The sequence below is a fragment of the Candidatus Zixiibacteriota bacterium genome, assembly GCA_021159005.1.
Taxonomy (GTDB): Bacteria; Zixibacteria; MSB-5A5; order UBA10806; family 4484-95; genus JAGGSN01.
The window spans coordinates 1-48,510 of the sequence record JAGGSN010000009.1 but is presented as its reverse complement, the minus strand read 5'-3'; the positions used below and the strand labels follow the sequence as shown (position 1 = coordinate 48,510).

The following is a 48,510-nucleotide window of genomic DNA, read 5'->3' as shown; positions in this document are numbered from 1 at the left end:
AAGCTTCAAGCTGGCAATTACAGCGAAGCTAAGAAGATGCTGCTGCTGAAGTAAATCCAGCAGGTAATCAGGGGCGCACGGGGACGTGTGCCGCCCACCAAAGTGTGCCGCCCACTAATCCAGCCATTTCAGTGGTTGGTGTACGTCCTCGTGCACCAACATATCTTACTACTACCCCAACCTATTCCTGCTTGAAACCGATATTCTTCTCTTCCTGTCCGGGGATATTTATCTGGCCAAACTGGTTCTCATATTTCTTGAGATTATCCTCAAGCGCTTTATGCAAAATCTTGGCATGTCCAGGTGTCATGATTACCCTGGCGTAAACCTTGGCTTTGTCCCGACCGGGCATGATTCTGGCAAAATCGAACACAAACTCCTGCGGCGAGATGGCTATAAGCGCCAGATTTGAATATATCCCCTCGGATTCCTTCTCGCCAAGTTCGATATTCAATTTTCGCTGCTGCGGAGGCATCGGCTGTTTATTCATTTGAAAGCTCCTTAATGTTATTATTTCAGTGGTTGGTGTACGTCCTCGTGCACCAACTTACTTATGTTATTATTCGCAATTACTATTTTACCTTGCTTACACACTACCATTTTAATATAATATTTAATTATGCTAAAAACAAAGGATAAAAATACCGCCAATCAAGTACCCATAAAGATAAGCAAACCCCGTCTTGACAGGCTGTTTAGCGGTTTTGATAAATGCCGCATCATGGTTGTCGGCGATATAATGCTCGACCGCTATCTCTGGGGAGCGGTATCGCGAATATCGCCGGAGGCGCCGGTGCCGGTTGTCGAAATCAGCAAAGAGGAATGCCTTCTCGGTGGTGCGGCTAATGTTGCCAACAATATCGCCGCCCTTGGCGGTCAGCCTCTGCTTCTCGGCATTACCGGGAAAGACAGTTTCGCCTCCGTTTTGAAAAAGGAACTGACTGTCAGAAATTTCTCTATTAATGGTGTATTCACCGATAGCAGTCGTCCCACCACAGTCAAAACCCGGATTATCGCCAGCAATCAGCAGGTAGTTAGAGCCGACCGCGAAAAAACTCATGAGATTTCCAAGCGGCTGAACAAAAAGCTGGCAGACTATATCGACAAGACCATTGATAACATCAAGGCGGTGATAGTCTCCGATTACGGCAAGGGCGTAATAAACTCGACGCTGTTAGATTACCTGATTTCCGCTTGCAATAAACGAGATATTTTCATCGCTGTAGATCCGAAAGAGAGCCAATTTTTCAACTACAAGCATGTGTCGGCAATTACTCCAAATCATCATGAGGCGGGTTTCGTAGTCGGCAAAAAAATCAAGGATGACGCAACCCTTGTCGATGTCGGCTGGCAAATACTTGACCGGCTGGAGGCGAAATCATTGCTTATCACACTGGGTGAAAAAGGTATGGCATTATTTGAAAACGGCGTATCCGAAAAGAACAAGCGTTTGCTGACCAAAATACCGACTTTAGCGCGCCGGGTTTATGATGTTACCGGCGCCGGCGATACGGTTATCGCCGCCTTAACTATGGCATCGGCGGCAGGCGCATCCCTCAAAGAAGCGGCGTTTATCGCCAATATCGCCGCCGGTGAGGTTGTTGCCGAGGTAGGCACCGCGCAGGTTAAAAAAGATAGGCTTAAAAAGTTGGCAGCAAAATATATCTAATCATCAAAATACCGTAACGTGGGCGGCATCCACCAAAGGCGGACTCGTTTGCTCCTTTTTAATGAAAGATGAGAATTTTGTAAAAATTGAATGACAGGATATTAGAAATATAAGAAAACCATCATGAAAAAAATAGTCTCACAATCCGAACTGCTAAAAATCAGAAAAGCCTGCCAACGCAAGAGGCAAACTGTCGTGTTCACAAACGGCTGTTTCGATTTACTCCATCGCGGGCATATCGAATATTTAGCCAAAGCGAAAAAGCTTGGCGATATCCTGATTATCGGGCTTAATACCGATAAATCCGTAGCTATGCTCAAAGGGCAGGGTCGGCCGATTGTCAGCTTCAATGACCGCGCCTATATAATCTCGCATCTCGATATGGTCGATTATGTTGTCCCATTCGGTTCATTAACTCCGAAAGCCCTGATTACAAAACTTCTCCCCGATATTCTAGTCAAGGGCGGCGACTACAAGCCGGAGGATATTGTCGGCGCTAAGGAAGTAACAGCCAACGGGGGAGAGGTCGCAGTGATCAAATATATAAAAGGGCGCTCATCATCGGAGCTTATTGATGTAATCAGGAAATTGAAGACATAATGCTGGCAAGAAGTTTTTAGTTATTGCGAGCCAGCCAAGACATCCACCCGGGGGCGAGCAAACCGGACACTTTTTCTTTTCTTATAAAAAAAATATTTTAAAACAGCTTGACATTTTCAGTAATAATAATATTATGAAAATACAGTTTATTTATGTTATCGAAGAATATCGGGGGGGTGTTCCTGGAGATAAAGGAATGCCTGTAAGGAATAGTAAGAGTGTAAATTTATCGCCAATAATTGTAATTGGCGGAGGACCGTCGGGATTGCTTGCGGCAATCACCGCCTCGAAAAACGCGCGGCAGGTAATACTATATAATAAAAATCCTTGGCCGGGAAAGAAGATTGCAGCGGTTCCATCAGAGGAACTATATTTTTCCGAAAAGCTGCCGCCCACCAAGTTAGCCTCCGGATTTGATGATAAATCAAAGTTTGTTGCTCCCATATTTAAGGCGTTCGGCTATACGGATCTTATCAAGCTTGGTAAAAAAATGAAGCTGCATTTGGAAGCAGACCAGTTCGGACATTTTAAAGCCAACGGCATACCTGGTGATGGTTTGATTAAATCGCTTCTTGCGGAAGCCGAAAAGAGAGGCGTGCTATATAAAAAGTCATCTCGTGTCAGTGATATATATACCTATAGGAAAAAAGTTGTTGGTGTGGCCGTAAACAGTACGAGAGTTCCGGCATCGGCGGTAATCCTTGCCGCCGGGTCGATTTCTGCCCCCAAGCTTGGCTCAACAAATGATGGTTATATCATCGCTGAAAAACTCGGCCATAAGATTAATACAATTAAACCAGCGCTTACCGATTTAATCACTCATGAAAAGCACAACAAGATTCTTAAAGGTTTGACTTTCGATGATGTGGTAATTAGCATCTATATTGATGGCAGGCAGACTCATTCGGAAAAAGGTGAAATCAAATTTAAGGCAGATTCAATTTCCGGCTCATTTATATTAAATCATTCTGCCGAAATTATCGAGCTTCTCCCCAAGCATACTGTCGAAATCAGGCTGGATTTTATGCCCGAACAGACAAGAGAAAGTCTTGAAACATGGCTGATAAAGCAGTTAATGGCAAAGCGTACTATAAATATCAAGCAGTGTTTAAACGGGCATTTTAGTGATGGAATCATCAAGGCGATTTTTGCCGAATCCGGCATTAAGCCTGATAAATCCGTAATACATATCAGCAATCTTGAACGCAAAGCAATGGTTCAGGCTGTTAAGAGTTTCCGAATGACTATTAAAGCGCCCAAGCCATTTAATTACAGCCGCGGAGTTCTTGGCGGCGTGTCAACGGATGAAATCGACCCTCATACTTGCCAATCGAAAGTTATCAAGTCGTTGTATTTTGCCGGCGGTGTGATGGATGTTTTAGGACCTTGGGGCGGCTACAATATGCAGTTTGCTTTTTCCAGCGGTTATGTTGCCGGCAATGCGGCGTGTAATGGTTTGAAATAATCCGACCCTGCGGCACAAGAGTCCGTCTGAGGCGAGGCTGCCAAGCCAGCGCTTGACAGCCAGAGTGTAACATCACTTCAGTAAAACGATCTTTCTCGGTCTGCTTTCGATAAGTCCCTCCCATTGTTTAATCTTTACAAAATATACTCCGCTGGATAGTTCGCCTCCCTGATTGTCTCTGCCATCCCAGACTACCTCCTGCTCGCCGGGATACCTATTATTCTCTGTTAAAATTCTTACAACACGCCCAAGTAAATCATATATCTCTATCTTAACATCAACCGGCATCGGACCGATATTGCCGATGTTGTATCTTATAATAGTCTGCGAATTAAACGGATTAGGATAATTGCCGATGATTGAAGTCAAACGAGGAACATCAGAACCGAATAAATCCCTGATATCGGTCAAAATCACAGCTAATTCCTCTGAATAATCAGATACGTTATCCTGGTTGTCAATTGCCGATATCCTGTAATAGTAATTATTAGTGTGTTCAAAATCAGTATCTATGTATAACGATGTCTCCGGTTCAGCTATTAAATTAAATACCGATGGTTCAAAACCGGAAACGGTATCTCTATATAATAAATAATAGTTGAAATCAGCCTCGGTATTGTAAAGCCATTGAACAGTAATAGTATCATTTGCAATAGAACCATAAAGACTGTCGGGTATTCCCGGAGGCAGGTCTTGATATTCATAAACCTCGCCAAGGGGACCGCCATAAATTCCGATATCAGAGCGGGTGCTGTCTAAATCAAGTATCTCAGGATCACCGGCGTTTATGCAGGGTGAGAATGCCTGTAAATGGTAATCATTGCTGCTGATAAACATAGGCTCAACAAATATATTACCGATGGAATCATATTGAGCTGGGGATTCGGAATAAATATCAATACCGTTATTCCAGAAACAGTTGTATCTTATCGAGGCATACTCATAATATGGAGAATATGGATATATATCTATTGCCGTTCCATTTTCAATATTCATAAATACATTGCCATAAATATCAATATAATCGGTGGAATCGTTAGAGTATTTTGCCAATGATAATCCCGGTCTATGGCTATTGACAATATTATAAGCAAACTTGCTGCCTCTTGATACGTTCTCTATCATAGCCGTTTCACCGAAATACAAACAGATGTTATTCTGCATAATCAAGGTATCGATATGTTCAGCATTGCATAATAACCTATTGCCTCCCCATCGACTTACATTGTAGAAAAAGTTATTCTCTACAACTATCTTATCTGAATCTATAAATAAGCTTGTAAGTACATGAGATGTGGGCGCGCATATATTATTTCGAAACACACCTAACGGGCCATGAAAAGATTTATCATAAGCGCTCAAAGAATCAAAAACACAGTTCTCGATTATTTCGGTGGCATTGGCATCTCCTAAAATCGCGCAGCTATGGCATGTGCCTTTGAATTTGCAATGATTGACATATAAGTCAGTTGGCGGGCCAAAAAGCGTAAAAGCAAGAATCACAGCGCTTTGAGTCGCTAAATGCTCAAAGCATATATCCCTTAGCGATGTATTTCTTGCTCTCATAAAAAGCCAGGTTGGCTGGTCGGTCCATATAAGTGTCGAGTCCCAGCCGCTGCCTATGAAGGTCATACAGGAGTCTTCCGCATCCATGCGTATAAGCTCATACCACTCACCAACGCCAATATCACCGTATCATACGATTCAGCCGCGTCTATGGCATCCTGTATGCTGTCCGCCGCCGTATCCCAACTGGTGTAGGGGTACTCGTTAGAGCCGTCATGGCTGGCGTAGTGGTAGTCGGCTTGGGTTATGCCGCTAACTATTATTAGCAGAAGACATATCAGATATGCCCTGCCTTTTATTGTGGTCATAATTCAAAACTCCTCATGATGTTGTTGTCAATGATGTATCGTATTATTAATAAAATATATGCCAAAATCGACATTCTGTCAAGGCGGAAAACATGGGCGGCGTATGTCCCTATCCTCGGCATACATCTGTGTGCTCCCAATATGCAATCCGCCCCGAATCAATATCTTACAGATTTTCTGGAACTATCCGAATAAATTGTTGTATAATTAAATAACGATTAAGAGAGGTGTATATTGGAAAAACTAACAGATAAAGAGTTGTTTGCCAAAGTTGCCGATGACAACGAACGGGCGTTTGCGATGTTTGTGGATCGCTATAAAAACCGCCTGTTTAATTTCGTCTTTCGCATCATTTCCGAAAAAGAAATGGCCGAGGATATCCTTCAGGAAACATTCCTGCGAGTCTATAACCAACGAAAAAACTACAGTCCCGATTACGCATTATCGACATGGGTTTATACCATTGCCCTAAACCTGTGCCGTTCCGAACTTCGCAAACGCAAACTCAGGAAATTTATCAGTCTCGAATTCCTTAAAGAAGAATCCGATATTGAACTCCCCGGTGAGAAAAACCTTGAGCCGCAAAAGCTGAAACCGCTTTTAGATAAAGCGATTAAAGGTTTACCGGATGAATACCGCACAGCGTTCGTTCTTTGCGATATCGACCGTCTGCCATACAGCGAAATCGCCGAGATTATGCGAGTGCCGGTTGGCACAGTCAAGTCGCGCATCAATAGAGCGCGCACTATGCTTAGAGAGAAACTATTACCCTATAAGGAGTTAAATTATGAACTGTCGAAAGGCTTCCCGCCTGCTATCTGCCTATATTGAGGGCGGCCTCTCACCCAAAGAAACCGATGGGTTCGAGGCGCATCTCAAGGCATGCAGCGTATGCCGGCAAAAGCTGGCGGACATTAAAGCAATCATTCAAACTGCCGGCAAGCTTGAGCAGGTTACACCCGGACCACATTTCACGAGCCGATTGATGTGCGCGATTAACCAGCAAAATAACATCGGCCTTGCCTGGCACAAATGGCGCTATCGGCTGTCTCTTTCCGGCGCCGCCTTTGTTGTCGCCGCCAGCTTCACTTTCTATCTGATTAGCCCCGGAGTCTCAACACTGCCGGTTCCTATTGCCGGAAACGACTCACAGATTGAAACCGCCGCTACAACTGATTCCGCCAAAATAAAAAGGGGCGTGCCTGTTTCCGATGAGGCTCTAAAGCGCGATATGGTTCTAACCGAAAGCCCGACAGCTGATTCCATTAGCCGGGATTCAATTACCCCGCCCAAACATTATGTTAAGCCTGTCGGAATAAAGAGAGATAATAAAGATAAAAGAATTTTTTAGAGAGGTTGAATGAAAAGAATCGCTAATGTTTTATTATTTTTTGCCCTGACATTATTACTGACAACATCTATTACAGCGGAGGCGGGCATACTCGAGAGCATCAATAAGGAAATTACCGCTCTCGTTAAAAAAGCCGAATCATATATAGTTACTGTCGAGGCGGAGGATTATCATTATAATGAGATATTTGTAGGGTCTGGCATCCTTATTGACCGGGATGGCTATATTCTAACAACATCCTCGGTTGCCGATTCCAATGATAAAATCATCGTTAGATTTAAAGATGGCGACATCTACCCAGCGGAAATTGTAGGTATCGACCCCGAATCGGGGGCGGCTTTGCTGAAAATCGAATCGGTCGAACGTCAAACGCCAAAATTCGGCGACCCCGGCAAACTTCAGGATGGCGCCTGGGTTACAGTCATAGGCAATTCGTATGATATGCCCACAGCCGTAAATTTCGGCATGTTTTCTGGTATCACCGATGATGGCTTGATGCAGTTATCGGCGCAGTCCGGACCCGGCAATACCGGCGGTGCCGTGTTTAATGCCAAAGGGGAGCTAATCGGCATGTTGGTTGCGCAAACCGCCGAATCCGTCTTATTAACACCACCTTATGAAAATCACTTGAAGATGAACATCAAAGATTCTTACCCCGCCGAATCGTTTGCTTATATGAATCAGGGCATCAATATGCAGTCAAACAGCGCCAGTTTAGCCCTTGGTATCGATAAACTAAACCGAATTGTTGACCAACTGAAAAAATTCGGCAAGGTTAAACATGGTTTTCTTGGTATAACGCAAACAGAACTGCCTAAAAAAATTATGCAAAAAAATGATTTGGATGGTGGTGTGCTGGTAACGGAAATAATCAGCGACTCACCGGCGAATAGAGCCGGCCTTTTGAAAAACGATATTATTGTCAAAGTAGAGAATACGCTAATTGAGGGTACCAACCATCTTTACGAGTTAATAAGATCATATATGCCGGGAGATGTAATTAAACTTGAAATCATTCGTGATGGTTCCAGCATGACCATTATAGCAACCTTAGGCGAGGCTATGGTCGGCAGCTATAAACAATATTATGATAATCATAAGATGTTCAATAAGAATGACGATATCTGGCTCGATATGACTGAAAATTTCGAGGAAGGCCTCGTTGAATTTAAAGAATACTTAGAAGAGCTAAAAAATCAGAATAATTTTCAGGCTGGTGATAGTATTGATTATTTAGAAGAAAAACTGGAAAACGTAGAACACCATCTAAAGGGATTAACTGAAAAAATCGCAAAACTATATGATAAGTTAGAAAAAAGCAGCAAATAAACTGATAAATATTGTAACGCCGTTGCTTTTCCTAACATAACAGCTAACTTGTTTTTAGTATTACCCCTACATTTCAATAAGAACATATTGCTTTTGATATAATTAGTAACTTTATGGTTTTATTATCTATTATTCCTATTTTGTGATATTTTATATCTTATTAAGTTATCACATGTTAAAAAATAATTACAAATATGTATATGATGGCATAGAATTTGATATACTATCAGTTGTATGATTGTTTTTTGTCAATAAAAGATTCTTTTAGTCTTAATGTTTTCAATGGCTTACGTTGAATCGTCAGGCTTATTTGTGTTGACATCATTAATGGTTTGGGTATATTAAATAATGTCAATAAATAATGTCAATAAATAAGCTTGAAAAGCATAGAAATGTTTAGCGATTTTGTGTGTAAAATGAAAGTAAAATAAAAATTATAATGTTATTTGGAGGTTTTGTTTATGTCGAGAGTTTTTAAGAACACTAAGGGATTCACGCTTGTTGAAATTCTTATCGTTGTTGTGATGCTTGCAATTTTGTTCGCGATAGCGGTGCCAATTTACACCGCTTATGTAGAGGGAGCGCGTTCGGCTGAGGCTCAGGAGGCTATCAGCGCTATCTGGTCGGCATCGAAAGTCTATTATGCTGAAAATCACAGTTGGCCAAACAGGATTGAGCAGCTTAGAAAATTAGAATTCGACCAGGTCGTTACCCGTCGCTGGGATTTCACAATCACGGTAGGCGGCCGCGGAATCAATTCGATTACCGCAACATCAACAGGCATGATGCCTGGCGGCGCTGGCAAACAGGTTACTTTTGTCTCTGAAACCGGTCAATGGAAAGGCTATGGTTTCGAATAATATTAAACCTTTAAACGAGATATCTAAAGTGGATAATTTTGATTCAATAAGTAGTACGGTTGATGCGGACGTGAAACAACTTACTATTGACGACCTGCTAATTTTTACCACCCAGCAGGGCGCCTCCGACCTTCATTTGTCTGAAGGATCAACGCCAATGATTCGTGTAGATGGTAAAATGCTGAAATTAGAATTGGAGGGCTTAGGCAATGAGGATATACGCCGCTTAATTTTAGATTCGTTAAACTCCGAATTAAAGAAAAGATTTGATGAGGATTTTGAGGTGGATTTTTCAAAAGAAACCAAAGACTCCACCAGATTCAGATGCAATGTGTTTAAGCAGATAAACGGTATTGCCGGATCATACAGGGTAATCCCTGCCGAAATTCGCCCTTTCGAGGAATTAGGCTTGCCGGATGTTTTAAAGCGTTTTGCCCTGATTGAAAAGGGCCTCGTTATTTTAACCGGTCCCACCGGCTCGGGTAAAACAACATCCTTAGCCACTATGGTTGACTGGATTAACCAAAATAAAGAATGCCATATCATTACTATTGAAGATCCGGTCGAGTATTTTCATACCTCGCTGCATAGCTTGATAAATCAGCGCGAGCTTGGCTCGACAACCAAAACCTTTGTCGGTTCATTAAGAGCGGCTTTGCGCGAGGACCCTGATGTTATTCTCGTAGGCGAAATGCGCGACTTGGAAACTGTCAGCCTGGCATTAACCGCCGCCGAAACCGGCCACCTCGTACTAACAACACTTCATACATCATCGGCAGCAAAAACTATCGATCGTATTATCGATGTTTTTCCCGCCGAACAAAAATCACAGGTGCGGTCGATGCTGGCGGAATCTATCGAGGCGGTTGTTTCCCAGACACTTATGCCCCGTAAAAATGGCGGGCGAGTAGTCGCCTGCGAAATCATGATTGCCAATACCGCAGTCAGAAATTTGATACGTGAGGATAAAATCTTTCAAATTCCTTCATCCATTCAGGCTGGCGGCAAAATCGGTATGCAGTCTAAGGATCAGCATTTGCTCATGCTGGTTTCCGAGGGCAAAATAGATCGCTCGGAGGCTGCCAAGCATGCGGATAACCCAAGGCTGTTTGTAGAGTAATTATTATGTTAGGGCGGCCCAAACATAATCGTGGATTTACATTAATAGAAATGATGGTAGGTATAGTTATTATATCCATTTCTGCGGTCGCTCTATACTACATGTATGTACAGGGTCATGTATTGCTTGAAGAACATGAACACCGCCGTAAGGCTTTTGTGCTTGCAAGAGAACTTATCGCCGACAAAGAAATTGAAGCCGCTACAAATAAAGCAATTGACATAGGCGAATTCATCGGCGAAGTCGAATTGGAACCTCCTAACCCGGATGACGATGATGAAATATCCGGCTTAACGGGAACTTATAAAATGGGGGTTGAATTGAAGGATTATGGCTATTTAATCAAACTGACTATTAGCTGGCAGGAAAGAACAGGCCGGGATTATAAGATATTTTTGCCCAAAACCATACCTAACTATTAGCGCAAGAATGATGAAATTTTGTGAGGATATTTAGATGAACAGGCTTAAAAAAAACAAAGGTTTTACTCTCGTTGAAGTTATGGCGACGATTTTAATCGGCTCAATTACTATATATGGCCTTGCGTCTGTTTATGCCTTTGGACTAGAACAGTTTAAAAGCATATCCCTAAAATATCTCATGTATGAAGAAGCGGCTTATGTGTTAGATTATAAGGTATCCAAATTTATTAGAATGGGCGAAAATCCAAGTATTGATAGAACTAATAAATTAACTATGAGATACACAGACGATAATGGCATCGGCAAGGTTATCTTCTACTATGATAGAAATAAAAAAGCATTGATGGCAGATGATAGAAGGGTTGGATTTAATAAATTTAATATTCAGCTATTACCGGTGAAAGCTAGAAGAACTTACAACAGATTTACGACACATAAGGCGGCGTATGAGGTAAGCGATGTTATATTTACAGAATTTGATAACTATACAAATCAATTAAAAGAATATCCGTATGGTATAAAAGTCCAGGTAGTTTTAGTGGATGATTACAGCGATACCGTAACCGCTGAAATTACCGAATTCAGATTCAGGTTTAATGAAGACGACTAATAAAGAACTTTTAACCCGGGAGGAATAATGAAAAAGCCAAAATTATTAAACCGTTTGTTTGCCAGCAATAATGGTTCGGTATTGGTTATGGCGGTTGTATTTTCAATAGCTACCATACTTCTCGGTACAGCATATTTAAGATTCGTTGAACATTATGGATTGAGAGTTACTTGGGAAATAGAAGAGAGCAGAAGCTTTAATACTGCGTTTCATGCCGGTATTGAAGGCAAATATAATCATCCGCAAGGCGGTCAATATGAATCGGATTTTTTAATATATGCTGATGACCCTAATCTTAAATATAGATATGTGGTTGATCCGCTTGAAGCAGATAGCATTTATTATGGCTATACCTCAACCCATGAAATTTACGGCTATGGCTACGCCAGCAACCCGGTTGTAGGCGAGGATTTTGTAACTCTTATAAAAATCGGGGATTCCTATTCAACGCTTGCTAATTATCTTTATTTAACTGAGCGTGAAAACCAAAGCTATAGACAAAATGGAGTAGAATTTCCTCCTCCTCCTCCGTCAGACAGCTTATTAATGTTCTGGGGACCGGATACATTAGACGGCAAAGTTCATTCAAATGATAAGATTAAATTTGAATCCGGAGCGGGATATTGGCCTGTATTCTATAAAACTGTTTCTTCATGTTCAACCAGATTTGAACCGCCAAGTGTAACGTATGATAATACCGTTCATTTTATGGGCGAACCGCCATATAAACTTGCAGCGCCTATGATTGAATTACCCGTGCAGGCTGATTCAGTTAGAAAATATGGCTTATGGTTGGGACATCCGGACTCAGTATCAGAACTAACTCTGCAGCCCACTGGATTTTTATATAGAAGCAGGGCGAATGATTCTTCTTTCGCTCAAAGCCGCAACAGAACGCATTTTACATTTGAGCAAGGTGATATTAGATATATAGAACCAATACCTTATCCTGCTTTAGGTGCTATATTTATTAATGGGGAATGTTGGATAACTGCGGCGAAAGACAGCCTGCATTATAATGCTGGAGTAGGAATGGATTCATTAATACTTGAAGGTTTTATCGGACAGCTTACTATCGGCGCTTCCGGAGATATTATTATTCCTCAAGATATCAAGTATGAGGATGCTTATAAGGATTTTGAAGGCTGGAAAGTTAGCCCGAGCTCACGCAACGTGCTGGGGTTAATATCAGAAAAGCATATACTAATCTGGCGCAATTGTAATGATATTATTATTGTTATGGGGGGTCTCGCTGCTATCGGTTATCAGGAATGTTATGATTCGATTGCCGCTAACCTCTGCCCTGATGGAATAAGACATCCTGTGGATGGCTTGTATGGCACCATTTCAGTTGACGGGATTAATTGCTATACCCAAGATAACGAAAAAGATCAGTTAGAAATATATGGCTGCGTAATCATGCGCGAACGCGGTTTAATTCATACAAGTGTCGGGTCGTATGAACGAGGCTTTGTATCTAAGAGATATAGATATGATCCTCGTTTTCAGCATTACCCGCCGCCCCATTTTTTCCCTTTGGCTGAACCCGGCGGAAGCTATATTGAGGCTTTAGGTAGTTTATATTGATGAGCTTAGCAATTAAGAAAATACGTAAAAACAGGCTTTTTTCTCTTTTACGGGCAACAATTTGTCGCCCAAGAGAAGAGCGTAATAATATAAAATATTTAATGAACTATACGAAAGGTTTGTATGGCTAAATCGATTATTGGCCTTGATATTGGAAGTTATTCAGTCAAACTTGTTGAGTTGGAAAACGACGGCAGCAGGTACAGGCTGAAAAATTACTTCATCAAAGACCTGTATACCGGAGATGAAGAGATAGACTCCGGAGGACCAGATATAAGCCGCTTGGAAACTGCGGTGCGCGAGGCTTTTCAGGCGGTTAAAATCAACCCCAAAAGAGCGAAAAATGTCAACTCGTCTTTCGGTGGCAAGGCTATCAGCATCAAACAGATTAAATCTATTTCATTAGCTCCCGAGGAAATGGAATCATCGCTTCTTTTTGAGGCGAGAAAACATCTGCCTTTGGATGAGTCTGATGCAATTATCGATTATCAGATTCTAAGCGGCGATATGGAATCCTCTGATATGGATATTATACTTGCCGCTACTACCAAGAAAATGTTTGATAACCGTCTCAAGCTTCTCAAGGATATCGGAATCGAACCCAACATTATCGATGCCGAAATACTGGCGATTTTGAACAGCTACTTAGCTACTCAGGGCAGCTTTCTCGGCGATGAAGCGTTGGTATTTTTGGATGTTGGCGCACGATATTCCAATCTGGCGATTGTCGGCGAGAAAACAATGTTTTTTACAAGAGATATCAACTGGGCTGGCATTAATTTTACTGATGATATTAAAAGCAATATGAAAATCGATTACTCGGAAGCCGAATCAATCAAGCGCGAAAGCGGAATTGGCGCTCTTCTCGGAGATATTGGCGAAACCGCCAAGGGTATAAAAGTTACCCGACGCATGGCGATAGATAATCTTATAGATGAAATTCGCCGCTCATTAAGATATTATACTAAGGAAACAGGCTGCCGGGAGTTTAATAAAATCCTGTTATGCGGAGGCTCATCCGTTTTACCCAACCTGAATTCACACCTCGCGCAGCATCTTAAAATGACTGTCGAATTGTATAATCCGTTTCAGAATTTCCTGACCCCGCCCGGATTTAATGACACCTTAGGTTCCCGCTTGGCAGTTGCTTGCGGATTAGCATTGAGGGAGGATTAAATGGCTGATATAGTATATAAAATCAATCTCAATAAAGCTTCCAATCGTCTCGACCAGTTTGAACAAAAACAGAAAACTAAAAAAGTCGCAGCGCTTGGTTTCTATTTTATTGTGGTTGCCCTTATCGTTGGTTTGGCGGTTTTTGAATCCATGAAGACACAGGCTGTTATCGATGATTATACAGCGGAGTTGGAAAATATCGAAAAGGAGATAGCAGAACTTAAAACCTCCACTGATTATCTTTCACCGGAGGATATTTTCGCTTTGGCTGAACTGGCAACAACGCGTCTGACATGGACAGAAAAATTCAATGTCTTGGGACTTATTTTGCCTGATGATGTTGCGATTACTGAATTGTCTTACGATTATTCAATGAATGCTCTATCTATCAAAGGCATCTCCAAAGTGAAATATGGCACGAAAGATCTTGACTTGGTTGTTTCTATTCTTGATGTGATAAAAAACAATGAGGATTTTGCTAAGGATTTTGTTGATATTAAATTTAGTTCCTCGACCAGAGTTAAATATCATGGGCAAGAAATTGTCGAGTTTGAAATAGCGTGTTTAGTAGGATAGGTTAAAATGAAAAAGAATTTGATATTAAGTGCAGTATTAGCGCTGTTCATTCTGGGGTTCTGGATGTATTATAAAAATGTAATCGAGGCTCAGCCCGCCAATATTGTCCGCCTTCAAAATGAAATAGCAGAAAAGAAAAGACAGCTTTTGTCGGCCCAGATTCTTTCCCGAGACTTGCATAATGTGAACGACTTGATTCAGTATAACTTAGCCGAAAACTTAGGCGATTCACTAGCACAGTCTGCCAGCATTCCATTCCTTAAATACCTTACTGCATTAATGGATAGGCTTGACGTAATACTAATTTCGATGAAGCCGCTCAATGTTATCAACAGTAATCAACTCTATGAAGAAAAAAGAATCGACCAGGACTACATAGAGATTCCCTATAGCATGTCAATTTTGGCAAGTTATAAGCAATTGGGCAAGTTTCTTGAGGAATTGGAAAAATACCCCCGTTTGATTAATGTAACCAAGATACAGATGGAGAATCCTCTGGATATTGCCGTTTACGAGGGAGAGATTTCCGGCAAACCAGACCAACATAAAATCGATTTAGAAATTCAAACAATTACGATTTTGAAAGCGAGTTTTAAAGGTGGATCACAAGAGTTTAAGTAGAGCATTGGCTTTTATACTAGGTGTTGTTTTGTTAGCCGTGGTATCATGGGGCGCGTTTAAATCAGTTACTGAAGCCCGAGCTGATTTGGACACAACCGGCAATATCGAAACGCTCGATACGGATGTCGCCTTGGCGGCAACTATCGATTCCCTCGAATCGCATTGGAACAGCCGGATTAATTATCACTTCTCTGTAAAACAAGACCCATTGTTCCTTGGCAGAGTTGTGGCAGGTTTTTCCTATGCCAAACAAGGTTTTAGGGAGCTTGACGAAGGAGAATCGTTGAGGTTGACGGCAACGGTTACTATTAATGATGATTTTCCTATGGCAATTATAAAATTCCAGGGAAAAAGTTATGTCGTTAGGGTAGGGGATATATTTGGCAAATTATATGAAGTGAAAGACATACAGGAAAAGAAAGTTATCCTGAGTATGAAAGGGAAGAAAATAATTCTGAAAAACAAGCCCCTCGGTATTCCGCAGAGTGAATATTCCCTACAGGGTGCTCTTTATTCGAATGAACGATAATATGTTTAGCCGCTTTTTAGTTGGAGGATATTTTGAAGAAAGTTTTTGTGATGTTTAGCAAAGTATTATTGTGTATCTCTCTTATTGTTGTTGGCTCCGGCAATGTTTGGGCGCAAGCTGATATACAGAGCAATCAAAATGTAAAAGACAAAATGATGAAAATGGTTACTCTTGATGCTGATGACGCTTTTTTGCCCGCAATTTTAACAATTTTAGCGGATAAGTCCGGCTTCAATATCGTTACCGGTCCCGGAGTTAACAAACAAGAACGAATATCGGTTCATGTTAAAAACACTCCTATCGAGGAAGCTATCAATCTCGTAGTCAGAGCGGCTGGCCTATCCTATGAGATTGTCGGCAATTCTTTCTTGGTGGCTAAGGCGGAAGTTTTAGATAAAGAGGTTGGCTTGGCCCCGCATGTCTTTAACCTTCAATATGCCAATGCTTCCGAAATAAAAGAACTGCTATCCGACCTTACCGAATTTGTTCAGGTGGATACATCCGGCAACAGAGTTCTCGCCTTAGCCTCGCCCAAGGTGGCTGCCGAAATAAGGCGGATTATCGATGAGATAGATATCGCCCCAATGCAGATTCTCTTAGAGGCGAGATTAGTTGAGGTTGCCACTGATGACCTTGATGAATACGGAATAGACTGGCAGAAACTATCGAACTTGACCACGATACTCGCCGAATCGCCTGTAAATCCGAACCCGCCCGAACAGGATGCCAGCCGTGCTCCCGGTGATTTTTATTACAATATGGCCGGCCAGCTAACCGGCGGCAGGGAAGATTTATCTTGGACAAATTTAGGGGAGCGTCCGGAGGGTATGCCATTTCAAAAAATCGAAGACTTTAGTAATATAGGACATTTCTCACGTCAGCTAACCGCTTTTGATGTTACCTTAGATTTTCTAATCAAACGCAATAAAGCAAAACTTCTGGCGCATACTAAATTGACTACTGTTAACAACAGGTCTGCGTCCATATTAATCGGTGAAACTTTTGTTTGGGCTGTCAGTTCCGAAAGAAATGTCATTGTCAGAACTGAAGAAGTCGGTATTCGCTTGAATATAACACCGACAATAAATTCCGGCGGATATATTACAACCAGAGTCGAACCCGAAGTATCCTCCATTATCGAACTTGTCGCGGGAATTTATCCCCGCAAGAAAATACGCACTGCCAGCACTACCGTTTTGGTAAAGGATGGCCAGAAAATATTTATCGGCGGGTTATTATCTGTGGATGATACCAGGAATGAATATCACATGCCAATCTTGGGTGATATTCCCTTAATCGGAAAACTTTTCCGACATACCGAGTATGGAACAAGGAAAACTGATCTGATAATTGAAATAACTCCAAGGATTATCAAACCGGGTATCGACTATTCCGATGCCAGTAATTTTACTTCGGACGGCTATCAGCTTAGCAGCCCCGGAGAAATAACTGATTTTAAAGCTATTAACCCCGAGCTGAATGAATTAAAAAAGGTTGAAAATGTACAAGAAGAAATTAGAGAATTTCAAAATAAGGCAATAGCTCCCAAAAAATAAAAGGATTAACCATAGGAGGTTTTTGTGTTTGCCAGAAATAAAATTATACCTATAATCGGTTTACTGGGAATCGTTGTTCTTGTAAGCCTGATGATAGTTTCCGCCTGCGATAATAGACGTACTACAAGCAGGAATTTAGATGAAAATCAGAGAGTATCATTAAGCTTCAGGCCGAGCAACCTTGTTGTTTATTCAGCCAACAAACCGGATACTGTCGAAATTGACATCTGGGTAAGAGATGATAACGGTATGGGTATCGACAGTATAAAAGTTTCCGCAACAAGGAGACCTGCAATCGGCACGATAATACCTCCGGGTGTAACTTCAGACGGTTATGCCTGCGCAATATATATCACCGATCCCGGCGCTCTTGCCGACCCTGATAATGTAATTGATTCATTAATATTTACTGCCAGCACTGAAATTTCTTCTACTACCGATACTTTAGATGTTATCCTATCACTGCAGGGCGAAATCGCCAGCATGAATATTTCAGCCCAAAAACTAAGACTTACGGCTGATGGCGAGGACGAAACTAAGCTGTATGTTTCCGCTATTGATACCACAGGCATTCCTGTCGATGACAACACGGTGCTATTTATTAATAATTATGGCGCCGTTAATTCCGGACATTTAGAGCCGCCGTATGGCTATACTACGGATGGAATTGCTGAATTCACTTTAACAGCGCCGTCGATTTTAGACCCCCTTCAGATTACAGAAACTGATTCTATCAGAGCCTGGGGCATCAGCTTGTCAGGCGATACAACCTCTGCTTATGCCGCAATAACATACCAACCGGATGAACCCTCCATTTTGTTTATCCCCCCCGATTCAATTCCCGAATCAATGGATGCCGGCTCCAATGAGGATTGTATAATCTGGGTTAGGGTCAGCGATGCTCATGGTAGTTTAGTTATTGATGGAACTCAGGTTCAATTTAAAAAGCAATTAGCGTCATCTAATATCACAAGCCTGGCTATTACTAACAACGGGTGGGCGCAGGGAGTTTATAGTGTTGGTTTAGAATCGGGGGATGAATCTATTCAGGCATATATTCCTTCAAATGCCGGCGCTGATACAATTTGGTCTAATAATATCCCTATTAATATTCGTTCAAGCGAACCGACAAATATCGATCTTTTCACATATAATCCTACTATTGAAGTAGGCGGTATCTCAACTCAGATATACGCTGTAATGCAGGATGAAAACGGCAATTCCTTAAGCGATGGTTTCTTGGTAAAATTTGAAATTACCGCCGCTCCATCAATGGATACATCCGCTCGAACTCCGTCATTTAATTTTATACCAACAGATACCGCTGTAGTGCTTATCGATTCAACCGAAACAAATGTCGAAGGACGAGCGACAATAGCGCTTTTCTCCGGAATTAAGGCCGGAACTGTGCGGATTAAAGCGACATCCATTGATGATGAAAATATATTAAAAGAAAAACCGCTAGTTACTATTCAATCAGGACCTCCTGCCATTGTTGAAATTGCTCCCTCTAATATTGCAAGTGTTGAGGGTGAGGCGATTACAACGGGAATTACCGCGCTGGTTTGGGACGAATTCACTAATCCGGTCGAATGCAGCACAGCCGTCCATTTCGAAGTAATCCCTGATACCATCGCCTACATCGAAGGCGCAGCCTATACAGGCGGTGGTGTTACCGATGATGGCGAAACTCTCGGTACAAGAGGCCAGGCGTATACTTGGATGGCTTATTCATGTCTGCATACTTTCGATACTGTCAGGGTAGAGGTGACATCAGGAGATATGGCTGATACAAGCGGTCCGATAGTTCTGGCTATATATGATGGAACTATTGTCGCTTATCCCAACCCCGGCTACTTGTATGTTGACGGAAGCCCCAATTATCAGGATTCTGATGTCGAGGCTCAACTTCTTGATGGATTAGGCTGCGTTATTCATAATGGTGTAATAACTTTCACCGCTCAGATTTGCGGTGAGATAGTGGGACAAACATCTGATACAACCGATTATTTAGGGCTTGCTAATACCGTATTTAGAATCTATGACTATCAGATACCTCCAGATCCGCCTGCTTTACCGCATTGCACTGCCAAGGTGAACGCCAGGCTTAGAGGCTATGCGGATGTTGAAGGCGAATGCGACATATATTGCAGTAAACCCTAATAATTTACGAGAGGAGCATTTTAAAACCAAATGCAGTACCTTGGTGAAATACTAATTAAAGAAAATGTAATTTCTGAGAAAGACCTGAAAGCCGCTCTTAGGAAACAGGGTGAAAATGGCAGAAGATTAGGGGACGTGCTTATTGCCGAGGGTTATATTACCGATGAGAACCTCGCTAAAGCGCTCTCGGAACAACTTCAAATTCGCTTGGTCGGCCCTGAAGACTTGATTAAAATCGACAAGGAAGCCTTAGAATACATCCCCGAGTTTTTTGCGCGGGAATATCACTGTATTGCTATTACAGTCGAGGAAAATACTCTTGAGGTCGTCATGATCGATCCTGAAGATATCGTTGTTATTGACAACCTTCAGAAAATAACCTCAATGAATATAATCCCGCTTCTGGGCGCGCAGAGCGTTATTGATGAAGTTATTGAACGCATGTATAAAGAACTTCGCACTACCGACGAGGTTAACGAGGCATTGTCCGGTATGGATTTTATCGTTACCGGCGAAAATGGTGAAAGCGATGATATTGATGTCAACGACCTTAAAAGAGAACTCGACCAAGCCCCGATTGTTAAGCTTGTAAACCTGATTATTTCTGAAGCTATCAAAAACAGAGCGACTGATATTCATATTGAGCCAACTTTCGATTCTTTGCTTGTTCGGTTTCGTATCGACGGCGCTTTGCAGGAAATTATGACAGCGCCGAAAAAATCAGCTAATGGCGTAATATCGCGCATCAAGGTTATGGCGAGTCTGAACATTGCCGAAAGACGCCTGCCTCAAGATGGGCGCATATCGATTATCATGCCCGAAAAAGAGGTTGATATAAGGGTGTCAATATTGCCGACAGTTAAAGGCGAAAAGGTTGTGCTTCGACTTCTGGATAAAAAAGGCTTCGCTTTTACCTTAACATCTTTAGGATTCGAGCCGGAGATGCTGGAGATATTCCGCAAATGGATTGCCAAACCTTATGGAATGATTATCGTTTCCGGGCCTACCGGATGCGGCAAATCGACAACGCTTCATGCTGCCTTGAAAGAAATCCAACGGGAAGAAGATAATATCGTAACGGTCGAAGACCCGGTCGAGTATCAAATCGATAAAATCAGCCAGGTTGCCGCCAGCGATAAAATAGGCTTGACTTTCGCATCATCCTTAAGGTCAATTCTCCGTCAAGACCCCGATAAGGTGCTAATCGGCGAGATACGCGACCAGGAAACCGCTGATATCTCTATCAAGTTTGCTTTAACGGGACACTTGGTTTTCACCACGCTTCATGCCAACGATTCTGCTTCAACTATTACCAGACTTCTTGATATCGGTGTGCCGCGCTATTTGGTGGGATCGACGTTAAATCTGGTGATGTCGCAAAGGCTAGTTCGGGTCCTGTGTTCGGCTTGCAAAGAGGAATATGAACCTGATGATGAGGAACTTGCCCTTTTAGAAATTGACCGCTCTATGATAAAAGGGAAAAAAATATACAGGCCGAAAGGCTGTGTTCGCTGCCGTAAGACAGGTTATTATGGTAGAACCGGCTTGTTCGAGCTTCTGGAAGTCAAGCTCCCGATTCGTAAACTTATCTATCAGGGAAAAGATCAGGATGATATTAAATTTGGCGCTAAGGATGCCGGCATGATTAATATTCGTGAAGCTGGTATTAAAAAAGTACTCGCCGGTTTAACATCGATTGAAGAAATAGCGAGAACCACAATTACCGATGATTAGGCAAAATGAATTAATTAAACGTTTGGATTGCAGATGGCTAATTTCAATTATGTAGTAAAAGATTCGAAAGGAAACAAGCACGAGGGATCTGTCAATGCTGCCTCGCTGGATGCGGCTTTGAATAAACTTCGAGAGCAGGGAAATACCGTTATCTCGGTAATTGATGCCCGCAAGGCGCGGGAACAGCAGAAGGGAAGTTTATTTGATGCAATCGCCCTTTATGTCCATAAAAAGCAAACGGCGGTTCCGCTAAAAAACCTTGTGTTCTTTACCCGTCAATTAGCTACGATGTTTTCTGCCGGTTTAACTATTGAGAAATCGCTCAGTAACCTCTTATATGAAGAGGGCAATCGGAAGTTTAGAAAAGTCGTGGCTGAAATGTTAAATGATGTTAAAAAGGGATTGTCATTATCCGAGGCAATGGAACATCACCCGGGAGTATTTGCGCCGTTGTATGTCTCCTTGGTTAAATCGGGCGAAGTTTCAGGTTCATTGCATTCTATTTTGGAAGAGTTGGCCGACTATTATGAGTTCCTTCATGATACGCGAAGAAAAATCGTTTCTTCTCTATTCTATCCCTCGTTTGTTGTAACTGCCCTTACGGGGCTGACTATTGTCTTGATAGTTTTTGTTATCCCGTTGTTTGAAGAAGTATATGGCAGGTTCGGCGCTGATTTGCCTTATTATACTCAGCTTTTTCTGCATATCTCTAATATCTTAAGAAATAATTTTCTTTTCTTTGTCGGCATATTGTTCCTGTTTTTTATACTGACTACTGTTATTAATCTTACTCAAACAGGCAAATATATTTTTGATCGCTTAAAACTAATGATACCAGTTATTAAAAATCTGATAATCGATTCCAACTTAAGCAAAATGTCGAGAACATTCGGGATGCTTCTTGCCTCTGGTGTTCCTGTTGTTGAATCAATGGAATTAATCAGAAAAATTATGGATAATGCTTATTACCAAAAAGCCATCAGGCAGGCGACGCAATATGTCCGTGATGGTTATTCCATAGCGGCTTCTTTGAAAAAAACAGATGTTTTCCCTAACACGTTGCTTTCCTTGGCGGCAACCGGCGAGGAAACTGGCGAAATAGAGAAGATGTTGTCGAAAGCAGCCAATTTTTATGATAAGCAGCTCGAATCGGTAATCACAAGATTGACTTCTCTGATTGAACCATTATTAATTGTCTTAATCGCTTTTGTTTTTTTAGGGGTTGTAATTGTTATATATCTGCCTATTTTCAAATTTGGCATGGCTATTAAGAAATCAGTATCCTAACTTTAAAATCTAACCTGAACCGCCTGCAAAGGCGGTTTAGGTTGTTTATGTGATCCATCCCAACCATTTTCTTTGAATCTATTATATTCTTCAGGATAGCCCGCTTACGGCGGACGCCTCAGCGGATGACATTCTAAGGGCAAAAATCATAATTTATATTTAAAAAACTCTTGGAATTTGAGTCTATGATAGATAAAATAGTCATTAGAGGCGTAGAAGATAATAAATGAGAAGAGTTTTTAAAATATCACTTACGGTAATATCTGTAATACTTTTTTTTATTGCTCTTATATTATACTTATTCTTTTTTACAACCGTTCCCGAACAGCAAGTTAATAATTGGCTCAATTATTACCTTGAGAATGAAATCGGTTGTAAGGCCGCTATAGGTAAAATAAACCGCGACCTATGGGGCCGGGTCAGACTCGATAGCATTCAGTTATTTCATGTGATTGACAGTACTAAGGCAACAGTTAAAATAGGCGATATAAAATTCATCGAAGCTAATTATTCTATTAACAGTATTCTATTTAATGACCTGTCTTTTAGCGATTTAAAAATTGATAGCATTAATCTGTCTTTAATGCCTGAAAATATACTCGGAAAACCGCTCAAGTCGGAACAAACCGAAAACCCTCCGAAAAAAGCATCCATGCCAAAAATAAATATTGACCGATTTGATTTAACAAACATTAATATAAAAACGCTCACTGGCGATGAGGTTGTTACTATTGATATTCCCTGCATTAGCGGTTCTTTTAGCAGCAGCGGCGAATTAATTTCGCTTGGCCTTAAGGAGCTTTCAGGCAATTGTCCGCAAAAAAATTTCGCAATAGAAAGTTTTTGTGGTGAATTTTCACTCATTGAAAATACGCTGCTAATTGATTCTTTGAATATAAAAACCAGCAGGTCTCAAATGTATTTATCGGGCAATATCGATAAATTAAATGATCCTGATTTTCAATTATCGTTTGATTTTTCCCCTTTGAATCTTGAAGATATTAAATCCCTAAGCGGTATTAACCTCGACGGCATTTTCAAAGCTAACGGCAGCATTAACGGCGGAATCAAGAAATTTTCAGGGCGGCTTAAGGGCAATGGCACTCTATTTGAAAGGGATTTAGAAGATTTTTATACGGATATACGTTTCGTCTCGAAAATACTTTACTTTGATCATTTTAAGGGCAATGTATTTAAAGCGCCGCTTTCAGGCAAAGGCTATATCAATTTTAATACCTTGCCGGAATCTTATGGTTTTGAGGGCAGCATAGAAGACTTAAATCTTCAGAATATCAGCCCAGATATTTATTCCGCTTTCTCCGGCAAAATAGCCCTTAAGGGTTTGGGGTTTGCCGAAAGCAGTTTCAGAATGAACATCGATATGGATTTAACTAAAGCTGATATTGATATATATCATTTTCATCAGGCAGTAGGTGAAATAGAATTCGATATAAATTGTCTTACTTTCCAACCCGGTTTTATAGTCAGCTATAAGGATACTTGGATTACTCTTGAAGGCTTGCTTGAATATACCGGCAGTATTGATTTGGCGGCGGATGTGAAATTCTATGACTTGGCTAATTTCCAAAATCAGTTTTTTATTAACGATTTGGATGGTTCCGGACGAGCCGTGCTTTCGGTTGATGGACCGACTGAGGATTTCAATATTCGCGGCGCCTTTCAATCCGACTCATGCCGCTTTTATGGCCTCGCGGCAGATTCATTCAATGTAGACGTCGACTTGAAATCGTTTATCTCGCATAAGGTGGGAACTATAAATGGAAATTGGCTGGGCGGCGATCTTTATTCAATCCCGGTTGATTCCGGTAGTTTCTCTATATTAGTTTCCGGTGAAAAATATTTTCTTGATAAAGTCTTCTGGGAAAATAAAAATAATCAGATGTATATGACCGGCTCTTATGATAATGGCAGTATACCGCCGTGTCTTGTGATTGACACGCTTGATATTAAGCTCTGGAATGATACGGTCTTTTGTGTCAACCCGCTAATCATTGATGTATATGATAAGGAAGTTCAATTTAAGGATTTTAAGCTTTTCTCTCGGTTAAGCTCTCTTGATATAGCGGGCACTGTTACATTTGAGGGTCAGATGGATATTGACATTTTGGCTGATGAGTTGGAGATTCAACCGATAGTGAATTATTTTGTTTCCGACAGGAAAATAACAAGCATTCTTTCCTGCAATATTAAAGTTGGCGGCGATTTCGATTTGCCTCAATTATCAGCCGATTTTTTATTTTCCAACCTATCTATTGATGATGTTAATCTGGGGGCACTTAATATTACAGCTATTTACAATGATTCAAGGTTGACATTCGAGCCTGCCGAACTTAAAAACAGCAGCGCAATTTATACTATAACCGGCACTCTGCCGATAAACCTGTCGTTTACAACGGATGATGAACGATTATCTAATGACCCTATTTCTCTTCACCTGGTTGCTTCCGGCTCAACAATTGAATTAGTCCCTCTGTTTGTACCATCGGTTGAAGATTTTGATGGCGATTTCAATATTGATATTGCCTATACCGGTACTTATGATAGGCCTAACGTAGATGGAAATTTCCTTATAAACGGCGGAACATTAAAAGCATTAGACCTTATTGACCCGATTAATGATATATCGGTATCCGGCCGTATGATGAATGATTCTGTTTTTATTGATGATTTATCCGGCTTTGTGAAATCCTCAAAAGGAGGTTTGGCAAAGATGTTAAGCACCGGACGAAATGTAAATGGTGATTACGGAAAAGTATCCGGTAATGGTACTATTAAGATACTGCGCGGCGGCATGTTCGATTATGATTTGACTCTATCGGGCAGCGGCTGTGAATTTTCAACTGAAGCTTACGACATTCAGGGTTTGGCGGATATATATATTGATATCAAGGGAGCGTCACCGCCAACTGTTAACGGCTGGGTGCAGTTAATCAGGCTTGATATGAGAGAACCGTTTGAAAGCTTTGCAGCTACCGGCGATACATCAGTTGCGGAAGTACTTGAGGATTCAACTCAATGGGATATTAATCTTGATATCAGGGCGGCAAATAATATGTGGGTTAAAAACACTGAAGCTGACATGGAACTCTATGGCGATATAACTCTCACCAGGGAAAAAGGACAATACAACACTATAGGCACTCTTGAAGTTATCAGAGGTAATTTCTTTCTCTGGAATTTAAAATTCAAAGTTGTAAATGGCGAGATGATTTTTGAAGATATCGACGAAATGAATCCTAATCTCAATTTTCAAGTAACTACAAAGATTAGAGGAAACTCTGAAACTGAAGGAATTGAATATACGGATTTCAACCTACTAATAACGGGAACTCTTGCTTCTCCGGAGATTCACACGGAAGAGGGTTCGCAATACTCAGACGATGATATAATATCTACTTTGATTAATAATACGATAACCGGAGGCGGCGAGGTTATTACCACCGGCAACAGTTTCGCTGATAAATTAATTCAGGGAGCCGGAGAATACATTATTAACTTGTACAATCCATCTACTCAAATTGGATTAATAGACGAGTTAGATATTAATCCCTACGATAAGGAAGGAAATACTCGCTCTACCAGGATTTCTGTAGCTAAATATATATCGCCTAAACTATTTTTAAGATATTCCCGGCTGCTTTCGGAAGAAGCCGAGCAAACATTCGGTATAGAGTATTTCTTTAACAACAATATTTCATTCGAGGGAAAACAGGGAACAAGGGATGAAGGTGTTTCCCTGAATTTAAAGTTTGGTTATGAATATTAGAGCTATCATAGCGCTTTTCATTATATTATCTCTATCGCCGCATGCGATAGCTAAAAATTTCGTTTATAAGCGCCAGATTATTAAGGAAGTAAATATCAACGGCAATCGCTATTTCTCTGAAGGGAAAATTCTAAATATACTTCTAACCAAACCCAACAAATGGTATAATGTTTTTAAGAAAAGACGAATATCAAGAACGAATATAAAATTCGATGTCAAACAACTATTAAAACTTTACAATCAAAATGGATTCCTGTTTACCGTGGTGGTTGATACACTTGTTGATTATTATGAAAACGATTCCTCGATGGTTACTGTTGCTTTTAATATAAATGAAGGGAAACAAGTATATGTTGATTACTTAGAGATTCATGGCGGACTGCCGGGACTAAATGAAAACTTTCATAAATTTACCCGGAATATTACACCGGGTGAACCTGTAAATAATGACGCCGTTTTAGCCGCTGCATTTAGAATAAGAGACAATTACTCAGATAATGGTTATCCCTATGCTAAAGTAACGACCGACTATGAATATACTTTCGACTCAACAGAAGTTGCTATCCACTATGATATCGCCGAAAGTTGCTTTGTGTATAACGGAGATATTGAAATCAGCAGAGAGGGAAAATCAACTACTAAAGAGAGTGTTTTAAAGAGGGAACTTCTTGTTGAATCAGGGAAACCATATAGCCGCAAGCTTAATATCGAAAGCCGTCAAAGATTATATTCTACCGGCATCTTAAAGTTTATAAAATTAAAAAAATCCGATGAACTGGTATTTGTTAACCTTGATACATCCAAAGCAGATACAGCTTTTACAAATATTCGTCTGATTGTTACCGAAAGAAAATCCAATTTTATAAACTTCCGCTTTGGTATAAATCAGGATGAAGATTTTAATTCGGTATTCAGAACCTCGGTTAGCTGGGGTAATCGCAATCTATGGGGTACCGGCCGGAAGCTTATATTCTCAGTGGGCAACAGTATTCAGCTTGCCAAAAAGGGTGTTGAGGAGGAAAGAGCCATAACAGTCGGCGACCTTTTCTCCGACCTCGAATTCAAGCATGTGAAAGCCTCCATTGAAGCGAGCTACATCGAGCCATGGTTTTTGGGCTGCCGGATGCCGCTATCCATCGGGACTATTTATGAGCCGAGCAACAAAGACCCCATCTATGATAAATACTATGATAGAATATCGGGGACTGCCTCGCTATTTAAAGATATGAACCGCTATACAAACGTTACATTTTCCGCCAGAGTTGAGTTTGTTGATTATCACGGCGCCAGTAGTGCGGAAGCGATGGCTTTCAGGCTCGAAGGCGACAACTCCATTAGAAGAAGGCTTTCTGTTTATGGCCGACGGGATACTCGTGATAATATATTCATGCCTCAGAGAGGCTCATACTCTTATACATCCTTAGAATATGTCGGGCATTATCTCGGCGGCGATTTTAACTACATCAAGGGTGAATTCTACTGGAGCCGATACAAATTCCTTTTTGGCGATAACCTGCTTGCCTCAAGGTTTAGAATTGGCGCTATTGAGGAATTGGGCAATAACGGCAGAACAAGCACCGATGATAGATTCAAGCTCGGCGGCGCTAAAACAGTTAGAGGTTTCGCCGAAAATATGCTTGGCCCGGTCTGGACTAAAGATGATGATGTCGTTGCTTCTTTGATAGGTTTGCCTAAGGGCGGCAAGCTGCTTATTCTGACTAATTTTGAATTGAGGCGGTCGCTGTTCTGGCGAATCGGCGGTTCGGTATTTGTAGATATTGGCAATGTGTTTTTCGATATCAGGGATTTTAAGCTTAACGAGATTGTTTCCACCTCCGGTTTGGGATTGCATTTTTTTACGCCGGTTGGACCATTGCGTTTTGAATACGCTTTTGTCAATCAAAGAGAGTTAGACCTCAGCGAAGGGTCATATCATCTGACCTTGCTGTATGCGTTTTAGCATGCTAAATATCTATGATGCATCACACACAAGTGTATCCGGTAAGGGGCACACGAGGATGTATGCCGACCACACCCATGATGCAAGCGCGCCCTTAAGGATGTCATCCGCTTGAGGCATCCGGCAAGCTGTTGGAACATCATGAGGGATAGCTCATAATGAGAACTCTGGCGGGTGGTCAGGCTTTTGTCTTTTGCTGTTGATTCTGGTTGACATTGATTTTTTGGTAAAGTATACTGATGTAGAAATGAGTTGTATAGTATTATGGAGGGCATAACACGGGGAGGAATTAATATGAAGAATGATTGTAAAGAATTAAGAAAATGTTGTTTATACATAAGGAAATGGATTAAACAACAGCCATCAGTAAAGGAGGAATCTATTACTGATTGGTTGCTTTTTAGCATATCAGAAAAAATAAATAAAATTAGTTATAAAGCATTTTCAAGGAATGAAGAAGCAAAACATACAGGAGCAGATTGGGAATGGTGGTTTATCTTTAATGAATACAGTTACAAAATGCGAGTGCAAGCAAAAAGATCAAGATTAATAAGGATAACTATGCATCTCTTGCATATACAAACAAGTATGGATTACAAATAGATAAGCTTATTCAAAATTCCGAAGAAGAAAACTTTATTCCATTTTATGCATTTTATACATCAAAAGCAGATAATGTTAGATGCAGAATGGGTATTACGGATGAAGGCGTATATATGGCAGGTGGAAATAATATTTATAATAAATTTATTTTATCGGGGAAAAAAAGAATCAATTATGATGATATTTTGAAAGAATCCACACCTTTATCATGTTTTTTATGTTGTCCATTAGGTAAAAAAGGAATGAACCGTATTGGATTCTTACGTTTTTTAGCAGAATACTTTAGTTTCGAGAATAAAAAAAATAAAAGTAACAAAAATAGCAACAACTACGAGTACTTTCTGGGACAATATGAAGAAACTCCCAATTATATTCAATCATTTATTAAACTTAAAAGAGAAGGCATTCCCGATTCGTGGGAGAAAGAATTCCAACATGAAATTAAAAATATCAATTCTTTATCCGTTTATGATGCCAGGGATTAAATAAGCCAAAAATAAATATGAGTAAAACATATCGACTAACATTATTGTCTTTTTCTTTTTTAACTCTGATGGTAGTTGGCTATTCACTTACAGGTAGCTTAAACTTCGTAATGAGCGATTTTTGGTTTACTTCAGGACTGCTACTATTAATCCTATTATCATTAATTGATCAACCACATTTTTCTAAAGATTCCAATGTATTTATAAATTCAGTAATGGCAGGTGTTTCGTTACTACTAGTGAAAGATATAAATCGAGATTTTATTTTTTGGGTATTTTTCACAGTTACTTTATATCTTTTACTTGTTAGCTACATTTTACTTTGGGTAAGACAAAAACAACTTGCTGAAGAAACCAAATCAATTAAGTTCTTTTCAAGGCTTAATCGAGAAATAGGAAAACCAGATGTTCTATTCTCCGCTTTTTTTATTTGGGGGGCATTTAAACAGTTTGGTGTAGGCTCAACTGAATTCAATGCATTATTTATTTATTGGGTGGTTTTTAAAATTTTCAATATTCCTTCACTTTCTAGAATTATTGGAGATCTGTTTGTTTCAAAAAAAGAAGATGGTGTACAAAATGCACTTGGCCAAATATTTGGTGTTCAGTCAAAGAACACTTTTCTAGTAAAACTATTTGACTTTTCATCAAGAACAGCAAAGGCAAGAATTTTCGATTTTGTTGAATTTCAGTATTCAACAGATAAAAAAGTTAGAAAGGGATTGTTGCTAGATACTTACCTTCTAAATCAAGTGCAATGGATAAAAGTTTTATCAAATAGCCAAATTGAAAACATTTTTAGCAACAAAGTTATTCTGAAGGATCACAGTTTAGATGTTGTATACAAATTAAACGAAATACCGCAGAATGATTTCCTGAAAAGGTTTGTAGGTATAGTCACTGACAATAGCAGGATAAATAATATTAGATTTATATATAATTCACAGATAGAGGTTTCCGAGGGGCAATTATTAGAAGTGTCAGTAAATGGAAAGAACATACTTTATCAAATAGTGGAAGGGATTACAAAAATTGAAACGCTTGAGCAAAAAAATCAAACTGGGTTAATAATTGGTGAAGCATTACAGCTTGGCAATTGGAATCAAACAAAATTTCAGTTTGAACAATTTGGTTGGGTACCTGGTATTAATTCGCCTGTTTTTCTTGCGTCAAAAATTAGTGAACCTAAGATTGAGAAAGACGAATTTGTTATTGGCAAAATTCCAAATACTAACTATCCAGTAACTCTTAATAAAACCACAGCGATGTCACACCATCTTGCAGTTATTGGTGTTACTGGAACCGGGAAATCGATATTTTCCAGAAATCTTATAAGGGAATTTATAAAAGATAAAGATACTAAGGTTATATGTATTGACTTTACAGGTGAATATATTGGCAAATTCACAGATTTAAACCCAAAACATACTATTCCTATCGAAACATCCACGCAGTTATTTAAAGATATTGATAATATCGAAAAAGAAATAGCAAGCAATTTCAATAAAGATAATGATAAATCTCGTAAAAAGAAAAAAGAGATTTCCCTGAAGATGAATGAGGAATTAAAAAAATTCCTTGAAGCTGACGATCAACTTTCTATTTTTGAACTACCTCATGTCGAAAACACTTCAGGTGTATTAACTTACACAAAAACATTTTTCAGAATATTGTTCCATATCGCAAAGACAAAAAACAATTTCGGGAAAAGAGTTTGCTTAGTATTAGAAGAAGCTCATACAATTGTGCCAGAATGGAGCTTCTCAGGTGTGTCAGACAAAATTTCTCAGCCATTGTTAAATAGTATTGCACAAATAGCTTTACAAGGAAGAAAGTACAATGTAGGTCTTTTAGTTATCGCACAAAGAACAGCAAATGTATCTAAAACTATTCTAACTCAATGTAATACTATAATTTCTTTTCAGGAATTTGACAAAACAAGTAGTGACTTCCTTGCAAACTATTTTGGACAAAATATTGTTGGGAGTCTGCCAAAATTGAAATTTAGACAAGCTATTGCAGCTGGTAAAGCATTTAGATCTAGTGTTCCCATGATATTCGAAGTTCCTGAAATAAAAGAGGAATAAATAACAAAACTGAGGTATAAATTTAAAGCTAAGTAGATCATATTCTAACATAACGGCCATCCCGACATTCCACCCCACCAACAATTCCCAACTAAACCATTGACCACACTCCCAAAAACCATTAACTTGCCCGCATGACCGAAAAAACTACGCCCCTCATGACCCAATATCTCAAAATCAAACAGCAATACCCCGACCGTATCCTCTTTTTCCGCATGGGGGATTTCTATGAGATGTTCGGCGATGATGCCAAAATCGCCTCCGATGTGCTGGGGATTACTCTCACCGCGCGCAATCACGGCAAATCGGGCAAGATACCGCTGGCAGGCGTGCCGCATCATCAGGCGGAGAAATACCTTGCCGGTCTGCTCAAAGCCGGTTACGGCGTAGCTGTCTGCGACCAAATAGAGGACCCCAAGCTTGCGGTAGGCATAGTCAAACGGGATGTTACCGAGGTGCTCACCCCCGGAAGCATCACAGTCGATGGCGTTATCGATGAGGATACCGGCAGTTTCATCGCCTCGGTTTATATCGAGGACGACACGGCCGGCGTTGCCCTGCTGGATTACACCACCGGCGAGTTCATCCTCGACCAGACGCCGCTCGACCGTCTCGAACTGACATTCAACCGCTATCAGCCATCCGAATTGCTGCTGCCTGATAACCATCACAACCCCTTAGCCGGTACGCTGAAATCAAATAAAATTCCCTCCTACCGAACCGAGGCTTTCCGCTATGAGAAGGAGTTCGCCGAGAGCAATTTGAACCGTCATTTCGGCACTATCTCATTGGATGGTTTCGGCGTCTCCGATATGGCTCTGGCAATCAGCGCGGCAGGGGCATTGCTTGATTATGTAAAGCGGCTTAAGAAGGGGCAGGTCGACCATCTCAAAACGCTCAAGCGCGCCTCGGCAGATAAGGAGATGTATCTCGATGCTGCCACTATCGTCAACCTCGAGCTTGTGGAAAGCTCTATCGGCGGTAAAGAGTATTCGCTTCTGTGGCTTTTGGATAAATGCCGCACACCGATGGGCAAACGGCTTATGCGAAGGCGGATTATTGCGCCCTTGATTGACAAGAGACGGATATTGAACAGGCAGAAAAAGGTTATCGCGTTTTACAATGACCGAAACCTAAGCGATGATATTCACGATATACTTGCAGATATCAAAGACCTCGAACGGATGCTGTCGCGGTTCGTGGCGGGACGGGCAACGCCGCGCGATTTGCTGGGCATGAAATCCTCCTTCGACTCGGTCGTAAAACTCAAACGCCGCTTGGCCGAAAGCCATGATGTCTTCTCCGAATTAACCGATGCGCTCGATGATTTCGCCGACATCCTGCCGGTTCTCGAGAAAGGTTTAGTCGATAATCCGCCGGTGTCATATCTCGAGGGCGGCATATTCAAAAAGGGATACTCATCAGAGCTTGATGATTTAAGGGATGGCATATCCGATGCCCGGCAATATATCAGAAGCCTTCAGGAAAAGGAACGAAAGCGCACCGGCATCCCCACGCTAAAAGTTGGTTTCAATAAAGTATTCGGCTATTATATCGAGGTTACCAAGCCGCATGTCGATAAAGTCCCGGATGAATATATCCGCAAGCAGACATTAGTAAATGCCGAGCGGTTCATCACCGAGGAGATGAAGGTTAAAGAGGAGCTGATTTTAAAGGCTGAGGAAAAGATAAACCTTTTGGAGGCGGAGCTTTTTATCAAGCTTAAGGGCACAATCAAGGGGATGTCCGCCCGCATCCTGACAACATCGGCGGCGGCTGCCCGAATAGATTACTTCCAGTCGCTGGCGGTTTCTGCCAAGCTGAATGGTTATACTCTGCCGAAAATCTATGATAAGGATGATGAAAAGGGGAGAGGCGGACTTATCGATATAAAAGCCGGCCGTCACCCGATGGTGGAAAAATCTTTGCCGCCGGGCGAGTTCATAGCCAATGACGCCGTTATCAACTCGGATGATAAACGCATCCAGATAATCACCGGCCCTAATATGGCGGGCAAGTCGACATATCTCCGTCAGGTGGGCTTGATTGTGCTGATGGCTCAGATGGGCGGATTTGTGCCTGCCGATACCGCCTCCATATCGATTGCCGACCGCGTATTCACACGGGTTGGCGCAGCTGATAAACTGGCGCATGGACAATCTACTTTCATGGTCGAGATGAGCGAGACCGCCAACATCATCAATAACGCCATGCCGCAAAGCCTGATACTCTTAGACGAGCTTGGTCGGGGTACCTCCACCTATGACGGTTTATCGTTAGCCTGGGCGATAACCGAGCATATCTGTGAAAACTCGAAGATTGCCTCACGGACATTATTTGCCACTCATTACCATGAGCTTACCGAGATGGCGGAGCTTTATGAGGGTATAAACAACCTTCAGGTGATGGTTAAAGAGGCGGGCGATAAAATAGTATTTCTCAGGAAGATAAAGCCGGGCGGCTGTGATGATTCTTACGGCATCGAGGTGGCTAAGCTGGCGGGTTTGCCTATGTCGATTATTAAAAGAGCCGACAAGATATTAAATCAGCTTGAGGCAAAACAACCGCCGGATGCAGTCAGGCGCAAGATTAAGAAAGCTCGACCTACTGAGCAGTCATATCAGATATCGCTGTTTTCGGCGCAGGAATCGAAAATCGCTGAGAAGCTGAGAGCATTTGATATCGATACTTTAACTCCGCTTGAGGCATTGAAGATTTTGCAGGGGCTTAAGGATGAGTTATGATTAATAGTTATGAATACGAATAAAAATACTATATTAAAATATTATATACTCAGCGTGTAGGAGCGTCCGCCTCAGGCAGATACGCCCTTCTTTCTATGCTTGGCGTACGTCCTCATGCGCCAACTTGCATTATGCTACTCACAATTAGGCCAGCCATCCGGCGGGTAATCCGGGCAATCATCCGGAGGATGACCATAAAGGCGGATAAGCCGGGCAGAATGAGATTACATCTTTGCCTTTGAAATACCTAACTAACTTAACCGCATCACTACCTATAATCATACAGTCGCCGTTTATATCTGCCGAAGCCCAGAAGCCATAAATAAGGCAGGGTGGGTTGTACATCCCCATGAAAAAGTGCGACATATAAGTAACATCACTGCCTATGACACTTGGCGGCCATAAACCTAAAGACATATTGGCATCGCCCATTAAGTATGGATATCCTGAACATCCCACCCCGAGAGCGCCGATATCAATACCACCTTCACCAGCTCCAAGACAGCATGAATTTTCAGCGAGATAATAATTATTATCGTCAAGATTGCAGAACATCGGATCACAATCGATATTGCCCTCGCCTTCCCAACCGCCTTGAATGTCGCTATAGTTAATTATTATTGAAGAATCGCTGTCAATGTATATTTCATTACCGCCAAAGTTTGCGATATTAGCCCATAATATAGTATTAACAACTATAGGATTGCGATTTCTACAAAAAATCCCACCTCCGTACCATTCCGCAGAATTTCCGGTAATCGTATTGTTAGCTAAAGTGATAGAATAAATGTTTTCGCAAGAAATCCCCCCGCCAATGACAGCAGAATTTCCAGTTATCGTATTGTTGCTTATGGTTGAAGAAGAATACCTAAAATAAATCCCGCCGCTATAGCTCAAATAGGATAAGGCAGAATTTTCAGCTATCGTATTGTTGTTTATAGTCGGAGATGAATGAAACCTGCAATAAATCCCTCCGCCATAGTTGCGAGAGGAAACATTTTCACTTATGCTATTATTGCTTATAGTATTGTTGCTGATTGTGGGATCAGAACTGCTGCAATAAATCCCACCGCCCCTCCGGTAGGTCTCAAATTCAATAGTCCCAATACCCTTCTGAATAGTAAATCCTTGAATCACCGAAGTTGAATCCTCGCCATTTACAAAGCAAACAACACTCCCGGTATCGGCAACGCCCAAAACCAAAGTATCAGCATCGATGATAGTATTCTGAATATGAAGAGTATCACCATCCAACATAAACTCGCTTGTGAGAAGAATACTTTTGCTATTGAAATTAATGCGCTCATAATAATGCCCCTCTGCAACCAGCACCGTATCGCCATTAACCGCCATATCGATACCGCCCTGTATTGTGGCAGTATCCGCCGGTACATGAATTGTTGTTGCCGTTACCGATGATACAGCTATAACAACAAACAACACGATGCAAATAAATGCTCTGCTCATTTTATTCTCCTGCTGCTTTTAAAACATTATGACAAATACTTCAAATTATACACTAAATATAAGTCAGCATATAGCAACTTATCAAAGTTTAAAATGTCGGGTTTCCCTTTTCTTTTTATCCCTCAAAATAGAGTTCGGCAGTTGCCGGATGACATCCTGAGGGCGATAACTATGATTTTATATTGCCCCAATCGACTAATAACTATATCTTGCTTATGCTATGCTAAATTCAGCTTACATTCTGACATTCGGCTGTCAGATGAACCAGTACGACAGCGAAGTGCTCGAATCAATCCTCGCCGGTAATGGCTGTCTGATTACCGATATGCCCGATTCCGCCGACCTGATTGTGGTCAATACCTGCAGTGTCCGTCAAAAAGCCGAAAGCCGGGCGATGGCGCATATCGCCGGATTGGCGGCTCTCAAGAAGAAGAATCCCTTATTAATCGTGATTGTCGCTGGCTGTATGGCTAAACGCGCTGGTCAGGAAATTATCGATAAGATACCGGGCGTCGATTATGTGGTCGGCCCGGATTATCTCCCGGAAATCCCTGAGATAATCAAAAGCGCTAATAACAGGCAAGTATATATAGACGAAAAAGCCAAATTGCCCGGCTTAGCCTCAAGAGGCGGGAAGAGGAACGTTAATGCTTACTTGGCGATTACCCGCGGCTGTGAGAATTACTGCTCATACTGCATAGTCCCGTATGTCAGGGGTTCACTTCGCTCGAAACCGGTCGATAACATCATCGCCGAAATGAAGATGCTGGTTGAGCGGGGCGCTATTGATATCACGCTTCTGGGTCAGAACGTGAATTCTTATAACGATAACAACCTCAATTTCCCGAAACTGCTGAATAAGCTGGCTCCGTATGCTCCCCCTCGTTTGCGTTTTTTAACCTCGCACCCCAAGGATTTCAGCGATGAGCTTATCGGTTGTTTCAACAACAACATCAATTTATGCGAATCGCTTCACCTGCCGCTTCAATCGGGTTCTGATAAAATTCTCAAAGCGATGAACCGCGGCTATGATACGGCGCATTATCTTGATAGTATCACCAAACTGAAAAAAGCCGTTCCCGATATTACCTTATCGACCGATTTAATAGTCGGATATCCCGGCGAAACTGAGGCTGATTTTCAGCAGACAATATCTATAGTCAAGGAAATTGAATATGACTCGGCGTTTATGTTCCGTTATTCTGTCAGGCCGGGAACGAAAGCCGCCGAGCTTGCCGATGATATTCCCGAACCGGAAAAAATCGACCGCCTCAGCAGATTAATCGAACTTCAGCAGAAAATATCCGAATCGAGAAATGCCCGCTGGAATAATCAATCGCTCGAAATACTGATAGACAGCCATAGCCGACGGAAACCCATCATGCCGAAAGGCAAAACCCGCGGCGGCCAATCGGTATTAATAACCGATAAGCCTGACCTCAAAACAGGTGATATGATTTTCGCAAAAGTGGCGCTGTCTAAGGCCAAAACTCTGTTTGCCAGCTTTGAAAAATTTGCATAAACCCTTGACAAAAGCCTGCGACTATAGGATAATTTAACTATGTATAGCTTCATTTTATTTCTTGCGGTTGGATTGTTTGCGATTGGCTGTCTGCTTGTTTTACATTTTAAGCATCAGACCAAAAGTACCTTGAGCTGGTTTGGTTCAATTGTTATAATCGTTTCGGCAATAACAGCTGCCATAGCTATCAGCAAGCCTTATGATATTATCCCAACGCTTCTATTTGGTATAGGAATAATTTTCTTTACAATCGGGATATATCGATTAATGGTTGGATTCAGCCAGCGGAAAAACAATACGGCTGCCGAATTTCAGGCAAGAACTCTTGGTGATATTCTACATGTTGCCGCCAGTCGTGAAAATTTAATCGAATTGTTAAACTATTCATTAGATAGATACCTCGAACTTTTCTCGCTCAATTCGGGCGCTATTCATATTTTTCACAAGCCGAGAAACATGCTTATAATGGGCAGTTATCGCGGTCTGGCTCCATCCTGCGCAAAAAAACTCGAGCAATTACAACCGGGACAATCGGCGATAGGCAGGACAATTCAGAATAAGCGAGTGCTAATTATCCGCGATCTCCGCGTCAGCCCCGACTACCAATTTTTCGGCGGTAAAATCGAGGGCTACTCATTCTTGGCAGTTGCGCCAATCATTGTCGATAACGAATGCTGGGGAGTAATTACATTGCTTGGCCGCAAGAAATACCATCGCGGAATGCTTGATATAACTACGCTTGAGGAATTTGGCTGCAAACTTGGCCAAGCACTGGCTTTGGGACGGGAAAACAGGCGAATGACTGCCGCCTACAAGCTTCTAAAAAATACAATCGAGTTTTACCATCGGCTATTTGCAGACTTAAAGCATAACCTTTACAATGCTAAAAGCTCGATTTTTGGGATGTTGGCTGACTATCCGGCAAAACTATTCGGCGGTCTGCCGTTTTGCGTTATTACAATCTCATCCGGTAGGTGCCGCTCTATTTATTGGCCTGACATTGACAGCCCCCATGATGATAACAACGCTCTTATAAACAAGCATATCAACGCCGATTTTATTCAAACCATTATTAAACCGGGCAAGTTTTTCAAAGCTGATTTTGAGGATATTCCGGAGTTTTTTACCGGTGTTAGTTTCAAGAATAAAAAAGCGGTCTGCTGCTGCCTTTCATTCTCTGACAGCTGGTTTGCGGTTTTTGCTGTTGATGCTGCCAGAATTTCTGATTTGCAAGAATTTAATGATGACATACAGCTTTTGGAATACTTAGCCAATTTAGAGTATATTAAAAGCCGGATTCATTCGGAAAACCAGAAGCTGAATTTATCTGAACCGGACAATAAGGAATTGGAAAAAGTCAGCGAACAGTTAGCCCCGATTTTAAATTCTATAACTGAAAATATCCAATCGGCATTTGCTCGTCTCTCTCAAAACGGCGACTATGTTAATATCAGCGAACTTAAACAATGGCTTGTTAATTTAGAACGCCCGGCTTTTAAGGGATTGCGGATATTGCAAAAGATAGGCAAAAAAAATAGCTTCGATGAAATAATACAGACTGCGCTCGACAAAGAAAACTTAGACGTTGATTTTCATCCGGGAATAAAACTATCTGAGATGGAATCCGATAAAAGCGGCTTCGAGAAAATTATCAAGGATATATTAAAGGAATCAATTCTCGATGGTAAACGAGTTAGGCTGAAGACATCATCACTAAATGACATCATTACCCTGACAATAGAGGGCGAGGTCAATCTTAAATTCCCATCGCCTGAATTAATTAAACACGCCGGACTTCACAATATCATGATAGAATTGCCCGGGCGATTAAAGACGCCGCCGGCAGATTTAGAAATTGGCGGGGTTGTTGATAAACAAACAAAGAAAATTACGGTTTTAGCCATTGAAAGCAATAGTGTTTTCACAGAGCTTCTAAAAGATATATTTTCCGAAACCGAATATAATTTTCACGCTGAAACATCAGCATCGGCGGGCTTAGCCTACCTCGAATCAGCCCGCTATAACCGTGAGCCTGTTGATATAGCTGTCATTGATATATCCTTACAGGATATTCCCGGACTTGAGTTATCCCGCCAAATAAAGGATTTTGACAGCCGGATATATACGATTTTAATATCAACATGGGGCGTAAATCTGTATAAATCAACATTGGAGGATGCCGGAGTCGATGCAGTGCTCAATAAACCTTTCAGGTTGGAACAATTAAACCGCATATTAACCGAATGGCGCAATCAAAATGAAGCCAGTATTTAATAAAGACTTTTTTAAATTTAAAACCAGTTTTCAAACCCGTTTCTATGAGGTCGACTTGCAGGGCGTCGTTCATCATTCGGTTATAATTAAATACCTTGAAATCGGCAGAGTCGAATATTGGAAAGACATAGGTGTCGGCTATCAGGATTTTCTCGATTCAGGGCTTCAGTATGTGGTGGCCAAAGTAGAATGTAATTATATCAAGCCTCTTTATTTTGACAGGATGATTACCATAATGGTCAGAACATCGCGGGTTTCTCGAACCAGCATCACTTACGAATATTTAATTTATAATGATAGCGATGAATGTGCTATCCATGCCTTTACTACCTTAGTGTGCATACAGGCATACAAAAACAAGCCATACCCATTGCCTAAGTCATATCTTGATAAAATCATAAACTACGAAATTGAAGGTTCGGTTGAAAATAAAGCCTTCAAAAAATAATATCTTAATAGCTTATCCTTTTAGGGTTGGCGCGGTTGTTGATAAATTATTATTGACCGGAAATCTTTTAGTTGCATTGGGATTTATAATAAAGCCGTGCGTAGAGTCGCATTGCAATACGCCCCTACGCGCGATGCATATGTTTGCTCCGGCTGCTAAACATTGCTTAGCGGCTAACGGATTGTATGCGTCAAGATGGAAGTCCGACTAAGCGGACAACATCCTGACGCCAGCGGTTTGAATACAGCAAGGGTATCTCACTCAACATGCGGACGTAAATTTGAAAGCCATTAAAGACTACATTCGATACAATAGTTTTATACGCAAGCATGCTTACAAGCTATTAAAGCTTTGCGATAAGTTTGCTTTATATAATAAAATCTACAGTAAAAATATTCGCGCGAAAACTTCCCGAATAACTCCTTTTCCAGCCGAGCTATCCATTGAGACAACGAATCTTTGCAATGCCAAATGCACAATTTGCCCTCATCCCGATATGAAGCGAACTAAAAGCAAGATGGGGACCGGTCTTGTTCATTCGCTTATCGAACAAGCCGGCAGGGGAAAGGTTGATAAGCTTTTCTTATCCGGTTTTGGCGAGCCGCTTGTCGATAACAGATTGCCGCAGTTTATTGAATATGCCAGTACACGCGGAATTAAAAACATAACCATTGTTACAAATGGCAGCCTGTTAACACCTCAGCTTGCCGAAAGCATGATTGAAGCCGGCTTGAATGAGATTATTATCTCCATAGATGGCTTCACTGCCAAAACGTACGAGTCTATTCGATTAGGTCTCAAATTCGAGCGGCTGGTTGACAACCTTAATGGCTTATCATCGATAAAAAATCGCAAGGATGCTGAAATTTCGCTCTCATGCGTAGACCTTATTCATAACCGAAATGAAAGAGGAAAAGCCTATACCGAATTTGGCCGGTTTGTCGATAATATATTTTTCCGTCAGGCGCAGGGCTGGACTGCTGGTTATGGACAGGAAAGCGCCGGTTATTCGCCGCATTTCGAGACAAACAGCATACCCTGCCAGTATCTCTGGAATTCAGCCAGCGTTTATATCGATGGCACTGTGCCGGCTTGCTGTCTCGATTTCGAGGCGGAGGGTGTTATGGGTAATGCCTTAGATGATAGCCTTGAAAGAATCTGGCAGGGGGAAAGATTCAGATATTATCGTCAACAGCATCTGAATAATCACAAATCGGAATTGGTTCCTTGCCGTAAATGCGGTTATTATTCGGTCTGGTGGTAATGACCAGTTGTTTTAGCTGATTCCTTTTTCTTTGGTGATATGTTTTAACCAATACGCGAGGTGTTCATTAAAAGTTTTGGTGATGGGTTTTAGGTTGTCTTTATTGAGTTGGCAGCCTATATTAGACCGTTGCTTGATATACTTTTCAAACGTTGTTTACCCGGCTGCCAACTGGTGCATTTTACCCTAATTCGTAACAAGGCGAACATCCCGATGAACAGAATTTGCTTTAACTTATATGTTTAATTTTCTATTTGGACAACTTCTTTCAAAGGGCATCTTTTTTCGTTAGAACCATGATGCGCCTTATCAAATATGCTTTCAATCGCTCGCGCGGCATTACGGTAAACATTATCCTCGCCCATTTTCTCTAAAAGATAAGAGCGTCTCATAACATCCAGCACATGATCGTTCAAGCCGCTGAATGATACATCCAAACCGTTTTCGCGTATCCTTTCGATTAGCAGTGATATCATATCTTCACCTGAGGCATCCAACTCGTTGATGCCATTGCAAACAATCAGTATATGCTTCAATTCAGGCATAGACTCAATCACCTGTAATATCTTTTCTTCAAGGTAATTTACATTAGTGAAAAATACCGAACCATTATAGCGAATCACCGCAATATGTTTGCATTTAGCCAAATTGTGACGGCGGGAAGCTCGGTAGGTGCCATCGGGATGCATCGATAGCATGGCAATCTGGGGCTTCATAACTCTGAGTAAATAAAGAATCAGCGAAAGAGCAACGCCAATCATTATACCCTTATCGAGATGAGGCGCGAAAGCCAGCGTGCAAATGAAAGTTATTATTCCGATAAGACCATCATACCATTGCACTTTCCAAGCATAAATAAATCCTCTAATATTAACCAGTCCGATAACTGCCATCATAATGATTGCCGCCAATACAGCCTGAGGAAGATGAAATAATAGCGGTGTGAAAAGCAACAAGGTAATGGCTACGATGCCGCTGCTAAAAACATTAGACAATCCGGTTTGAGCGCCTGCCTGCAAGTTTACCGCTGAGCGAGAGAACGATCCTGATACCGCGTAACTGCTAGCGGTCGAACCGATAATGTTTGCCAGCCCCTGACCTATAAGTTCTTGATTGGGATCGATGCGTTGACCGGTTTTAGCGGCCATTGCCTTTGCAATAGATATCGCTTCCATGAACCCTAAAAATGATATGATAATAGCCATAGGAAATAGCGAAAGCGCCTCAGAGAGTTGAAATTTTGGAAATTTTAATTCCGGCAATCCTTTTGGAATATTTCCAACAACATCGCCGCCGCCAACTAATACGAGACTGCTTTCAGAAAGGCGCTTGCTGCCAACCTTAATCTGCCATTCGCGCCCTTCTTGTTGAGCGTTTTCCGGGAAATCAAACTTCTCGTAAAATATCAGCTTTCCGTCATCGCCATAAGCGGCATATAATTCTGAACTTCGAATCTCTAAACGATATTCGCGAGCATTTTCCTTACCAGATATTATCTGTGTATTAAGGCAATCAATTTGATGTTTAATGTTTAAAACCTCAAATGAATGCAAACCATATTTTTCCTCGGTTTTGTGAATGTTGGTTTTAAACTCCGCTCTCAAGTTAATCAGGCTGTCAATTTCTATTAATTGATTGTTGAACCCTTTAATAGTTTCTTTTATTTTGGAAGATTCTATCTGCGATATGTCTGCCGCTACGTTCTTTTCGAAGCCTATTGACCAGGAAATGAATATTGTTATTACTACCGCAATCAATACTCCCGGAAGACGCTTATTATACCATTTTATAAAAATCATTATGCCAAATGCCAGAGTGGCTATTGCCAATGTCTGCCAATGCGTGTGTGAAATTGCTGCCTCTATAACTTGATATACTGTTTGATAATGATGTTCGGCTTTATCTACATGCACGCCGAATATTTTAGATAATTGAGAAGTGGCAATTATTATAGCGGCAGCGTTAGTAAAACCATTTACTACAGGATGAGAAAGAAGATTGACTACCAAACCAAGCTTTAATAAGCCAAGTGAAAACTGGAATATCCCTACAAGTAATGCCAGCAAAATTGCATAAGCGATAAATGATTCGCTGCCTGCCGTAGCTAATGGTTCCAGCGCAGTAGCTGTCATAAGCGATACAACAGCCACCGGTCCGGTAGCCAGCTGAAAACTTGAACCGAATAAAGCCGCAATTAAGGGCGGGAGAAATGCCGCATACAGACCATAATATGGAGGTAAACCTGCGAGTTGCGCGTAAGCCATAGATTGAGGTATAAGCACAAGAGCTACCGTAAGACCGGAAATAAAATCAAGACGAAAATATGTGATATTATAATTCTTAAACCATGCTAAGAATGGGAACAGACGCATCAATACAGGAATCAATATCTTACCAACCTTTTTCTCTAATAATCTTCGTAATCTTTTCTTCGACTTTATTTTCGACTATAAGCATCTTTTTGTGTTTAGCCTCTTGTATTTTTTTAATTAGCTTTTCCAAGTTAGCAGGTTTTTCCAAAAAGTCCATAGCACCAAGCTTTACTGCCTCCACGCCTTTTTCAACCGTGGCGTGACCGGTAAGTAGAATTACCTGAAGATCAGGTTGTCGCTCAAGCAGCATTTTCAAGGTTTCGATGCCGTCAATACCTGGCATCGAAAGGTCGAGAACAATGGCATCGTATGATTTATCTTTTACTTTATCTACAGCTATCGAGCCATTTTTCGCCGTATCGACTTTCAAGCCTCGGGATTCCATTCTCTCGGTCATCACTTCGGTAAAGTCATTGTCGTCATCTACTAATAATATTTTTTCATCTGCCATATTAAATCTCCCGTTAAATATCGCTTACTGCATTTTAGCTTATATGTTTTGTATCGGCTTTTCTATCAATAGTTAGTATAATGATCTGTCTCCCGCCATCTCCGGCTGTTATTCTATAACTTCCGTTAAGCTGTTCTAATAGCATTTCGAGTATCGATTTTTTAGTTTGGTTGAAAGCGTTATCACTTAACTCCGAACCGGAAATTTTGATTATAACCATACTTTCAATTTTCTCGGCTGATACAATAATCGATCTGCTAATATCATCGTTAGCTATAAACATTTCAAAGCAAGTAAAAACAGCATGCTGAAAACAAAAGGGGTTATTAACCAGCTTAATTGGTTCCGTCAGCGCTTTAAATTCGAGGTTGATTTCTTTCAAACCGGCTAAACGCTGGGTTAAGGCTATAATCGCCTGAAGTATTTCAGAAATATCTATTTCTGCAGCCGCGTTATCAGAACTGTGAGCAAATTTATTAAGCTTATCAACTAATTCTTTACCTCTTTCAAGTTGAATCGAATTTTTTTTCGATATTTTTTGCAGTTTTTTATCATCAATAGGTACTCCCTGCTTTGCTCCGATAAGCAGGTCATTAAGAAGTCCATTGTATTCATTTATTATCGCAATAACATTATTTAATTCGTGCGACAGACTGGCAGTGATTTTTCCATAAAAAGCAAATCCCTGCTCTCTTAACGCATTTTCTTTTTGGCTGATGATATTCAATTATTTTGCCGCTGCTTTCTCGATTTTTTGGATTAAGCTTTCTATTGTTACCGGCTTGATAAGAAAATCGAATGCTCCTTCGCTGATTCCCAGTTCGCCTTCCTTGCGAGAGCCATGTCCGGTAAAAAGGATAACTTCCGTGCCGGGTTTTTCCTTCTTAATCTGTCTCATCAAATCGATGCCCCCAATTCCCGGCATCTTGACATCAATAACGATAACGTCAAAATCTTTACCCTTCAGAAGTTCTAATGCTTTTTCGGAATTGGTAACACCGTGAGCGTCAAATCCCCGCATTTCCAAGCGTTCGGCCATAACTAATGATAAATCTTCTTCATCATCAACCAACATAACTTTTATCGGATTCATAGACGCTCCTTTGCCCTATTTGTATTTAATCGGCAATGTTATGGTGAAAGCGGTTTCTTTGCCGACTTCACTCTTAACACTTATATCACCGCCGAGTTTTTGAATTATGCCATAGGTAATAGAAAGCCCAAGGCCAGTACCTTTTACTTTCTTTGAAGTGAAAAACGGTTCAAAGATTTTAGGAATATCCTCTTCCGATATTCCTTTACCATTATCAGCTATGATAACGCTTACATGACTTGCATTCTTTGCCTCAAGAGTGATATCAACATACCCGCTATCATCGAGGGCTTCGAAAGAATTGTTTATGATATTTAAAAATACTTGCTGCAGCTGTCCTTTGTCGCTTTCGATAGTGGGTAGAAATTCATCGATATGGTAATTTATTGTAATATTTCTATGCTGCGCTTCTCTATCTAAAAAACTGACAACTTCTTGAATAAGTATTTTTAAGTCTATAGTTTCAATCCGGGTATCGATTCTCTTGGCAAACCCGAGCAGGCGATGAGTTATCTTGCTGCATCTTTCGACAGACTTGGTAATAATTCCGATATGCTTTGTAAACTTTTCTCGTTTGGGAAATTCCTCGGTTATATCAATAATATCTTTCAAAAGTCCGGCATTCTCGTTAATTATCTGTAAGGGGTTATTAACTTCATGAGCTACGCCTGCCGCTAACCTCCCTATAGAAGCCATTTTATTAGTGTATTCTATATTGTGAAGAGCTTGTGCCCGCCGCTTGTCAGCTTCCAAGATATGGCCAACAAAACGATTTGTGCCCCATATTATTACAACAATTATAAAAAATATACTTGCGGCTAAAAACCAAAGCAGATTATTTCTGAGAGAAAACCAGTTTCTCATATGTTCTTCCGGTCTGGTTATTTCCATAAGTATAAAAGGAGAATTTTCTATATAAGCATAACCTAAAATATAAAGCTTGCCTTTCTCGTCAATTTGCTCAATTACCTCGGTTTTTTTCGAGTATGGGGGTATCGGGAAATTAATTCGATTGAGAGTGTTTCCATAGAAAAGCGAATTTGTTTGCAATATTCCTTTAGAGTTTACTAAAAAAGCGTCGCTTGATGGACGCCTGCTTAATGAGAGTATATCATGATTTACCGTTTCCATATCTATGGTTGCTCGAAGCACATAAAACCCGCCATTATCCATCTCATGCGTTACAGCAATTACGAAATGAGGAAATTCGCGATAGCCCATAAAGACTTCGCTAACATAAATTCCACGAAGTTTTACCTCATGAAACCAACTTTGATTTTCATAATTTTTCCCTTTAAGCTCATAAGGTCCAACGTAAGTCCTTTGTCTTCCCTCCGCATCAATTAATCCAATATCGACAAACCCGCCAAATGATTTTTTAAGATTCCTAAAAAACGAAGTTAGATTTTTCTGGTCTAAAAGCTCTTCATAAGATTTATCATGATTTATCAAGTCTAATACGGATCTGCGTTCAGCGATAAAAGATGACAGAGATATTCTTGTGTTTGAAGTAAGGCGAGAGATTGGATAGATCATCTCTTCCTGAAAAACTTTTTTATATTGATAGTAGTTAACTACAACCATAATTAACAGGGGAGTAATCGAGACAAATGTTGTAAGGAATACCACTCTTTTCCATAATCTGCGATACCTGCCCCAACCGCCTTCTGGCAATATTTCGGAATTTATATAGACAGGTAAAACATAATGAAGTAATTTTTTTATAGTATCCATTATTTATAATTTTCTACAAACGATAGATTGAAATTATCGCCAGTATTTATTCTTCAAGCGCCTCCTGATTATCTTAAGTACTCTTGGAATCCCGTATTTTTTTATAGGCTTTTTTCATAGCCTCAGACAATTTATCGATATCGACGGGCTTTTGAAAATAAGCAAAAGCACCCAATTCGGCAGCCAAGTTCTCTTCCTTTTCCGAGCCATGACCAGTGAGAATTATCACCTCTGTTCGGGGATGATTTTGTTTTACTTGCCGCAGCACCTCAATGCCGTCAATGCCCGGCATCTTTAAATCCAATACTATAACTTCCGGTTCGTCTCCTTCAACAAACGATAACGCTTCCTCGCCATCGTATACAACAGCAGATTCGAAATTCCTCGTTTGCAAACGTTCTGATAAAGCGTGAACGAAGTCCTTCTCATCATCAACTAATAATACTTTTCGAGGAACCTCAAAATCATCGGGAGGATAGACTGACGGTATATGGTATTTAGGTCCAACCTTGACATCTACCTTCTTTACGCCCTTTACAGTCTCGACAATCTTACGCAATTCACTTTTTTTGTGTTCCAGTCTGTTGACATGCTTATTAATTAAAATAACTGTATTGCCATCATCACATAAAATCTCAACTTCGTGATTTTTCTCTGTTAAGGCGACATTAATCCGTGAAGCCAACACAAAATCAGCTATTGCCTTTTCCGATTCAGGTGTAGTTTTAACAGCTTCCTTTTGAGTATTTTCGAAAATAATATTAACAGCCTCATCCACAGAGCTGGAATGCATTGGAATTATTATATCATAAAGCTCTTCGTCCCAAGGGCTTAATCCCATCAAATATTGCGACCATTGAAATCGTATGTTGTCATCTTTACGGACTATATTATTAGCGTCTTTTTCTGATATGTTTTTAAGCTTGGCGGCAATGTTTACGCGATAATTGTGATCTGCAATAATGCCTATTCTTAGAATATGAGATATATTATTTGGCAATAACAGTGTTTCAAAACCATGAAATACCTGATTGTTTTTCTGGATTGTTTCAGCTAAAGTAGATTTTAAATAAGCAATATAATGTTCTTTCTCGTGAGTTAATCTATTTAGAAAAGGCGTAGGGCCATATAAGATTCTCACAAGTTTATCGATAGGAATATTGTGTTTTTTCGCGGTGTCTGCTAATAATTCATCGCTTGTAAAATAATTATATGATAGCTTTTGAGCAATATTCTGAGCGATACTATCAGCCTGGCAAAACGAACCGCTGAAAATTGCAATTACTGCCATGTAAGGCTCCATTAAATAAAAACAAACTAATCCAGTAACGGCTAATATAATTAAAATAGCAATATTACAAAACATTTTTTAGATTATTTTTTATTTGTATCGATATCAATTGGAAAAGAGAGGTATCATTACATGTTTTATGTTACATAAACCATCATGTATATCTCAGTTGAGTCCATAGCATATCAAATCGCTAATAAAAAACGAGAAATCGAATTGGTCGCGGTATGCTGTAAACTGTTGATAGATATATAGGGATAGTAGGTTGGATTCTTGTCCCTTTCTTATTTTGTTTTATATTTTATATAATAACAATCTATCACTACTGTCCGGCCTTTTGTCCGCCTTAGGCGGATGCTATAGTGATGTCATTCCCACACTGCCCGCGTCATTCCCAAC

At 40.8% G+C, this 48,510-nt stretch carries 39 protein-coding genes; 29 read left to right on the top strand and 10 right to left on the bottom strand.

The window, feature by feature from the left end:
• Positions 1–181: 181 nt before the first annotated feature.
• On the bottom strand, positions 182–490 hold the full coding sequence (locus tag J7K40_00735; protein ID MCD6160924.1) for a DUF3467 domain-containing protein: 309 nt from the start codon (positions 488–490) through the stop codon (positions 182–184).
• A 129-nt stretch (positions 491–619) separates the two neighbouring features.
• Here J7K40_00735 and rfaE1 point away from each other — a divergent pair, with 129 nt between their 5' ends.
• From rfaE1 to J7K40_00720, 3 genes are all read left to right on the top strand, one after another.
• Positions 620–1,669, top strand: a complete 1,050-nt coding sequence (gene rfaE1, locus J7K40_00730; protein MCD6160923.1) for a D-glycero-beta-D-manno-heptose-7-phosphate kinase — start codon at positions 620–622, stop codon at positions 1,667–1,669.
• A 123-nt stretch (positions 1,670–1,792) separates the two neighbouring features.
• Positions 1,793–2,269: a D-glycero-beta-D-manno-heptose 1-phosphate adenylyltransferase gene (gene rfaE2 / locus J7K40_00725; protein ID MCD6160922.1), complete on the top strand. Its 477-nt coding sequence runs from the start codon at positions 1,793–1,795 to the stop codon at positions 2,267–2,269.
• Positions 2,270–2,402: 133 nt separating this feature from the next.
• Entirely contained in the window at positions 2,403–3,734 is a 1,332-nt protein-coding gene (locus J7K40_00720) for an aminoacetone oxidase family FAD-binding enzyme (GenBank protein ID MCD6160921.1), read from the top strand.
• A 72-nt stretch (positions 3,735–3,806) separates the two neighbouring features.
• On the opposite strand, the gene J7K40_00715 is transcribed toward J7K40_00720, so the two are convergent.
• Together J7K40_00715 and J7K40_00710 are read right to left on the bottom strand one after the other, a co-directional pair.
• Positions 3,807–5,366, bottom strand: a complete 1,560-nt coding sequence (locus J7K40_00715) for a T9SS type A sorting domain-containing protein (protein MCD6160920.1) — start codon at positions 5,364–5,366, stop codon at positions 3,807–3,809.
• Positions 5,363–5,608, bottom strand: a complete 246-nt coding sequence (locus J7K40_00710; GenBank protein MCD6160919.1) for a hypothetical protein — start codon at positions 5,606–5,608, stop codon at positions 5,363–5,365. Before J7K40_00710 ends, J7K40_00715 begins: the two co-directional genes overlap by 4 nt.
• 234 nt (positions 5,609–5,842) lie before the next feature.
• Here J7K40_00710 and J7K40_00705 point away from each other — a divergent pair, with 234 nt between their 5' ends.
• The 22 genes from J7K40_00705 to mutS all read left to right on the top strand — a co-directional run bounded on the left by J7K40_00705 (position 5,843) and on the right by mutS (position 34,195).
• Positions 5,843–6,439 (top strand): RNA polymerase sigma factor, encoded by a 597-nt coding sequence (locus J7K40_00705; GenBank protein ID MCD6160918.1) that lies wholly within the window; start codon positions 5,843–5,845, stop codon positions 6,437–6,439.
• On the top strand, positions 6,396–6,959 hold the full coding sequence (locus tag J7K40_00700) for a zf-HC2 domain-containing protein (protein MCD6160917.1): 564 nt from the start codon (positions 6,396–6,398) through the stop codon (positions 6,957–6,959). Before J7K40_00705 ends, J7K40_00700 begins: the two co-directional genes overlap by 44 nt.
• A 9-nt stretch (positions 6,960–6,968) precedes the next feature.
• Positions 6,969–8,288 (top strand): trypsin-like peptidase domain-containing protein, encoded by a 1,320-nt coding sequence (locus J7K40_00695; GenBank protein ID MCD6160916.1) that lies wholly within the window; start codon positions 6,969–6,971, stop codon positions 8,286–8,288.
• 461 nt (positions 8,289–8,749) lie between these two features.
• Positions 8,750–9,148: a prepilin-type N-terminal cleavage/methylation domain-containing protein gene (locus tag J7K40_00690; protein MCD6160915.1), complete on the top strand. Its 399-nt coding sequence runs from the start codon at positions 8,750–8,752 to the stop codon at positions 9,146–9,148.
• Entirely contained in the window at positions 9,135–10,268 is a 1,134-nt protein-coding gene (locus J7K40_00685) for a type IV pilus twitching motility protein PilT (GenBank protein ID MCD6160914.1), read from the top strand. Before J7K40_00690 ends, J7K40_00685 begins: the two co-directional genes overlap by 14 nt.
• Before the next feature lie 50 nt (positions 10,269–10,318).
• Complete coding sequence (locus tag J7K40_00680) at positions 10,319–10,690, top strand: hypothetical protein (GenBank protein MCD6160913.1); 372 nt, start codon at positions 10,319–10,321, stop codon at positions 10,688–10,690.
• 34 nt (positions 10,691–10,724) lie between these two features.
• Positions 10,725–11,300, top strand: coding sequence for a prepilin-type N-terminal cleavage/methylation domain-containing protein (locus J7K40_00675; GenBank protein ID MCD6160912.1), 576 nt, complete (start codon positions 10,725–10,727; stop codon positions 11,298–11,300).
• 27 nt (positions 11,301–11,327) lie between these two features.
• Positions 11,328–12,887 (top strand): hypothetical protein, encoded by a 1,560-nt coding sequence (locus J7K40_00670; protein MCD6160911.1) that lies wholly within the window; start codon positions 11,328–11,330, stop codon positions 12,885–12,887.
• Between the two features lie 123 nt (positions 12,888–13,010).
• Complete coding sequence (pilM, locus tag J7K40_00665) at positions 13,011–14,063, top strand: type IV pilus assembly protein PilM (GenBank protein MCD6160910.1); 1,053 nt, start codon at positions 13,011–13,013, stop codon at positions 14,061–14,063.
• Positions 14,064–14,639, top strand: a complete 576-nt coding sequence (locus tag J7K40_00660) for a hypothetical protein (GenBank protein MCD6160909.1) — start codon at positions 14,064–14,066, stop codon at positions 14,637–14,639.
• Between the two features lie 6 nt (positions 14,640–14,645).
• The gene (pilO, locus tag J7K40_00655; GenBank protein ID MCD6160908.1) at positions 14,646–15,260 is read left to right on the top strand and encodes a type 4a pilus biogenesis protein PilO; all 615 of its coding nucleotides are present in this window, start codon (positions 14,646–14,648) and stop codon (positions 15,258–15,260) included.
• 28 nt (positions 15,261–15,288) lie between these two features.
• The gene (locus J7K40_00650; protein ID MCD6160907.1) at positions 15,289–15,789 is read left to right on the top strand and encodes a hypothetical protein; all 501 of its coding nucleotides are present in this window, start codon (positions 15,289–15,291) and stop codon (positions 15,787–15,789) included.
• A gap of 32 nt (positions 15,790–15,821) precedes the next feature.
• Positions 15,822–17,345: a secretin and TonB N-terminal domain-containing protein gene (locus J7K40_00645; protein MCD6160906.1), complete on the top strand. Its 1,524-nt coding sequence runs from the start codon at positions 15,822–15,824 to the stop codon at positions 17,343–17,345.
• Between the two features lie 24 nt (positions 17,346–17,369).
• On the top strand, positions 17,370–19,508 hold the full coding sequence (locus J7K40_00640; GenBank protein MCD6160905.1) for a hypothetical protein: 2,139 nt from the start codon (positions 17,370–17,372) through the stop codon (positions 19,506–19,508).
• A 30-nt stretch (positions 19,509–19,538) separates the two neighbouring features.
• Positions 19,539–21,242 (top strand): Flp pilus assembly complex ATPase component TadA, encoded by a 1,704-nt coding sequence (gene tadA, locus J7K40_00635; protein ID MCD6160904.1) that lies wholly within the window; start codon positions 19,539–19,541, stop codon positions 21,240–21,242.
• Between the two features lie 33 nt (positions 21,243–21,275).
• The gene (locus J7K40_00630) at positions 21,276–22,529 is read left to right on the top strand and encodes a type II secretion system F family protein (protein MCD6160903.1); all 1,254 of its coding nucleotides are present in this window, start codon (positions 21,276–21,278) and stop codon (positions 22,527–22,529) included.
• 226 nt (positions 22,530–22,755) lie between these two features.
• Complete coding sequence (locus tag J7K40_00625) at positions 22,756–26,316, top strand: translocation/assembly module TamB domain-containing protein (protein ID MCD6160902.1); 3,561 nt, start codon at positions 22,756–22,758, stop codon at positions 26,314–26,316.
• Positions 26,306–28,276 (top strand): BamA/TamA family outer membrane protein, encoded by a 1,971-nt coding sequence (locus J7K40_00620; protein MCD6160901.1) that lies wholly within the window; start codon positions 26,306–26,308, stop codon positions 28,274–28,276. The genes J7K40_00625 and J7K40_00620 overlap by 11 nt, the downstream gene beginning before the upstream one ends.
• Before the next feature lie 294 nt (positions 28,277–28,570).
• Complete coding sequence (locus tag J7K40_00615) at positions 28,571–28,879, top strand: hypothetical protein (protein ID MCD6160900.1); 309 nt, start codon at positions 28,571–28,573, stop codon at positions 28,877–28,879.
• 86 nt (positions 28,880–28,965) lie between these two features.
• Entirely contained in the window at positions 28,966–29,364 is a 399-nt protein-coding gene (locus tag J7K40_00610; protein ID MCD6160899.1) for a hypothetical protein, read from the top strand.
• 17 nt (positions 29,365–29,381) lie between these two features.
• Positions 29,382–31,451, top strand: a complete 2,070-nt coding sequence (locus J7K40_00605) for an ATP-binding protein (protein MCD6160898.1) — start codon at positions 29,382–29,384, stop codon at positions 31,449–31,451.
• Positions 31,452–31,585: 134 nt separating this feature from the next.
• Positions 31,586–34,195, top strand: coding sequence for a DNA mismatch repair protein MutS (gene mutS / locus J7K40_00600; protein ID MCD6160897.1), 2,610 nt, complete (start codon positions 31,586–31,588; stop codon positions 34,193–34,195).
• Between the two features lie 177 nt (positions 34,196–34,372).
• Here the strand turns inward: mutS and J7K40_00595 are convergent, their stop codons facing one another.
• Positions 34,373–35,662, bottom strand: a complete 1,290-nt coding sequence (locus J7K40_00595) for a right-handed parallel beta-helix repeat-containing protein (protein MCD6160896.1) — start codon at positions 35,660–35,662, stop codon at positions 34,373–34,375.
• 220 nt (positions 35,663–35,882) lie between these two features.
• Between J7K40_00595 and miaB the strand changes: the two genes are divergently transcribed.
• The 4 genes from miaB to J7K40_00575 all read left to right on the top strand — a co-directional run bounded on the left by miaB (position 35,883) and on the right by J7K40_00575 (position 41,170).
• Complete coding sequence (miaB, locus tag J7K40_00590) at positions 35,883–37,184, top strand: tRNA (N6-isopentenyl adenosine(37)-C2)-methylthiotransferase MiaB (GenBank protein MCD6160895.1); 1,302 nt, start codon at positions 35,883–35,885, stop codon at positions 37,182–37,184.
• A 39-nt stretch (positions 37,185–37,223) separates the two neighbouring features.
• Entirely contained in the window at positions 37,224–39,458 is a 2,235-nt protein-coding gene (locus tag J7K40_00585; GenBank protein ID MCD6160894.1) for a response regulator, read from the top strand.
• A complete protein-coding gene (locus J7K40_00580; GenBank protein MCD6160893.1) occupies positions 39,442–39,906 on the top strand; it encodes an acyl-CoA thioesterase in 465 nt (154 codons plus the stop codon). The genes J7K40_00585 and J7K40_00580 overlap by 17 nt, the downstream gene beginning before the upstream one ends.
• Positions 39,907–40,186: 280 nt before the next feature.
• Positions 40,187–41,170 carry a radical SAM protein gene (locus J7K40_00575; protein MCD6160892.1) on the top strand — a complete coding sequence of 328 codons (984 nt, stop codon included), beginning with the start codon at positions 40,187–40,189 and terminating at the stop codon, positions 41,168–41,170.
• Between the two features lie 242 nt (positions 41,171–41,412).
• Here J7K40_00575 and J7K40_00570 read toward each other — a convergent pair whose 3' ends face one another.
• From J7K40_00570 to J7K40_00545, 6 genes are all read right to left on the bottom strand, one after another.
• A complete protein-coding gene (locus J7K40_00570; protein MCD6160891.1) occupies positions 41,413–43,542 on the bottom strand; it encodes a SulP family inorganic anion transporter in 2,130 nt (709 codons plus the stop codon).
• 19 nt (positions 43,543–43,561) lie between these two features.
• Positions 43,562–43,993 (bottom strand): response regulator, encoded by a 432-nt coding sequence (locus J7K40_00565; GenBank protein MCD6160890.1) that lies wholly within the window; start codon positions 43,991–43,993, stop codon positions 43,562–43,564.
• A 34-nt stretch (positions 43,994–44,027) separates the two neighbouring features.
• Entirely contained in the window at positions 44,028–44,720 is a 693-nt protein-coding gene (locus J7K40_00560) for a HAMP domain-containing histidine kinase (GenBank protein ID MCD6160889.1), read from the bottom strand.
• On the bottom strand, positions 44,721–45,086 hold the full coding sequence (locus J7K40_00555) for a response regulator (protein ID MCD6160888.1): 366 nt from the start codon (positions 45,084–45,086) through the stop codon (positions 44,721–44,723).
• A gap of 15 nt (positions 45,087–45,101) precedes the next feature.
• On the bottom strand, positions 45,102–46,820 hold the full coding sequence (locus tag J7K40_00550; GenBank protein MCD6160887.1) for an ATP-binding protein: 1,719 nt from the start codon (positions 46,818–46,820) through the stop codon (positions 45,102–45,104).
• Positions 46,821–46,893: 73 nt separating this feature from the next.
• Positions 46,894–48,111 (bottom strand): response regulator, encoded by a 1,218-nt coding sequence (locus J7K40_00545; GenBank protein MCD6160886.1) that lies wholly within the window; start codon positions 48,109–48,111, stop codon positions 46,894–46,896.
• Positions 48,112–48,510: the final 399 nt, after the last annotated feature.

Coding starts and splice junctions, on each gene's coding strand:
- J7K40_00685 (MCD6160914.1), top strand. CDS start 9,135: ATGGTTTCGAATAATATTAAACCTTTAAACGAGATATCTAAAGTGGAT.
- J7K40_00720 (MCD6160921.1), top strand. CDS start 2,403: ATGAAAATACAGTTTATTTATGTTATCGAAGAATATCGGGGGGGTGTT.
- J7K40_00695 (MCD6160916.1), top strand. CDS start 6,969: ATGAAAAGAATCGCTAATGTTTTATTATTTTTTGCCCTGACATTATTA.
- J7K40_00595 (MCD6160896.1), bottom strand. CDS start 35,662: ATGAGCAGAGCATTTATTTGCATCGTGTTGTTTGTTGTTATAGCTGTA.
- J7K40_00675 (MCD6160912.1), top strand. CDS start 10,725: ATGAACAGGCTTAAAAAAAACAAAGGTTTTACTCTCGTTGAAGTTATG.
- J7K40_00585 (MCD6160894.1), top strand. CDS start 37,224: ATGTATAGCTTCATTTTATTTCTTGCGGTTGGATTGTTTGCGATTGGC.
- J7K40_00620 (MCD6160901.1), top strand. CDS start 26,306: ATGAATATTAGAGCTATCATAGCGCTTTTCATTATATTATCTCTATCG.
- J7K40_00630 (MCD6160903.1), top strand. CDS start 21,276: ATGGCTAATTTCAATTATGTAGTAAAAGATTCGAAAGGAAACAAGCAC.
- J7K40_00580 (MCD6160893.1), top strand. CDS start 39,442: ATGAAGCCAGTATTTAATAAAGACTTTTTTAAATTTAAAACCAGTTTT.
- pilO (MCD6160908.1), top strand. CDS start 14,646: ATGAAAAAGAATTTGATATTAAGTGCAGTATTAGCGCTGTTCATTCTG.
- J7K40_00570 (MCD6160891.1), bottom strand. CDS start 43,542: ATGCGTCTGTTCCCATTCTTAGCATGGTTTAAGAATTATAATATCACA.
- J7K40_00700 (MCD6160917.1), top strand. CDS start 6,396: ATGAACTGTCGAAAGGCTTCCCGCCTGCTATCTGCCTATATTGAGGGC.
- mutS (MCD6160897.1), top strand. CDS start 31,586: ATGACCGAAAAAACTACGCCCCTCATGACCCAATATCTCAAAATCAAA.
- miaB (MCD6160895.1), top strand. CDS start 35,883: ATGCTAAATTCAGCTTACATTCTGACATTCGGCTGTCAGATGAACCAG.
- J7K40_00660 (MCD6160909.1), top strand. CDS start 14,064: ATGGCTGATATAGTATATAAAATCAATCTCAATAAAGCTTCCAATCGT.
- tadA (MCD6160904.1), top strand. CDS start 19,539: ATGCAGTACCTTGGTGAAATACTAATTAAAGAAAATGTAATTTCTGAG.
- J7K40_00555 (MCD6160888.1), bottom strand. CDS start 45,086: ATGAATCCGATAAAAGTTATGTTGGTTGATGATGAAGAAGATTTATCA.
- J7K40_00605 (MCD6160898.1), top strand. CDS start 29,382: ATGAGTAAAACATATCGACTAACATTATTGTCTTTTTCTTTTTTAACT.
- J7K40_00545 (MCD6160886.1), bottom strand. CDS start 48,111: ATGGCAGTAATTGCAATTTTCAGCGGTTCGTTTTGCCAGGCTGATAGT.
- J7K40_00565 (MCD6160890.1), bottom strand. CDS start 43,993: ATGGCAGATGAAAAAATATTATTAGTAGATGACGACAATGACTTTACC.
- rfaE2 (MCD6160922.1), top strand. CDS start 1,793: ATGAAAAAAATAGTCTCACAATCCGAACTGCTAAAAATCAGAAAAGCC.
- J7K40_00610 (MCD6160899.1), top strand. CDS start 28,966: ATGGGTATTACGGATGAAGGCGTATATATGGCAGGTGGAAATAATATT.
- J7K40_00615 (MCD6160900.1), top strand. CDS start 28,571: ATGAAGAATGATTGTAAAGAATTAAGAAAATGTTGTTTATACATAAGG.
- J7K40_00670 (MCD6160911.1), top strand. CDS start 11,328: ATGAAAAAGCCAAAATTATTAAACCGTTTGTTTGCCAGCAATAATGGT.
- rfaE1 (MCD6160923.1), top strand. CDS start 620: ATGCTAAAAACAAAGGATAAAAATACCGCCAATCAAGTACCCATAAAG.
- J7K40_00735 (MCD6160924.1), bottom strand. CDS start 490: ATGAATAAACAGCCGATGCCTCCGCAGCAGCGAAAATTGAATATCGAA.
- J7K40_00715 (MCD6160920.1), bottom strand. CDS start 5,366: ATGACCTTCATAGGCAGCGGCTGGGACTCGACACTTATATGGACCGAC.
- J7K40_00680 (MCD6160913.1), top strand. CDS start 10,319: ATGATGGTAGGTATAGTTATTATATCCATTTCTGCGGTCGCTCTATAC.
- J7K40_00625 (MCD6160902.1), top strand. CDS start 22,756: ATGAGAAGAGTTTTTAAAATATCACTTACGGTAATATCTGTAATACTT.
- J7K40_00690 (MCD6160915.1), top strand. CDS start 8,750: ATGTCGAGAGTTTTTAAGAACACTAAGGGATTCACGCTTGTTGAAATT.
- pilM (MCD6160910.1), top strand. CDS start 13,011: ATGGCTAAATCGATTATTGGCCTTGATATTGGAAGTTATTCAGTCAAA.
- J7K40_00710 (MCD6160919.1), bottom strand. CDS start 5,608: ATGACCACAATAAAAGGCAGGGCATATCTGATATGTCTTCTGCTAATA.
- J7K40_00550 (MCD6160887.1), bottom strand. CDS start 46,820: ATGGATACTATAAAAAAATTACTTCATTATGTTTTACCTGTCTATATA.